59 protein-coding genes and 1 pseudogene (1 of these 60 only partly in view) are annotated in these 55,881 nt (G+C 76.5%); 31 read left to right on the top strand and 29 right to left on the bottom strand.

All coding sequences use genetic code 11. The features are described from left to right. Positions 1-4, bottom strand: partial view of an IclR family transcriptional regulator gene (locus BM414_RS06290; protein ID WP_245784527.1) — the start only. Its footprint begins 740 nt before the window's first position; the window shows 4 of its 744 coding nt (coding positions 1-4); the start codon lies at positions 2-4; the stop codon falls past the left edge of the window. Between the two features lie 132 nt (positions 5-136). Here BM414_RS06290 and BM414_RS06285 point away from each other — a divergent pair, with 132 nt between their 5' ends. Continuing rightward, positions 137-982 carry an acetoacetate decarboxylase family protein gene (locus tag BM414_RS06285; protein ID WP_093578570.1) on the top strand — a complete coding sequence of 282 codons (846 nt, stop codon included), beginning with the start codon at positions 137-139 and terminating at the stop codon, positions 980-982. A gap of 18 nt (positions 983-1,000) precedes the next feature. Here the strand turns inward: BM414_RS06285 and BM414_RS06280 are convergent, their stop codons facing one another. Further along, positions 1,001-3,565 (bottom strand): ATP-binding protein, encoded by a 2,565-nt coding sequence (locus BM414_RS06280; RefSeq protein WP_175551451.1) that lies wholly within the window; start codon positions 3,563-3,565, stop codon positions 1,001-1,003. Between the two features lie 156 nt (positions 3,566-3,721). Here BM414_RS06280 and BM414_RS06275 point away from each other — a divergent pair, with 156 nt between their 5' ends. From BM414_RS06275 to pcaC, 6 genes are all read left to right on the top strand, one after another. Then, positions 3,722-5,425 carry an NAD(P)/FAD-dependent oxidoreductase gene (locus tag BM414_RS06275; protein ID WP_093578568.1) on the top strand — a complete coding sequence of 568 codons (1,704 nt, stop codon included), beginning with the start codon at positions 3,722-3,724 and terminating at the stop codon, positions 5,423-5,425. Positions 5,426-5,493: 68 nt separating this feature from the next. Further along, positions 5,494-6,249 (top strand): protocatechuate 3,4-dioxygenase subunit beta, encoded by a 756-nt coding sequence (pcaH, locus tag BM414_RS06270; protein WP_093578567.1) that lies wholly within the window; start codon positions 5,494-5,496, stop codon positions 6,247-6,249. Next, positions 6,249-6,899 (top strand): protocatechuate 3,4-dioxygenase subunit alpha, encoded by a 651-nt coding sequence (pcaG, locus tag BM414_RS06265; protein WP_093578566.1) that lies wholly within the window; start codon positions 6,249-6,251, stop codon positions 6,897-6,899. The genes pcaH and pcaG overlap by 1 nt, the downstream gene beginning before the upstream one ends. A gap of 50 nt (positions 6,900-6,949) precedes the next feature. Next, positions 6,950-8,278 carry a 3-carboxy-cis,cis-muconate cycloisomerase gene (gene pcaB / locus BM414_RS06260; RefSeq protein ID WP_093578565.1) on the top strand — a complete coding sequence of 443 codons (1,329 nt, stop codon included), beginning with the start codon at positions 6,950-6,952 and terminating at the stop codon, positions 8,276-8,278. Then, the gene (gene pcaD / locus BM414_RS06255; RefSeq protein ID WP_093578564.1) at positions 8,275-9,054 is read left to right on the top strand and encodes a 3-oxoadipate enol-lactonase; all 780 of its coding nucleotides are present in this window, start codon (positions 8,275-8,277) and stop codon (positions 9,052-9,054) included. The genes pcaB and pcaD overlap by 4 nt, the downstream gene beginning before the upstream one ends. Continuing rightward, positions 9,051-9,449 (top strand): 4-carboxymuconolactone decarboxylase, encoded by a 399-nt coding sequence (gene pcaC / locus BM414_RS06250; RefSeq protein ID WP_217644572.1) that lies wholly within the window; start codon positions 9,051-9,053, stop codon positions 9,447-9,449. Before pcaD ends, pcaC begins: the two co-directional genes overlap by 4 nt. Before the next feature lie 7 nt (positions 9,450-9,456). On the opposite strand, the gene BM414_RS30640 is transcribed toward pcaC, so the two are convergent. The 3 genes and pseudogenes from BM414_RS30640 to BM414_RS30635 form a co-directional block, all read right to left on the bottom strand. After that, positions 9,457-9,648: a hypothetical protein gene (locus BM414_RS30640; protein ID WP_163474822.1), complete on the bottom strand. Its 192-nt coding sequence runs from the start codon at positions 9,646-9,648 to the stop codon at positions 9,457-9,459. A 430-nt stretch (positions 9,649-10,078) separates the two neighbouring features. After that, positions 10,079-10,462 (bottom strand): annotated as a pseudogene (locus tag BM414_RS31735) (DUF222 domain-containing protein); the annotation flags it as partial. 2 nt (positions 10,463-10,464) lie between these two features. Then, positions 10,465-10,884, bottom strand: coding sequence for a hypothetical protein (locus tag BM414_RS30635; protein WP_245784526.1), 420 nt, complete (start codon positions 10,882-10,884; stop codon positions 10,465-10,467). Between the two features lie 241 nt (positions 10,885-11,125). Here BM414_RS30635 and BM414_RS06240 point away from each other — a divergent pair, with 241 nt between their 5' ends. After that, a complete protein-coding gene (locus BM414_RS06240; RefSeq protein ID WP_093578563.1) occupies positions 11,126-12,586 on the top strand; it encodes a benzaldehyde dehydrogenase in 1,461 nt (486 codons plus the stop codon). Between the two features lie 43 nt (positions 12,587-12,629). Here BM414_RS06240 and BM414_RS06235 read toward each other — a convergent pair whose 3' ends face one another. Then, positions 12,630-13,139: a GbsR/MarR family transcriptional regulator gene (locus BM414_RS06235; RefSeq protein WP_093578562.1), complete on the bottom strand. Its 510-nt coding sequence runs from the start codon at positions 13,137-13,139 to the stop codon at positions 12,630-12,632. 71 nt (positions 13,140-13,210) lie between these two features. Here BM414_RS06235 and BM414_RS06230 point away from each other — a divergent pair, with 71 nt between their 5' ends. Further along, positions 13,211-14,134 carry an ABC transporter ATP-binding protein gene (locus tag BM414_RS06230; protein ID WP_093578561.1) on the top strand — a complete coding sequence of 308 codons (924 nt, stop codon included), beginning with the start codon at positions 13,211-13,213 and terminating at the stop codon, positions 14,132-14,134. Beyond that, a complete protein-coding gene (locus BM414_RS06225) occupies positions 14,134-15,732 on the top strand; it encodes an ABC transporter permease (RefSeq protein WP_093578560.1) in 1,599 nt (532 codons plus the stop codon). Before BM414_RS06230 ends, BM414_RS06225 begins: the two co-directional genes overlap by 1 nt. A gap of 27 nt (positions 15,733-15,759) precedes the next feature. Here BM414_RS06225 and BM414_RS06220 read toward each other — a convergent pair whose 3' ends face one another. The 5 genes from BM414_RS06220 to BM414_RS06200 form a co-directional block, all read right to left on the bottom strand. Next, complete coding sequence (locus tag BM414_RS06220; RefSeq protein WP_093578559.1) at positions 15,760-16,599, bottom strand: 5-oxoprolinase subunit C family protein; 840 nt, start codon at positions 16,597-16,599, stop codon at positions 15,760-15,762. Next, positions 16,596-17,207: a 5-oxoprolinase subunit B family protein gene (locus BM414_RS06215; RefSeq protein ID WP_093578760.1), complete on the bottom strand. Its 612-nt coding sequence runs from the start codon at positions 17,205-17,207 to the stop codon at positions 16,596-16,598. Before BM414_RS06215 ends, BM414_RS06220 begins: the two co-directional genes overlap by 4 nt. Further along, positions 17,207-17,959 (bottom strand): LamB/YcsF family protein, encoded by a 753-nt coding sequence (locus BM414_RS06210; RefSeq protein ID WP_217644571.1) that lies wholly within the window; start codon positions 17,957-17,959, stop codon positions 17,207-17,209. Before BM414_RS06210 ends, BM414_RS06215 begins: the two co-directional genes overlap by 1 nt. 14 nt (positions 17,960-17,973) lie before the next feature. After that, positions 17,974-19,230: an NRAMP family divalent metal transporter gene (locus tag BM414_RS06205; protein WP_175551449.1), complete on the bottom strand. Its 1,257-nt coding sequence runs from the start codon at positions 19,228-19,230 to the stop codon at positions 17,974-17,976. 134 nt (positions 19,231-19,364) lie between these two features. Beyond that, positions 19,365-20,276, bottom strand: a complete 912-nt coding sequence (locus BM414_RS06200; RefSeq protein ID WP_093578558.1) for an EamA family transporter — start codon at positions 20,274-20,276, stop codon at positions 19,365-19,367. A gap of 90 nt (positions 20,277-20,366) precedes the next feature. On the opposite strand from BM414_RS06200, the gene BM414_RS06195 reads away from it, so the two are divergent. Beyond that, complete coding sequence (locus BM414_RS06195; protein ID WP_093578557.1) at positions 20,367-20,873, top strand: MarR family winged helix-turn-helix transcriptional regulator; 507 nt, start codon at positions 20,367-20,369, stop codon at positions 20,871-20,873. A gap of 52 nt (positions 20,874-20,925) precedes the next feature. Here the strand turns inward: BM414_RS06195 and BM414_RS06190 are convergent, their stop codons facing one another. The 5 genes from BM414_RS06190 to BM414_RS06170 form a co-directional block, all read right to left on the bottom strand. Continuing rightward, the gene (locus BM414_RS06190) at positions 20,926-22,407 is read right to left on the bottom strand and encodes an amino acid permease (protein ID WP_093578556.1); all 1,482 of its coding nucleotides are present in this window, start codon (positions 22,405-22,407) and stop codon (positions 20,926-20,928) included. Between the two features lie 101 nt (positions 22,408-22,508). After that, positions 22,509-23,360 (bottom strand): pyridoxal kinase PdxY, encoded by an 852-nt coding sequence (pdxY, locus tag BM414_RS06185; protein ID WP_217644570.1) that lies wholly within the window; start codon positions 23,358-23,360, stop codon positions 22,509-22,511. 76 nt (positions 23,361-23,436) lie between these two features. Then, entirely contained in the window at positions 23,437-24,414 is a 978-nt protein-coding gene (locus tag BM414_RS06180) for a bacteriorhodopsin (RefSeq protein WP_245784525.1), read from the bottom strand. An 18-nt stretch (positions 24,415-24,432) separates the two neighbouring features. Further along, positions 24,433-24,852 carry a phage holin family protein gene (locus tag BM414_RS06175; RefSeq protein WP_093578555.1) on the bottom strand — a complete coding sequence of 140 codons (420 nt, stop codon included), beginning with the start codon at positions 24,850-24,852 and terminating at the stop codon, positions 24,433-24,435. 56 nt (positions 24,853-24,908) lie between these two features. Continuing rightward, complete coding sequence (locus BM414_RS06170; RefSeq protein ID WP_093578554.1) at positions 24,909-25,808, bottom strand: potassium channel family protein; 900 nt, start codon at positions 25,806-25,808, stop codon at positions 24,909-24,911. Between the two features lie 288 nt (positions 25,809-26,096). On the opposite strand from BM414_RS06170, the gene BM414_RS06165 reads away from it, so the two are divergent. The 5 genes from BM414_RS06165 to BM414_RS06145 all read left to right on the top strand — a co-directional run bounded on the left by BM414_RS06165 (position 26,097) and on the right by BM414_RS06145 (position 29,806). Then, on the top strand, positions 26,097-27,050 hold the full coding sequence (locus BM414_RS06165; RefSeq protein ID WP_093578553.1) for a Gfo/Idh/MocA family protein: 954 nt from the start codon (positions 26,097-26,099) through the stop codon (positions 27,048-27,050). Continuing rightward, entirely contained in the window at positions 27,047-28,135 is a 1,089-nt protein-coding gene (locus BM414_RS06160) for a zinc-dependent alcohol dehydrogenase (RefSeq protein ID WP_093578552.1), read from the top strand. The genes BM414_RS06165 and BM414_RS06160 overlap by 4 nt, the downstream gene beginning before the upstream one ends. Before the next feature lie 140 nt (positions 28,136-28,275). Continuing rightward, entirely contained in the window at positions 28,276-28,671 is a 396-nt protein-coding gene (locus BM414_RS29155) for a hypothetical protein (protein WP_175551448.1), read from the top strand. A gap of 68 nt (positions 28,672-28,739) precedes the next feature. Continuing rightward, entirely contained in the window at positions 28,740-29,366 is a 627-nt protein-coding gene (locus BM414_RS06150; RefSeq protein ID WP_093578550.1) for a maleylpyruvate isomerase family mycothiol-dependent enzyme, read from the top strand. Positions 29,367-29,410: 44 nt separating this feature from the next. Further along, positions 29,411-29,806 carry a TfoX/Sxy family protein gene (locus tag BM414_RS06145; RefSeq protein ID WP_217644569.1) on the top strand — a complete coding sequence of 132 codons (396 nt, stop codon included), beginning with the start codon at positions 29,411-29,413 and terminating at the stop codon, positions 29,804-29,806. On the opposite strand, the gene BM414_RS06140 is transcribed toward BM414_RS06145, so the two are convergent. The 3 genes from BM414_RS06140 to BM414_RS06130 form a co-directional block, all read right to left on the bottom strand. After that, positions 29,803-30,621 carry a hypothetical protein gene (locus BM414_RS06140; protein ID WP_093578549.1) on the bottom strand — a complete coding sequence of 273 codons (819 nt, stop codon included), beginning with the start codon at positions 30,619-30,621 and terminating at the stop codon, positions 29,803-29,805. The two genes, BM414_RS06145 and BM414_RS06140, sit on opposite strands and share 4 nt — an antisense overlap. Before the next feature lie 65 nt (positions 30,622-30,686). Next, positions 30,687-32,486, bottom strand: coding sequence for a glycosyltransferase (locus BM414_RS06135; protein ID WP_093578548.1), 1,800 nt, complete (start codon positions 32,484-32,486; stop codon positions 30,687-30,689). Beyond that, a complete protein-coding gene (locus BM414_RS06130) occupies positions 32,483-33,736 on the bottom strand; it encodes a glycosyltransferase (RefSeq protein WP_175551447.1) in 1,254 nt (417 codons plus the stop codon). Before BM414_RS06130 ends, BM414_RS06135 begins: the two co-directional genes overlap by 4 nt. Positions 33,737-33,817: 81 nt before the next feature. On the opposite strand from BM414_RS06130, the gene BM414_RS06125 reads away from it, so the two are divergent. Beyond that, on the top strand, positions 33,818-34,876 hold the full coding sequence (locus BM414_RS06125; RefSeq protein ID WP_093578547.1) for a glycosyltransferase family 9 protein: 1,059 nt from the start codon (positions 33,818-33,820) through the stop codon (positions 34,874-34,876). Continuing rightward, positions 34,873-35,904: a glycosyltransferase gene (locus tag BM414_RS06120; protein ID WP_245784524.1), complete on the top strand. Its 1,032-nt coding sequence runs from the start codon at positions 34,873-34,875 to the stop codon at positions 35,902-35,904. The genes BM414_RS06125 and BM414_RS06120 overlap by 4 nt, the downstream gene beginning before the upstream one ends. A 53-nt stretch (positions 35,905-35,957) precedes the next feature. On the opposite strand, the gene BM414_RS06115 is transcribed toward BM414_RS06120, so the two are convergent. The 3 genes from BM414_RS06115 to BM414_RS06105 form a co-directional block, all read right to left on the bottom strand. Next, positions 35,958-36,368 carry a rhodanese-like domain-containing protein gene (locus tag BM414_RS06115; RefSeq protein WP_217644568.1) on the bottom strand — a complete coding sequence of 137 codons (411 nt, stop codon included), beginning with the start codon at positions 36,366-36,368 and terminating at the stop codon, positions 35,958-35,960. Beyond that, positions 36,365-36,949 carry a cysteine dioxygenase gene (locus BM414_RS06110; RefSeq protein ID WP_217644567.1) on the bottom strand — a complete coding sequence of 195 codons (585 nt, stop codon included), beginning with the start codon at positions 36,947-36,949 and terminating at the stop codon, positions 36,365-36,367. Before BM414_RS06110 ends, BM414_RS06115 begins: the two co-directional genes overlap by 4 nt. Positions 36,950-37,170: 221 nt before the next feature. Further along, on the bottom strand, positions 37,171-38,082 hold the full coding sequence (locus BM414_RS06105; protein ID WP_093578545.1) for a glycoside hydrolase family protein: 912 nt from the start codon (positions 38,080-38,082) through the stop codon (positions 37,171-37,173). Between the two features lie 77 nt (positions 38,083-38,159). Here BM414_RS06105 and BM414_RS06100 point away from each other — a divergent pair, with 77 nt between their 5' ends. Further along, positions 38,160-39,137, top strand: a complete 978-nt coding sequence (locus tag BM414_RS06100) for a sulfotransferase family protein (RefSeq protein WP_093578544.1) — start codon at positions 38,160-38,162, stop codon at positions 39,135-39,137. Between the two features lies 1 nt (position 39,138). Here the strand turns inward: BM414_RS06100 and BM414_RS06095 are convergent, their stop codons facing one another. Continuing rightward, positions 39,139-39,732: a dihydrofolate reductase family protein gene (locus tag BM414_RS06095; RefSeq protein WP_093578543.1), complete on the bottom strand. Its 594-nt coding sequence runs from the start codon at positions 39,730-39,732 to the stop codon at positions 39,139-39,141. A gap of 129 nt (positions 39,733-39,861) precedes the next feature. Between BM414_RS06095 and BM414_RS06090 the strand changes: the two genes are divergently transcribed. From BM414_RS06090 to BM414_RS06075, 4 genes are all read left to right on the top strand, one after another. Then, entirely contained in the window at positions 39,862-41,034 is a 1,173-nt protein-coding gene (locus BM414_RS06090) for an HNH endonuclease signature motif containing protein (RefSeq protein ID WP_093578542.1), read from the top strand. A gap of 93 nt (positions 41,035-41,127) precedes the next feature. Further along, positions 41,128-42,534, top strand: a complete 1,407-nt coding sequence (gene chrA, locus BM414_RS06085; protein ID WP_093578541.1) for a chromate efflux transporter — start codon at positions 41,128-41,130, stop codon at positions 42,532-42,534. 86 nt (positions 42,535-42,620) lie between these two features. Continuing rightward, on the top strand, positions 42,621-44,057 hold the full coding sequence (locus tag BM414_RS06080; protein ID WP_093578540.1) for an NADP-dependent succinic semialdehyde dehydrogenase: 1,437 nt from the start codon (positions 42,621-42,623) through the stop codon (positions 44,055-44,057). A gap of 28 nt (positions 44,058-44,085) precedes the next feature. Further along, positions 44,086-44,673, top strand: a complete 588-nt coding sequence (locus tag BM414_RS06075) for a hypothetical protein (protein WP_093578539.1) — start codon at positions 44,086-44,088, stop codon at positions 44,671-44,673. A gap of 24 nt (positions 44,674-44,697) precedes the next feature. Here BM414_RS06075 and BM414_RS29150 read toward each other — a convergent pair whose 3' ends face one another. From BM414_RS29150 to BM414_RS06060, 4 genes are all read right to left on the bottom strand, one after another. After that, positions 44,698-45,045, bottom strand: coding sequence for a hypothetical protein (locus BM414_RS29150; protein ID WP_175551446.1), 348 nt, complete (start codon positions 45,043-45,045; stop codon positions 44,698-44,700). Between the two features lie 79 nt (positions 45,046-45,124). After that, complete coding sequence (locus BM414_RS06070) at positions 45,125-46,033, bottom strand: hypothetical protein (RefSeq protein ID WP_093578538.1); 909 nt, start codon at positions 46,031-46,033, stop codon at positions 45,125-45,127. Continuing rightward, the gene (locus BM414_RS06065; protein WP_093578537.1) at positions 46,030-46,842 is read right to left on the bottom strand and encodes an MEDS domain-containing protein; all 813 of its coding nucleotides are present in this window, start codon (positions 46,840-46,842) and stop codon (positions 46,030-46,032) included. The genes BM414_RS06070 and BM414_RS06065 overlap by 4 nt, the downstream gene beginning before the upstream one ends. Continuing rightward, entirely contained in the window at positions 46,839-47,564 is a 726-nt protein-coding gene (locus BM414_RS06060; RefSeq protein ID WP_139245724.1) for a GAF and ANTAR domain-containing protein, read from the bottom strand. The genes BM414_RS06065 and BM414_RS06060 overlap by 4 nt, the downstream gene beginning before the upstream one ends. Before the next feature lie 198 nt (positions 47,565-47,762). Between BM414_RS06060 and BM414_RS06055 the strand changes: the two genes are divergently transcribed. The 3 genes from BM414_RS06055 to mscL are packed head-to-tail and all read left to right on the top strand — an operon-like array spanning position 47,763 to position 50,404. Beyond that, positions 47,763-49,409, top strand: a complete 1,647-nt coding sequence (locus tag BM414_RS06055) for a sensor domain-containing diguanylate cyclase (protein ID WP_093578535.1) — start codon at positions 47,763-47,765, stop codon at positions 49,407-49,409. 17 nt (positions 49,410-49,426) lie between these two features. Continuing rightward, the gene (locus tag BM414_RS06050; RefSeq protein WP_093578751.1) at positions 49,427-49,948 is read left to right on the top strand and encodes a GNAT family N-acetyltransferase; all 522 of its coding nucleotides are present in this window, start codon (positions 49,427-49,429) and stop codon (positions 49,946-49,948) included. A 45-nt stretch (positions 49,949-49,993) separates the two neighbouring features. After that, the gene (gene mscL, locus BM414_RS06045) at positions 49,994-50,404 is read left to right on the top strand and encodes a large conductance mechanosensitive channel protein MscL (protein WP_093578534.1); all 411 of its coding nucleotides are present in this window, start codon (positions 49,994-49,996) and stop codon (positions 50,402-50,404) included. A gap of 3 nt (positions 50,405-50,407) precedes the next feature. Here mscL and BM414_RS31295 read toward each other — a convergent pair whose 3' ends face one another. After that, on the bottom strand, positions 50,408-50,530 hold the full coding sequence (locus BM414_RS31295) for a hypothetical protein (protein WP_281246714.1): 123 nt from the start codon (positions 50,528-50,530) through the stop codon (positions 50,408-50,410). A 123-nt stretch (positions 50,531-50,653) separates the two neighbouring features. Here BM414_RS31295 and BM414_RS06040 point away from each other — a divergent pair, with 123 nt between their 5' ends. The 5 genes from BM414_RS06040 to BM414_RS06020 are packed head-to-tail and all read left to right on the top strand — an operon-like array spanning position 50,654 to position 54,230. After that, positions 50,654-51,529, top strand: coding sequence for an alpha/beta hydrolase (locus BM414_RS06040; RefSeq protein WP_093578533.1), 876 nt, complete (start codon positions 50,654-50,656; stop codon positions 51,527-51,529). Positions 51,530-51,539: 10 nt separating this feature from the next. Continuing rightward, positions 51,540-52,112, top strand: coding sequence for a class I SAM-dependent methyltransferase (locus BM414_RS06035; RefSeq protein ID WP_093578532.1), 573 nt, complete (start codon positions 51,540-51,542; stop codon positions 52,110-52,112). Next, positions 52,109-52,789: an SDR family NAD(P)-dependent oxidoreductase gene (locus BM414_RS06030; RefSeq protein ID WP_093578531.1), complete on the top strand. Its 681-nt coding sequence runs from the start codon at positions 52,109-52,111 to the stop codon at positions 52,787-52,789. The genes BM414_RS06035 and BM414_RS06030 overlap by 4 nt, the downstream gene beginning before the upstream one ends. A gap of 43 nt (positions 52,790-52,832) precedes the next feature. Continuing rightward, positions 52,833-53,354 (top strand): pyridoxamine 5'-phosphate oxidase family protein, encoded by a 522-nt coding sequence (locus BM414_RS06025; protein ID WP_093578530.1) that lies wholly within the window; start codon positions 52,833-52,835, stop codon positions 53,352-53,354. Between the two features lie 33 nt (positions 53,355-53,387). Further along, positions 53,388-54,230 carry an SMP-30/gluconolactonase/LRE family protein gene (locus BM414_RS06020; protein WP_175551445.1) on the top strand — a complete coding sequence of 281 codons (843 nt, stop codon included), beginning with the start codon at positions 53,388-53,390 and terminating at the stop codon, positions 54,228-54,230. Here the strand turns inward: BM414_RS06020 and BM414_RS06015 are convergent. Beyond that, the gene (locus BM414_RS06015; RefSeq protein ID WP_093578529.1) at positions 54,227-55,879 is read right to left on the bottom strand and encodes a Na+/H+ antiporter; all 1,653 of its coding nucleotides are present in this window, start codon (positions 55,877-55,879) and stop codon (positions 54,227-54,229) included. The genes BM414_RS06020 and BM414_RS06015 overlap by 4 nt on opposite strands. Positions 55,880-55,881: the final 2 nt, after the last annotated feature.

The following is a 55,881-nucleotide window of genomic DNA, read 5'->3' as shown; positions in this document are numbered from 1 at the left end:
TCACCGATCGTCCCCGCTCCGTCGCGCCACCGGCCATGCCGGGAGTCTCCCACCCAGCGGAAGCGCCAGGGACCTCGGGCCCTGCCGCGCTCGTCGCCGAGCCGCTGTGCTGTACCGGATCCGGAGGTGGTGGGGGATGACCGAGCCCGTGCGGCTGCCGCTGGCCTACCACGACACGGCGGTCGCCAGCTCCTACCACCTCGCCTCGGCCGAGGCGGTGGCCGCGCTGCTGCCCCGCGACCGCGGCCGCGTCCTGCTGCGGCCGCTGCCCGGGCCCGGCGGCCGCACGGTGGTGGCGGTGCACGCCCTGCGCCACCGCACGGTCACCTGGACCGGCACCGACGGCGGCACGCACCTGCTGGCGCCCTACGGCGAGGTCGGCGTGACCGCCGGGGTCCTGGCCGGGCCGGCCGCACGGGGAGGCGGCCGGCCCATGACGGGCGGCTTCGTGCTGCAGCTGCCGGTGACCTCGCGCGAGGCGCGCGACGTCGGCCGCGCCGAGTGGGGCCTGCCGAAGTGGCTCGCCGACATGGACTTCCTCGACGCCCCCGGCAGCCAGCGCGTCCGGCTGTCCGAGGACGGTGTCGAGGTGCTGGTCCACACCGTGTCCGCCGGGGGGCCGGCGCTGCGCGGCACCCGGTCGCGGCGGCTGTGGTCGGTGCGCGGCGGGCGGCTGCTGGAGACGACGACCCCGGTGCTCGCCCGCTGGCAGGCCCACCCGGGGCCCGGCGCGGCGGGTCTCGTCCTCGGGGACCACCCGGTGGCCGACGCGCTGCGCCGGCTCGGGCTGTCGCCGGCGCCGCTGGCCGCCTTCCGGTCCGTGGAGCACCGCAGCACGCTGCCCGCCGGCCGCACGCTCGGACCCGCCGACCCGGCGCCCGGCGCCGTCCACCCCGGACGGGACGCCGAACTCGGGCGGTTCACCGTGGCGCACCCGGGGACCGCGCCGCTGTCGCAGTACCCGGAGCCCGCCTCCGTCTGATCGGGGAGCGCCGCGTGATCAGGCGAGCGCCTCGTCCAGGGCCGCCCAGGGGCCGAGCGCCGCGCCCGCCGCCCGCGCCCGCCGCTCCTCGTCGTCGCCCATCGCGGCCCGCAGCGCCTCGCGGAGCCGGTCGGCCAGCGCCTGGTTCGGCGACCAGCGCGCCACCCCCAGGCCGGCGCGGGCGGCGTCGGCCGCGCCTGCGAACCGGGCGGCCGCGGCGGTCCGGTCCTCGGCGAGGGCCAGCGCGGCGAGCACCTCGAGGCAGGACGCCACGCCCTCCAGGTCGCGGGTGCTCCGGTGCAGCGCCGCGGCCTCCTGCAGCCGGGCCCGCGTGCGGGGCAGGTCGCCGGCCAGCAGCGCGGCGAGCGCGAGGGCGTCGGTGAGCAGCGCGGCGAGCTGGTCGTCGGCGGCCGCCGCGGCCAGGTCGCGCGCCTCCCCGGCGACCCGCTCGGCCGCGGCGAGGTCCCCGCCGGCCAGCGCCACCGCCCCGCGCAGCATGCCGCTGAAGGCGACCGACCAGCCGTCCCCGCTGCGCCGCAGGTGCGCCAGGCCCTCGTCGAGCAGCGCGACCACGTCGGGGTCGCCCGGCGTCAGCGTCATCGCCCGCGCGCCGAGGGCGTGGCCCAGCAGCCACGCGTCGTCCCGCCGGCGCGCGTCGTCGACCACGCCGTCGAGCAGGGGGACGGCGCGGTCAGGGCTGCCGACGGCGATCCGCAGGGCGGCCCGCGCCCAGGCCAGCCGGCCGGCCAGGTCGGGCGGGAGCGCGGCGGCCGACGGCAGTGCCGCGGTCCGCTCGGCGAGCGCGGCCATGTCCGGCAGCAGCCCGCGCGCCCACCACCAGCGCACCAGCGGTGCGGTCAGCCGCACCGCCAGCTCGGCGCGGTCGGTGGCCACGGCCCACCGGAGAGCCGCCCGCAGGTCGGCGGTCTCGGCGTCCAGCCGGGCCCGCCACAGCCGGGCGGCCGGGCCGGCCAGCCCGGCGCCGGCCTCGGCGCCCAGCTCCGCCAGGTGCTGCGCCCACCGGGCGCGGGTCGACTCCTCCTCGCCGCGCTCGCGCAGCCGCTCGGCGGCGAACGCGCGCACCAGCTCGAGCATGCGGAAGCGCGGCTCGCCGTCGCCGGTGTCGGTGGGGGTCACCAGGCTGTGCCCGACCAGCGCCGACAGCGTCTCCACGACGTCGAGGTCCCCGCCGTCGGCGCCCACGACCTCGGCGGTGTCGAGCGTGCAGCCGTCGGCGCAGACCGACAGCCGGGCCAGCAGCGCCCGGCCGTCCTCGTCGAGCAGGTCGTGGCTCCAGGCGATCGTGGTCCGCAGCGTGCGCTGGCGGTCGGGCACGTCGACGTCGGGGTCGCCGAGGTCGAGCGCCCGGTCGAGGCGGGCGAGCAGCAGCCGCGGGGGCAGCGTGCGGACGCGGGCCGCGGCCAGCTCCACCGCCAGCGGCAGGCCGTCGAGCCGGCGGACCAGCTCGCCCACCGGGCCGGCCGTGGCCTCGGTGAGCCGGAACGCCGGATCGGCCTGCCGGGCGCGGGCGACGAACAGCTCCACCGCCGGAGCCGCCACGGCCCCGTCCTCGCCGGGGGCCGGTGTCCCGAGCGGTTCGATCGGGACGTCGTGCTCGCCGCGCAGCCGCAGCACGGTGCGGCTGGTCACCAGCAGCTGGGTCCTCGGACAGCGGGCCAGCAGGACCGCCAGGTCCGGAGCGGCCGCGGCCACCTGCTCGAGGTTGTCGACGACGACCAGCGCCGACCGGCCGGCCAGCCGGTCGGCCACCAGCTCCAGCAGCGGGCGGCTGCCCTCGGCGGACACCCCGACCGCCTCGGCGACCGCCGCGGGGACGTCGGCGGGGTCGCGGACGGCGGCGAGGTCGACGAACCACGTCCCGTCCCGGCCCGGTTCCGCCGCCGCGGCCGCGGCCAGCGCCAGCCGGGTCTTGCCGATGCCGCCCGGGCCGGTGAGCACCACCAGCCGCACGGCGGGGTCGGCGAGCAGGCCGGTGACCGTGGCCAACTCCGCGGTGCGGTCGACCATCGGCGTCGGCGGCGTGGGCAGCCAGCCGGCCGCCAGCCCGGGCGGTGCGGCGGCGGGCCGGGCGAAGCGCTCGCTGAGCAGCACGGCGAGGTCGTCGGCGACCCGCTCGGCCAGCTCGGCCGGGTCGCCGTAGGGCGTGGTGGACACCCCGCCCTCGGCCTGCACCCGCTCCAGCAGCCGGGCCAGCCGGGGTTCGCGGCCGGGGGCGGGCGTGCGGACGTAGAGCAGCCGCGGCATGCCGGCCGACAGGTCGATCTCGTCCTCCAGGCCCGAGACCTCCATGTCCGGGCCGACCCAGCCGTAGCGGTCGCCGTAGATGCCGACGAAGACCTCGCTCTGCACGAGGTAGGCGCGGTAGAGGTCCCGCGGCGGGTGCGGGCGCGCACCGAGCTCGAACATGACCGGGGTCAACCGCAGCCGGGCGACCGCGTCGCGGACCGCGCGGCGCTCGGCGGCCAGTTCCTCGAGCGTGGAGGAGACGAACACGCGCAGCCGCCGGTCGGGGGTCGCGATGGTCGCCGGAGAGGTCCCGGCCGCCCTCGCCGGTGCGCTCACGTGCACCTCCCGCCCCGTCGACGGGCGCACCGCCCGTCCGGGTCGTCGACGTCGCGGAGTCTAGGGACGGCGGCGGCGTCCCGTAACCCGGTGACAGTGCCCCGGCGGCGGTGGTTGCATGGCGCCGCACGGGGACGCGCGCACTCGGAGACCGTCGTGCACCACGCCCAGGACCAGCCCGAGAGCGGCACCGCGCTGGTCGTCGTCGCCCGGGACGACGGCATGCGGACCGCCACCACCCGGGAGCTCGAGCGCCGCTACGGCAGCGACTACCGGGTGGTCGGTGGCACCGGTCACGGCGAGGTCGAGACGGCGCTGCACGCCGCGGGCGACCCCCTCGTCGCCGTCCTGCTGGGCGCACTCGGTGAGGGTGACCCCGACGGCCTCGACGTGCTGCGCACCTGCCACGCCGGTCACCCCGGCGCGGTGGCGGTGGCGCTGGTGCGGTGGGGGGACTTCGCCACCGCCCGGCCGATCTTCGAGGCCATCACCGTCGGCCAGCTGGACCGCTGGGTGTACGCGCCGCAGGGCCGCGCCGACGAGGAGTTCCACCGGTCGGTCACCGAGGTGCTCGACGAGTGGTCCTCCCGGCAGGACGGTGGGTTCGAGGCGGTGCGGATCGTCGGCGACCGCTGGGACCCGCACGCCCAGCACCTGCGCGACCAGATGACCCGCAACCGCATCCCGCTCGGCTTCTACGAGGCCGGCACCCCCGGCGGCCGCGCGCTGCTCGCCGACCTGGGCGTCGAGCAGCCCCGGCTGCCGGTCGTCGTCGTCCGCTTCAAGCCGGAGCAGACCGTGCTGCAGGCGCCGTCGGACCTCGAGGTGGCCGAGGCGTTCGGCCTGTTCGACCCGCTGGACCCCGACGCCGTGCACGACGTCGTCGTCGTGGGTGCCGGGCCGGCGGGGCTCGGCGCGAGCGTGTACGCCGCCTCCGAGGGTCTGGACACCCTGCAGCTGGAGTGCGAGGCGGTGGGCGGGCAGGCCGGCACCAGCTCGCTGATCCGCAACTACCTCGGGTTCCCCACCGGCGTCAGCGGCAGCCGGCTGGCCTTCTCGGCCTACCAGCAGGCGTGGGCGTTCGGCACCCGGTTCTCCTTCATGCGCTCCGCCGCCTCGCTGAGCACGGAAGACGGCCTGCACCGGGTGGCGCTCGGCGACGGCTCGGCGGTGCGGGCGCGGACCGTGGTCGTCGCCACCGGCGCGGCCTGGCGGCGCATCGGCGTGCCGGAGCTGGAGGCGTTCACCGGCCGCGGCGTCTTCTACGGCGCGGCGGTCAGCGAGGCGCCGGCGATGGCCGGCCGGCACGTGTTCGTCGTCGGCGGGGGGAACTCGGCCGGGCAGGCGGCGGTGTACCTCTCCCGCTACGCCGAGAAGGTGACGCTGCTGGTCCGACGGTCGTCCCTGACCGAGACGATGTCGGACTACCTCATCCGCGAGCTGGTCGCGCTGCCGCGGGTCGAGATCCGGTACCGCGTCCAGGTGGCCGGGGGGCGCGGCAGCGACGTCCTGGAGACCGTCGTCCTGCGCGACCTCGACACCGGCGCGGAGGACGAGGAGCCCGGGATGCTCTTCGTGATGATCGGCAGCGAGCCGCGCACCGACTGGCTCGTCGGGACGCTGGCCCGCGACCGGTGGGGCTTCCTGCTGACCGGGGCCGCGCTCACCGGTGACGGCGTCGCGCCGGCCTGGCCGCTGGACCGGCCGCCGGCGCTGCTGGAGACGTCGACGCCGGGGGTGTTCGCCGCCGGCGACGTGCGCCAGGGCTCGGTCAAGCGGGTGGCCTCGGCGGTGGGGGAGGGGGCGCTGGCGGTGACGCTGGTGCACGCCCACCTGGCCTCGCTCGCCGCTGCCCGGTGACCGGCGTCCTTCCGTCCAGCGGGACCACTGGCTTGGGGCGCGTCGCCGGGCGGCCGTAGGTTCCCGGTATGACCGGGACCACACCGACGGCGCCCCCGCCGGGTCTGCACCTGCCGCGCTACGTCCGCGAGGAGGCCGCCGCCCGGACGCCGGTCGCGTTCCCGGACTACCGCAGCACCGGGCTGCGCGCACCGCTGCGGACGCCGGTCGACCTGCCGCACCGGCTCACCGAGGTCACCGGCCCGGTGCTCGGCGAGGACCGGGTGCTGCCCACCGACGCCGACCTCACGTGGCGCAACGGCGGCGAGGCGATCGGCCAGCGGATCCTCGTGTACGGGCGGGTCCTCGACAGCGACGGCCGCGCCGTGCCGGGCGCGCTGGTCGAGGTGTGGCAGGCCAACGCCTCGGGCCGCTACCGGCACGTGGTGGACAACTGGCCGGCGCCGCTGGACCCACACTTCGACGGGCTGGGCCGGGTGGTCACCGACAGCCTGGGCCGCTACGAGTTCATGACGATCAAGCCCGGCGCGTACCCGTGGGGCAACCACCACAACGCGTGGCGGCCGGCGCACATCCACTTCAGCCTGTTCGGCCGGGCCTTCACCCAGCGCCTGGTCACCCAGATGTACTTCCCGGACGACCCGCTGTTCGGCCAGGACCCGATCTACAACGCCATCCCGCCCGCCGCCCGCTACCGGGCGGTCAGCCGGTACTCCCTCGACCGGACCCAGGACAACTGGGCGCTCGCGTTCGAGTGGGACATCGTGCTGCGCGGCACGGACCAGACCCCCTTCGAGACCGAGGACGACGGAGACGTGGCCTGATGACCGTCAACCCCCTCGAGGTGCCGCCGGACCCGGCCGCCCCCTTCCAGCCCCGCTCCGGGCAGCGCGGTACCGGCTTCCTCACCGGGCCGCTGCGGCTGGGCACCACCCCCAGCGCGACCGTCGGGCCGTACCTGGCCATCGGCCTGACCTGGCCCGACGGCGTCTACGCCGCGGCCGAGGGCACCCCCGGCGGCATCTGGATCCGCGGCCGGGTGTTCGACGGCAACGGCGACGTCGTCCCCGACGCGATGGTCGAGACCTGGCAGGCCGACCCGGACGGCGGCTTCGCCTCGCCCGAGGACCCGCGCGGCGCGTCGACCCACCCCGGCTTCCGCGGGTACGCCCGCGCCCAGACGCTCAGCGGCGAGTTCGAGGTGTTCACCCTCAAGCCGGGCCGGGTGCCCGACGGCGAGGGCGGCCTGCAGGCGCCGCACGTCGACGTCTCCGTCTTCGCCCGCGGCCTGCTCGACCGCGTCGTCACCCGGATCTACTTCGCCGACGAGGCCGAGGCCAACGCCGAGGACGTCGTCCTGCAGGGCCTGCCGGAGGACCGCCGGGAGACGCTGCTGGCCACGCCCACCGACGACGGCTACCGCTTCGACGTGTACCTGCAGGGGGACCGCGAGACGGTCTTCTTCGCCGTCTGAGTGCACCGCCGTCCGAGCGTGCACCCGCGCCCGCCGGTAGGAAGGACGACGTGACAGGTCTGTTCGCCGGCACCTTCGCCCGTGGCGGTGCGGCGGCGGCCGTCTCCGACGACGCCTGGTTCCGCGCGCTGCTGGAGGTCGAGGCGGCGCTGGCCCGCGCGGCAGCCACGGTGGGCCTGGTGCCCGCGACGGCGGCGGACGCGGTGACGGCGGCCTGCGCCGACCCCGCGGGGCTGGACCTCGCGACCGTCGTCGCCCGCGCCGCCGACGCCGGCAACCCGGTGCCGCCGCTGGTGCGGGCGCTGCAGGGCGCGGTGGGGGAGCGCGACGCCGTCGCCGTGCACGTGGGCGCCACCAGCCAGGACGTCGTCGACACCGCGCTGGTGCTGCTGGCCCGGCAGGCGGTGGCGGAGGTCGACGCCGACCTCGCCGCGGCGGCCGAGGTCTGCGCCGCGCTGGCGCGGAGGCACCGCGACGACCTCGTCATGGGCCGCACGCTGATGCAGCAGGCGTTGCCGACGACGTTCGGGCTCAAGGCGGCGACCTGGCTGGCGGGTCTCGACGGCGCGCGGCTGCGGCTGGCCGAGGTGGTCGCCTCCCTGCCGGTGCAGTACGGCGGCGCGGTGGGGACGCTCGCGGCGTCGTCGGGCGCCGGGGTGGCGGTGCGCGAGGCGCTGGCCGCCGACCTCGGGCTGGTGGCGCCCGCCGTCCCCTGGTCCACCGTGCGGCTGCCGGTGGCCGACCTGGCCGGCGCGCTGGGCGCGGCGGCGGGCGTGGTGGCGACCGTCGCCGTCGACGTGGTGCTGCTGGCGCAGACGGAGGTGGCCGAGGCCGCCGAGGTCGGCGAGGGCCGCGGCGGGTCGTCGGCGATGCCGCACAAGCGCAACCCGGTCGCCGCGATCTCGGCGCGGGCCTGCGCCCGGCGGGCGCCGGGGCTGGTGGCCACGCTGCTGGGCGCCATGGAGCAGGAGCACGAGCGGGCGGCCGGGGCGTGGCACAGCGAGTGGCCCACGCTGACCGACCTGCTGACGACGGTGGGCTCGGCCGCGGCGTGGCTGGCCGAGAGCCTGCGGGGACTGCGGCCCGACGTGGGCCGGATGGCGGACACGGTGGCCGCGGCGGGCGAGGGTTCGCTCGCCGGGGCGCTGGCCGAGGCGCTGACGCCCTCGCTCGGACAGGGCGCGGCGCACGACGCGGCCGCGGAGGCGACCCGGCACGCACGCGACACCGGCCGGTCGCTGGCCGAGGTGGTCGCCACCCGGACCGACGTCGACGTCGCCGCGGTACTGGGCGCGGCCGTCCCGGACCCGGGGGAGGCCGGCGCGCAGGTGGACGCGGCGCTGGCCGAGCACGAGCAGCTGGTGGAAGGGACGCCGTGAGCGCGGTCGAGGTCAGCTACACCGAGGACGGGCCGGCCGACGCGCCGGTCGTCCTCCTGTCCAACTCGCTGGGGGCCACCCGCGGGATGTGGGACCCGCAGGTGCCGGCCCTCGCCGAGCGCTACCGGGTGGTCACCTACGACACCCGCGGGCACGGGGAGTCGCCGGCACCGGCCGGGCCGTACACGGTGGACGACCTCGTCGACGACGTCGTCGCGCTGCTCGACCGACTCGGCGCGCGGACGGCGCACGTGGCCGGGCTGTCGCTGGGCGGGATGACGGCGATGCGGCTGGCCGCGCGCGAGCCCTCGCGGGTGGACCGCCTGGTGCTGCTGGCCACCTCGGCGAAGCCCGACCCGCAGGGGTTCCTCGACCGGGCGGTGCAGGCTCGCTCGGGCGGGACCGCGCCGCTGGCGCCGACGATCGTGAGCCGGTGGCTGACGCCGGCATACGCGGCGGGGCACCCGGACCTCGTGGCCCGCCTGGAGGCGATGATCGCCGGCGCCGACGACGAGGGGTACGCGTCCTGCTGCGAGGCGGTGGGGCACTTCGACGCACGTGAGGACCTGGCACGGATCTCCGCGCGGACGCTGGTGGTCTCGGGGGCCGAGGACCCCGCGCTGCCGCCGCCGCACCAGCAGCTGATCGCCGACGGGATCCCGGGGGCGACGCTGGTGTCGATCAGCCCGGGCGCGCACCTGCCCAACCTGGAGCGACCGCTGGAGGTCACCGGGGCGCTGCTGGCCCACCTCGACGCCGCGGGGAGCCACGCGTGAGCGAGGAGCTGACCTCCGACGACGGGCGCCGCGAGGCGGGCATGCGGACCCGCCGCGAGGTGCTGGGCGACGCGTGGGTGGACCGGGCGGTGGCGAACACGACGCCGTTCACCGCGGGGTTCCAGGACTTCATCACCCGCGTGGCGTGGGGCGACGTCTGGCAGCGGCCCGGCCTCGAGCGGCGGGAACGGAGCATCGCCACGCTGTCGATCTGCATCGCGCTGCGGCACTGGGACGAGTTCGCGCTGCACGTGCGCGCCGCCGTGCGCAACGGCCTGAGCGACGCGGAGATCGGTGAGGTGATCCAGCACGCCGCCGTCTACGCGGGGGTGCCGGCCGCCAACCACGCGTTCAAGGTGGCCGGGCCGATCCTCGAGGAGCTGCGCGCCGGCTGAGCCGGGGTCACACCGGCTGGGCGGGCTCCCGGGGACTGGGCACCAGCGCGACGCTGAGCGAGGTCACGAGGCCCACGAGGACCGTCGCGGTCACGTCGTCCTCGAGCCAGTAGAGGAGTGCAGCGGCACCCAGGCCGACGAGGACGGCGAACACGAGCCGACGTCGCACACCGTCCCAGTACGTGTCCCCGTCTCCCATGCCGCAGGACGCTAGGTGTCCGCCGCGCACATCCCGGACCGATCCCTCGTGTGCCGCGGCGCCGGCCGGTCGACACGGCGCGTCGTCTCCGGACCGTGGCCACTCGACTGCCCACGCTGTTCAGGCGACCGGGGCCAGCAGCGGTGCCGGGGTGGCGATCTCGGAGCCGTCGGGCCGTAGGTGTGCCACCGGTCGTCCGGAGGTCCGGTCGTCGTTCGACGCGGAAGCCGTGGTGCACCTTGGTGTGGTGCCGTTCGCCGAGCAGGGCCGAGTTGTCGAGTGAGGTCTCGCCGCCGTCGATCCAGTGCACGAGGTGGTGGACGTCGGCCCACCAGGTCGGGGCGGAGCACCCGGTGAACACACATCCGCCGTCGCGGAGTTCGACGGCGTGGCGGAGGTGGTGGTCGGCGAGGCGGTGCTCCCGGCCGAGGTCGAGGGGTACGCCGTCGGGGCCGAACACGACGCGGGAGACGGTGCCGTCGCAGGCCGGCCGGCGGGCCTTCGCCGCGGAGATGACCGCACCGGATCCGAGGGTGGCGGCGCTCCTGCCGGTGGCGGGGTCGGCGAGGTCGTCGAGGTCGATGCGCGCAGCGACGTGTGGCTCGACCGTCCGCATCGTCAGCAGGTCGCCGGCGGCGAGGTCGTCGTCGCACGACTGCACGAGGGCGTCGCCGAGGCGCTGGGCGCGGGTGCGCTCATCGCCGGCTGGGCGGTCGACCTGGGTGGAGGACTCGAGCGCAACGGCGAACTCCTCGCCACCGACGGGGTCGGGAACGCCGCGGATCGACAGGCTGCCGTCGGCGTGCCTCGCCAGGGTCAGCGACCGCTGTTCGGTGGGTCGGGTTCGGGACCGTCGGGTTCGGGGCCGTCGGGGTCGGGGCCGTCGGGGTCGAGGTCGTCGAGGTAGCGCTGTACGACCTGTGCCAGGTCGGCGTGCGGCTGCTCGACGGCGACCCCGGTGAACACCGCGTCGATCACCGCGAGGTCCACGCCGGCCGCCGCCGCAGCGGCCAGTCGTTCCGGCGTCACCGCTCGCGCCGCCTCGGCCACCTGCCCGGCCGTGACGAGACCGGCGTCGTGTGCCTGACCGAGCGCCGGCAGGTGCTCCAGCGCCCGCCCGTTCCGCAGGAGCCGCGAGGCCCCGGCGGCCCACAGGCGGCGGTGGTCGCGCACCCCCGACGCCGTCGACTCCGGCCCGTCGCGCTCCGGCGCTCGTGCCAGTTCCGCGGCACGCACCGGTGAGCGAGGGCGGCGTCGATCCGGTCGCCCTCGGCGACCAGCACGGCGACGTCGTCGAGGACGTCACCGCCGACCAGATCACCCGAAACACACGTATGAGGTCCACCGCCGCAGACGTGCTCCCGCGACCCGTGTCCGCAGGTCAGCTCCCTGTCCACGGATCCGGACGACCCCTGGCGCGGCGCCGGGACGCGGCCTGGACGAGGATCGCCACAGGGACTCCGACGAGAGGGACGACGTGGCACTCCTGGACGACGGCGCGTGGCAGGGCAGGGTCTGGACCGGCAGCTGGACCGAGGGGTCCGGCGGCACCTACGACGCGGTGGAGCCGGCCACCGGTGACGTCATCGCCCCAGTGGGGAAGGCGACCCCGGACGACGTGCAGGCGGCCGCCGAGCGGGCGGCGGAGGCGCAGCGCGCGTGGGCCGCGGCGCCGTTCGAGGAGCGCGCCCGCGTGCTGCGCCGGGCCGGGCAGGTGCTCGAGGACAACGCCGACGAGATCAAGGGCTGGCTGGCGCGGGAGTCCGGAGCGATCCAGCCCTTCGGCGACTTCCAGGTCCACACCAGCGCCCAGGAGTGCTACGAGGCCTCGGCGCTGCCCAGCCACCCGTACGGCGAGCTGCTGCGCACCGGGGCGCCTCGGCTGAGCTTCGCCCGGCGCGTGCCGGCCGGCGTCGTCGGCGTCATCGCGCCGTTCAACGTGCCCACCATCCTGGCCATCCGCGCCATCGCGCCGGCGCTGGCGCTGGGCAACGCCGTCGTCCTCAAGCCCGACCCGCGCACCGCGATCTCCGGCGGTGCGGTGTTCGCGCGCGTCTTCGAGGAGGCCGGGCTGCCGGCCGGCGTGTTCCAGGTGCTGCCCGGCGGCGCCGACGTCGGCGAGGCGCTGGTCACCGCACCGCAGGTGCGGGTCATCGCCTTCACCGGCTCCACGCGGGCCGGCCGGATCGTGGGCGCCCTGGCCGGGCAGCACCTCAAGCGGGCGCACCTGGAGCTCGGCGGCAACTCCGCGCTCATCGTGCTGCCCGACGTCGACGTGACGGCCGCGGCCAGCGTGGGCGCCTGGGGCACGTTCGCCCACCAGGGCCAGATCTGCATGGCCACCAGCCGCCACCTGGTGCACGAGTCGATCGCCGAGGAGTACACGGCGGTGCTGACCGAGAAGGTGGAGAAGCTGCCGGTCGGCGACCCGTTCCGCGAGCAGGTGGCGCTCGGCCCGCTCATCGACGCCGGCCAGCGCGACCGGGTGCACGGGCTGGTCACCGCCAGCGTCGACAAGGGCGCCACGGTCCGCACCGGCGGCACCTACGAGGGGCTGTTCTACCGGCCGACCGTGCTCGGCGGCGTCGCCGTCGACCACCCGGCCTACCAGGAGGAGATCTTCGGCCCGGTGGCGCCGGTGACGCCGTTCTCCAGCCTCGACGAGGTCGCCGCGCTCGCCTCCGGCACCGAGTACGGCCTGAGCCTCGGCATCCTCACCCGCGACGTCTACGCCGGCCTCGAGCTGGCCGAGCGGATCCCGAGCGGCCTGGTGCACGTCAACGACCAGACGGTCAACGACGAGGCGGTGGCGCCCTTCGGCGGCGTCGGCGCCTCGGGCACCGGCTCCCGGCACGGCGGGCCGCAGGCCAACATCGAGGCGTTCACCGAGACGCAGTGGGTCACCGTGCGCGGCGACCTCCCGGCGTATCCCTTCTGATCGCCGGCCGGGCCCGGCGGGCCGGTCGCCCCGGAGGAGGAGCTCAGTCCTCCCGGGCGGCCGCCCGCCGGTCCCGCTCCGCGGGCCAGCGCGCCAGGGCGGCGGCCATCTCCGCGCGGAGGAAGGCGAGGAAGTCCCGGGTCTCGGCGAGGCGGCGCCCGCCGGGCCGGTGTGCACCGAGCACCTCGACGCCGCTCGCCGCGGCCTCCTCGAAGCGCTGCAGCGTCTCCAGCTCCGTGGCCATGAAGCGCGACCACAGGTCCCGGTCGTCCAGCACGTAGAGGTCGCTGCGGGTGCCGGGTTCGCGCTCGCGGCTCAGCAGCCGCAGCGAGACGAGCATCCGCACCGCCCCGGAGATGGCGGCAGGGCTGACGTCGAGCCCCCGCGCGAGGTCCCCGGCTGTGTAACGGTCGGCGTCGTCGGCCAGCGCGAAGGCCAGCACCCGCGCCGGCATGGGCGGCATGCCGGCCTCCCGCAGCACGAGCGCGAAGCGCTCCACGAACCGCAGCAGGACCATCTGCTCGTCGTCCTCGGTCACGACCACCTCCAGCATGCACGATAGCCGAACCGACACGCGTTCAACACACTTCACGAACTCGTGAAAAGTGTGTAGCTTGCTCGGTCATGGCACCTGTCATCGCGGTCTCCGGACTGGTCAAGACCTTCGGCTCCTCCCGCGCCCTCGACGGGCTCGACCTCGAGGTCGCGCCCGGGGAGGTGCACGGCTTCCTCGGTCCCAACGGGGCCGGGAAGTCCACCACCATCCGCGTGCTGCTGGGCCTGCTGCGCGCCGACGGCGGCCACGCGCGGCTGCTCGGCGGCGACCCCTGGCGCGACGCGGTCGCGCTGCACCGCCGCCTGGCCTACGTCCCCGGCGACGTCACGCTGTGGCCCGGCCTCACCGGCGGTGAGGCCATCGACCTGCTGGGTCGGCTGCAGGGCGGCCTGGACCCGGCGCGCCGGGCCGAGCTGCTCGAGCGCTTCGACCTGGACCCGCGCAAGCGGGCGCGCACCTACTCGAAGGGCAACCGGCAGAAGGTCGCGCTGGTGGCGGCGCTGGCCTCCGACGCCGAGCTGTTCGTCCTGGACGAGCCCACCTCCGGCCTCGACCCGCTCATGGAGGCCGCCTTCCAGGACGAGGTGCGCGCGCTGCGCGACCAGGGCCGCACGGTGCTGCTGTCCAGTCACGTCCTCGCCGAGGCCGAGCACCTCTGCGACCGGCTGACCATCGTCCGGCATGGCCGCACGGTGCAGAGCGGCACCCTCGCCCAGATGCGCCACCTCACCCGCACGTCGGTCAGCGTCGACACCGCCCGTCCCGTGCCCGGGCTGGCGGACCTCCCCGGGGTCCACGGGCTGCGCACCGGGGACGGCCGGCTGCACATGGACGTCGACACCTCCGCCCTCGACGACGTCGTCCGGCAGCTGGCCGGCTCCGGCGTCCGGTCCCTGGTCAGTGCGCCGCCGACGCTGGAGGAGCTGTTCCTGCGGCACTACGGCGACGACGTCCCGGCCGAGGCCGTCACCCCGGCCCTGGCGGTGCGGTGATGCGCGCGCCCGGGACGTCCCTGGCCGGCACCGGCACCCTCGTGCGGTTCGCGCTGCGACGGGACCGCGTGCGGCTGCCCGTGTGGATCGCGGTCGGCGCGGGCCTGGTGGCCACCCAGTCGGTGTCCAGCCAGGCGCTGTACGACTCGCCGCAGGACCTGGCCGCCTACGCGGCCTCCGTGGGCGCGAACGCCGCGACGATCGCCCTGTCCGGCCCGCCGGTCGGCCTGGACACCGTGGCGGGCGCGGTCGCGTTCGAGATCTCCTCGTTCGTCGTCGTCCTCACCGCCCTCATGGCCGCCTCGACCACCGGCCGGCACACCCGCGCCGACGAGGAGGCCGGCCGGACCGAGCTGGTGCGCGCGGCCCGCGTGGGCCGGCACGCGCCGCTCACGGCCGCCGTCCTCGTGTCGGCGGCGGCGTGCCTGGCCATGGCCCTGGCCATCGGGGCCGCGGCGACCGCGACGGGGCTGCCCGCCGGCGGCTCCTCCCTGCTCGGCGCCTCGGTGGGCGCGGCCGGTCTGGTCTTCACCGGCGTGACCGCCGTCGCCGTCCAGGTGGGCGCCAGTGCCAGGGCCGCCCAGGGGGCGGTCGTCACCGTCCTCGGTGCCGCCTTCGTGCTGCGGGCGCTGGGGGACGTCGAGGGTTCCTGGGTGTCGTGGACCTCGCCGATCGGCTGGGCGCAGGCCACCCACCCGTACTCCGGCGACCGGGTGCTCCCGCTCCTGCTCTGCCTGCTGGCCACCGCCGTCCTGCTCGGCGTCGCGGTGGCCCTGCTCGACCGGCGCGACCTCGGGTCCGGGCTGCTGGCGGCCCGTCCGGGACCGGCGTCGGCGCCGCGGTCGCTGCGCTCGCCCCTCGGGCTGGCCGTCCGGCTGCAGCGCGGTGCCCTCGCCGGCTGGACGGTCGGGCTGGCGCTCCTGGGCCTGGCCCTCGGCGGCCTGGCGGGGTCGGTGGAGACGCTCTTCGGCGACAACCCCGAGGCCCGGGCGTTCCTGCCCGACGCCGCGAGCGTGGTCGACGCCTACCTGGCCACCGCGCTGTCGATGGCCGCGCTGCTGGCGGGCGCCTACGCGGCGTCGTCGGTGCTGCGCGCCCGCGCCGAGGAGGCCGCCGGGCGGGCGGAGCCGGTGCTGGCCACGGCGACCGGCCGGGTGGCCTGGCTGGCCGGTCACGCGACCGTGGCGCTGGCCGGGGCGAGCCTGCTGCTCCTGGTCGCCGGGGCCGCCGTGGGGACGGTCCGCGCGCTCGCCACGGGCGACTCCGCGGAGCTCGGCCGGCTCTTCGGCGCCACCCTGGCGTACCTGCCGGCGGTGTGGGTGCTCGCCGGCCTGGCCGTCGCGCTGTCGGGGCTGCTGCCCCGGCCGGCCGCGGCGCTGGCCTGGGCCGCCGTCGCCTACGTCACCGTCATGGCGTTCTTCGCCGGCTCCCTCGACTGGCCGGGCTGGGTCGACGACGCCTCCCCGCTGGCCTGGACCCCGCTCGTGCAGGTCGACGACGCGGCGGCCGTGCCGCTGGCCGTCCTCACCATCCTGGCCGCGGCGCTGCTCGGGGCCGGTCTGGCCGGCTTCCGGCGCCGGGACCTGGTCGCCGGCTGACCCGCGCCCCTCCGCGGACGTGCAGGGTCAGCGGCGCAGCCGCAGGGTCTGGCCGGGCCGCAGCTGCCCGCAGCGGTCGACGTCGTCGTCGGCGACGTAGCCGGCCACCGGGTAGCCGCCGGTCACCGGCGCGTCGGCGAGGAAGAGCACCGGGGCGCCGGACGGCGGCACCTGCAGGGCACCGCGCACCAGTCCCTCGCTGGGCAGCTCGTCGGGCACGCTGCGCTCCAGGCGCGGGCCGTCCAGGCGCAGGCCGACGCGGTTGCTCTCGGCGGTGACCGTCCAGGCCGCCGACCCGAGCACGTCCAGCGCCGAGGAGGTCAGCCAGTCGCCGCGCGGGCCGGGCAGCAGCCGCACGGCCACTTCCCCTCCGGACGGGTCCGGCACCGGGGCGACGTCGACGCCCGGCACGTCGCCGGTGGGCGCGCCGACCGGCAGCACGTCGCCGGGCCGCAGCGCCGGGGGACCGAGGCCGGCGAGCAGGTCGGTGGAGCGGGAGCCGAGCACCGGCTCGACGGCGATCCCCCCGCGGACGGCGAGGTACGTGCGCAGGCCGGCGGACGGCGCCCCGAGCGCGAGGGTGCTGCCCGCGCGCAGCAGGCCGGGGGCGTCGTGCACTCCCGAGCCCGGGCACCGCGCGCCCGTGGTGACGACCAGCAGGTCGGCCTCCGCCTGCAGCACCAGTCCGCCGAAGGTCGCCTCGAGCACCGCCGCGCCCGGCTCGTTGCCCACCAGCCGGTTGGCCAGCGCTGCCGACGCCCGGTCGCAGGCGCCCGACCGGCCCACGCCGATGCCGGCCAGCCCCGGGCGGCCGAGGTCCTGCACGGTGGTCAGCGGGCCGGGGGCCACGACGGTCAGCGCGCTCACGGCACCGCCACGAAGCGCACCCGCACCCCGGGTCGCAGCAGCGCCGCGGGGTCGCGGGACAGGTCGAACACCGCGACGTCGGTGCGCCCGACCAGCTGCCACCCGCCCGGCGACTCGCGCGGGTACACGCCGGTGAACCCGCCGGCCAGGGCGACCGAGCCCGCCGGCACCCGGGTGCGCGGCGACGGGCGGCGCGGGAGGTCCCAGGCGCCGTCGGCCGGCGTCAGGTAGCCGAACCCGGGCGCGAACCCGGAGAACGCGACGGTCCACTCCGTGCCGGTGTGCCGCCGCACCACCTCGCCGGGGTCCACGCCCAGGTGCGCGGCGACGTCGTCGAGGTCCTCGCCGTCGTAGACGACCGGCACCTCGACCTGCTCCGCGGTGTCCCGGCGCCCGGGCCGGGGCGTCGTCCGCCGCACCGCCGCCTCGACGGCGTCCAGCGTGGTCACCGCGGGGTCGGTCACCACCAGCACCGTGCGCGCCGCCGGCACGAGGTCCACGACACCGGCCGGCCGGTCCTCCTCCAGCGCCGCGTACAGGGCGAGGACCTCGTCGAGGTCCGCGAGCTCCACCAGCAGGGCCGTGGAGCCGCTGGGCAGCACCCGCATCACGGCGCGAAGGGGGCGAGCGCGACCCCCGCCTCGCCCAGCGCCGTCCGCACCCGCCGGGCGATGTCCACCGCGCCGGGGGTGTCGCCGTGCACGCAGATCGACTGCGGATCCAGCCGGAGCGCACCGCCCTCGACGTCGGCGATCGGCTCCCCGGTGGCCATGGCGACGCAGCGGCGGGCGATCTCCCCGGCGTCGTGCAGCACCGCGCCGGGCAGCCGCCGGGACACCAGCGTCCCCTCCGGCGTGTAGGCCCGGTCGGCGAACGCCTCGGCGACGACGGTCAGTCCGGCCTCGGCCGCCAGCCGCAGCCACGCCGACCCGGGCAGGCCGAGCACCGGCAGGGTCCGGTCGTACTCGGCGACGGCGCGCACCACGGCCGCCGCCTGCTCCTCGTGGGCGACGATCGCGTTGTACAGCGCCCCGTGCGGCTTGACGTAGCGGACGCGGGTGCCGGCCACGCGGGCGAAGGCCTCCAGCGCGCCGACCTGGTACAGCACGTCCTGGGTCAGGGCGTCGGGCTCGACGTCGACGAAGCGGCGGCCGAAGCCCGCGAGGTCCCGGTAGCCCACCTGCGCCCCGATCGCGACACCGGCCGCCGCGGCCCGGTCGCACACCCGGCGCAGGATCACCGGGTCGCCGGCGTGGAAGCCGCAGGCGACGTTGGCGCTGGTGACCACGCCGAGCAGGGCGTCGTCGTCGCCGAGGGTCCACTGGCCGAAGCCCTCACCGAGGTCGGAGTTGAGGTCCACGGAGGTGATCCTGTTCAGCCGAACAGGTCGATGACGGGGCGGACGGAGTTGACCGCGAGGTAGATGGTCCCGAGCCACGCCACCCAGCCGACCACCAGCAGCCAGCGCGGGTACCGGTAGCCGCCGAGCAGGTCGGTCCGCCGGGTGGCCACCCACAGCAGCACGGCGATGCCGATCGGCAGCAGCAGGCCGTTGAAGGCGCCGGCGAACACCAGCAGCGTGGTGGGCGCGGCACCGGCCAGCACGAACGCCAGCGTGGTGACGGCGATGAAGCCGACCACCAGCAGCGTGCGCGTGCGGTCGCTGGTGCGGGTCCGCGAGGTCACGAAGGACACCGATGTGTACGAGGCGCCGATGACGCTGGTGATCGACGCCGCCCACAGCACGACGCCGAACACCCGCAGCCCCGCCTCGCCGGCGGCCTGCTGGAAGGCCGACGCCGCCTGGTTCTCCGGGTCGAGCGACGCCCCGCCGGCCACGACGCCGAGGATCGCGAGGAACAGGACGACCCGCATGATCCCGGTGACGATGATCCCGGTGACCGAGCCGCGGGTGATGTCCCGGACGTGCCCGGGGCCGGTGACGCCGGAGTCCAGCAGCCGGTGCGCCCCGGCGTAGACGATGTAGCCGCCGATGGTGCCGCCGACCAGCGTGGTGATCGCCAGGACGTCGACCTGGTCGGGCAGGACCACGTTGCGCAGCGCCGTCCCCACCGGCGGCCCGGACGTGACGGCGATGTAGGTGGTCAGCAGGATCATCGCCAGCCCGAGGACGACGACGATCCGGTCGACGGCGACCCCGGCCCGCTTGCTCAGGAACACGGCGATCGCCACGAGCGCCGACAGCGCGCCGCCGATCTTCGGGTCCAGGCCGAACATCGCGTCGGTGCCGAGGCCCGCGCCGCTGACGTTGCCCACGTTGAACACCAGGCCGCCGATGACCAGGAAGGCGGCCATGACCCAGCCGAGGCCGGGGAGGACGAGGTTGCCCAGCTCCTGCGCCCGCCGCCCCGAGACGCCGATCACCCGCCAGACGTTCAGCTGCAGCGCGATGTCGATGAGGATCGAGACGGCGATCGCGAAGGCGAAGGCGGCGCCGAGCTGGACGGTGAACGTCGTCGTCTGGGTGATGAAGCCGGGCCCGATGGCCGAGGTGGCCATGAGGAACATCGCGCCCAGGACGGTGGAGCGGGTGCTCGCCGACATCCGCCCGCCGGGAGGCGCTGCGGTCTCCTCGGTGGCGACGGGACGGTCGGCCGGTGGATGCGACATCGGCGCTCCAGGAGCGATCGGCAGGCGTGCGGATCGGGGCGTCCTGCGGAGCGGGCGGACGTGCCCGCCGCCGGGGACGCTAGCCAGGCCGCCGGCCGGCGGCAACGCGAACCGGCCGGGGCGCCCGGCGTCGGTCAGCGACCCCGCTGGGCCACGACGACGCTGCCCAGCGCCAGGACCACCCCCGCCAGTTGCACCGCGCCCAGCGACTGTCCCAGCAGCACCCAGCCGGCGGCCGCGGCGACCACGGGGGAGAGCAGCCCGAGGAAGCTCACCCGGTCGGCGGGCAGCAGGCCGATCCCGCGCAGCCACAGCACGTAGGCCAGCGCGGTGTTGACCACGGCCAGGTACAGGAAACCGCCCACCTGGCCCGGCGTGACCGTCGTCGGCAGGCCCTCGACGGCCAGGGCCAGCGGGAGCAGCAGCAGGCCGCCCGCGGCGAGCTGCCAGCCGGTGAACGCCAGCACCGGGACGGGCCGGCCCCACCGCTTGGTGAGCACCACCCCGGTGCCCATGCACGCGGTGGCCACCAGCCCGGCGAGGACGCCGAGCGGGTCGAGCCGGGCCGAGTCGGTGAGCACCACGAGCGCGACCCCGGCCACGCCCGTCGCACCGAGGACGAACGTGCGGACGCGCAGCGGCTGCCCGAGCAGCGGCAGGGCGAGCGCGGCCACCACCAGGGGCTGGACGGCCCCGAGCACCGCGGCCACCCCGCCGGGCAGCCGGTAGGCGGCGACGAAGAGCAGCGCGAAGAACGCGCCGATGTTCAGCGTGCCGAGCACCGCCGCCTTCCACCACCAGGCGCCGCGCGGCAGCACTCGGCCGGCGGCCACGAGGAGCAGCCCGGCGGGCAGTGCCCGCACCGTGGCGGCCAGCAGCGGGCGGTCGGGCGGCAGCCACTCGGTGGTGACGACGTACGTCGTCCCCCAGGTGACGGGAGCGACCGCGGTGAGCGCGGTCAGCGTCCAGAGGGTCCGGGAGCGCCGCCGGGGGGCCGCGGGAGCCCCGGGGAGGACGGCCGTCGGCTCCTGCGCTGTGGTCGCCATGTCGGCTCCGTCCCTCGATCGAATGTATCTCGACTCCAAGATACTCGGCATCGAGAATCTGTCCACCGTGCGATGTGCGAGGATCGCCTCATGGCCGACCGGGACGGTGTGGACGAGATCGTCGGGCAGTGGGCGCGGGAGCGCCCCGACCTCGACACCACGGCGATGGCCGTCTTCGGCCGCGTCTACCGCACCGCCCGGCTGGTGGGGGACGCGCAGGAGCGGTGCTACGCCCGCTTCGGCATCACCCGGGCCGACTTCGACGTCCTGGCGACGCTGCGCCGGGCCGGTGGGTCCGAGGGCCTCTCGCCCGGCCGGCTCACCGGGGCGCTGATGCTCAGCAGCGGGGGGATGACCAGCCGGCTGGACCGGCTGGAACGGGCCGGGCACCTCGTGCGCGCCGCGGACCCGGCCGACCGGCGTGCGCTGATCGTGCGGCTCACCGACTCCGGCCGGGCTCTGGTCGACGAGGCCGTCACCGCCGGGCTGGCCGAGCAGCAGCGCCTGCTGGCCGGGATGTCACCGGCCGCGGTGCGGCGGCTCGACGACCTGCTGCGCGACCTGCTCGCCTCCGTCGAGGAGCACGCCGGCGACTGAGGGCGCCCGCCGCCGGGGGGGGGGGGGGGGGGGGGGGGGGGGGGGGGCGGGCTCAGCGCGGGCGGGCGCCCGTCCGGGCGGCCGCGCGGACGCGGGAGTTGCGGTAGCCGTAGCCGGCGTAGACGAGCAGCCCCAGGGCGAGCCACGCCAGGAAGCGCAGCCAGGTCTCGATGCTGAGGTTGAGCATCAGGTACAGGCAGGCGAGCGCGGACAGCAGCGGCAGCACCGGGGACAGCGGCACCCGGAACGGGCGCTCCAGTTCCGGGCGGGTGCGCCGCAGCGCGACGACGGCGACCGACACGAGCAGGAACGCGAACAGCGTGCCGATGCTCACCAGGTCGGCCAGCGTCCCCAGCGGCACGAACGTCGCCAGCACGAGCACCAGGCCGGCGAACAGCAGGGTGTCCCGTACCGGGGTGCCGGTGCGGGGGCTGACCCGGGCCACCGACTGCGGCAGCAGGCCGTCGCGGCCCATGGCGAAGCCGATGCGGCCGATGGTGATCAGGTCGACCAGGATCACCGAGGTCAGGCCGGCCACCGCGGCGATCGACACCAGGGACGACGCCCACCCGAGGCCCACCTGGTCGAAGGCGTCGGCGATCGGCGCGCCCTCGTCGATGTCGCGGTACTCGACCATCCCGACCACCACGAACGCGACGCCGACGTAGAGCGCGGTGGCCAGGCCGAGGGTGCCGAGCAGGCCCATCGGGACGTCGCGCGCCGGGCGCCGGGTCTCCTCGGACAGGTTCGCGACCGCCTCGAAGCCGGTGTAGGCGAAGAAGACGACGGCCGCCGCGGTCAGCACGCCGCCCACGCCGAAGGCGACGGGCTCGAGCCCGGCGACCACCTCGATGAGCGGCCGGGTCAGCCCGCTGCCGCCCTCGGCCGGCTCGCCGGGCGGGACGAAGGGCGTGAGGTTGGCGCCGCGCACGAACCACGCCCCGGCGACGATCACGAACACGCAGACGGCCACCTTGACCACCACGAGCACGCCGGTGACCCGCGCCGACTCCCGGATGCCCAGCACGGCGACGAGGGTGAGCGCCACGACGACGGCGGCCGCCCCGACGTTCACCGTGGACGTCTCGCCGAACAGCGACGGCGGCAGGTCGAGCAGGTTGCCCACGTAGCCCGACCAGCCGCGGGCGACGACGGCGGCGCCCAGCGCGAACTCGAGGAACAGGTCCCAGCCGATGATCCACGCGACGACCTCGCCGGCGGTCGCGTAGGCGTAGGTGTACGCGCTGCCCGCCGTCGGCACCGCGGAGGCGAGCTCGGCGTAGCAGAGCGCGGCCAGCAGGGCGACCAGGCCGGCGACGGCGAAGGAGACCACCACCGCCGGCCCCGCGTTCTGCTTCGCCGTGACGCCGGTCAGCGTGAAGATGCCGGTGCCGATCACGATGCCGATGCCGATGCCGACCAGGTGCCGGGCCGACAGCCGCTTGCGCAGGTGCCCGGCCCCGTCGGGTGCCTCGGTGCCCTCCCCGGTGTCCGCGCGCACGGCCTCGACGGACTTCGTCCGGAACAGGTCCACGCGGGGACGCTAGGTCGGGCGGGACGCGCCCGCCTGCTGGAGGCCTCCCTGCAGGGTCCCGCCGCGAGCCTGCGAGTGGTGGGGCGCAGGGAGGTCCGTGCTCAGACCTCCTCGACGGGGAAGCTCCGCGACGGCGACACGAACTCGTCCTGGGCGGCCACGAGCAGGATCTCCCGCGAGCCGGCCTCCTCGGTGCGCCGCAGCAGGCCCCAGACGCTGGCCGCGGCCCGGCCCAGCGCCTCGCCGGCCGAGCGGGTGTCGAGCCAGTGCGCGAGGAACAGCGCGGCGATCGCGTCGCCGGCGCCGTTGACCGCGACCGACAGCCGCGGCGTGCGCACCCGGAAGTGCCGGCCGCCCTCGGAGGCGAGCAGGTCCACCGCGTCGTCGGGGGTGTCCTCGGCCACCAGCGACGTCGTCAGCACCACCCGCGGGCCCAGCGCCTGCACCGCGGCGACCGCGTCCTGCACCTCGGTGAGGGTCCGCGTGGTCGTCTGCGCGAGCAGGTCGAGCTCGTAGTGGTTCGGCGTCACCAGGTCGGCCGCGGGGACGGCGACCTCGCGCATGAGCTCCTCGATGCCCGGGCGCACGAAGACGCCGCGGCCGACGTCGCCGATGACCGGGTCGCAGCAGTAGACGGCGTCGGGGTTGGCCGCGCGCACCCGCGCGACGGTGCCGACGACGGCGTGGCCGATGTCGGCGGAGCCGAGGTAGCCCGACAGGACGGCGTCGGCGGTGCCGAGGACCCCGCGGTCGGCGATGCCGTCGACGACCTCCTCGACGGCCTGCCCGTCGAACACCCGCCCGGTCCACGCGCCGTAGCCGGTGTGGTTGGAGAACTGGACGGTGTGCACCGGCCAGACCTCGACCCCGAGGCGCTGCAGCGGGAAGACGGCCGAGGAGTTGCCCACGTGCCCGTAGGCGACGTGCGACTGGATGGAGAGGACGTTCACCACGCCCGTACACGCTGCCATGCGCCCCGCGCGGGGGCCGAGCGAGGGTGCCGGCCGGGTCCCGGGGGCGGCGGCACGGTCACCCCGGGTCGGACGGCGCCCGGGTGGCCCCGCCGCGGGCGCCGTCGTCGTGGTCCTCCCGCCCGCGCAGGTGCGCAGGCGCGGAGTGCTCGTGCGGGTGCCGTGGGTGTCCCACCTCGGGGAGCACGCCCTCGCTGTGGTGCACGTTGCTGATCCATACCGGCTCGGGGTGGGTGTCCACGCCCGCCGCGACGTCCTCGGCGGTCCGCAGCAGGGCGACCTTGTGGACCAGCAGCCCGAAGCCGACCTTGGCCACGACGTCGGCAGCGGAGTAGGCCACCTGCACGGTCGCGGACCAGGCCGGCGTGACGTCGGCGAAGACCGGGATCGCGTAGACCAGCGGGTACACGCCGAAGGCGGCCAGCAGCACGATCGTGGCGTTGCGCAGGCTCACCCCGGCCTCGCGGCCCATGTGCGGGAGCGAGGCGCGCACGGCGCCGATCAGGGCCACGTACAGGTAGGCGAAGAACGCGGTGCTGACCAGCCCCCAGACCACCAGGGCGGTGCGGTCGCGGCCGTCGGCGACCAGCTGCGCGCCGACGTAGCCGGTGAGGATCATGAGGAAGGCGGCGGCCACGGTGGTGGCACGCAGGTTCCGCGCCCGCTTCCCGGACAGCGAGCAGACCGCGAGCAGCTCGACCGTCAGCAGCGGGACGGTGACCGCCCAGTCGGGATACCGCGTCGAGCCGGTGAACCGCGCCTCGGCGTTGGGCTCGTACACGCCGTCGACGAGCGTGAAGCCGCTGTCCCACTTCAGGAACAGGACCAGGTAGCTGACCGTCGCGATCGCCGCGAGGCACAGGCCGGCGTGCATCGCCGGCCGGTAGCGCCGGCCCACCTCCTGCCGGCCGGCCCAGGTGTAGAGGAAGTAGGCGAAGAGGGCGAACCCCGCCGCCATCAGCGCGAAGTGCACCAGGTCGTAGAGGCCCAGCGACATCGTCTGCAGCTCGGGGGTCGGCGTGTCGACCACGTCCACGGCACAGGCTCCCGCGGGTCAGCCGGCCGGCGGCGGCGTGCCGGCGGCGGTCGTCGCCACCCGCACGTCCTCGCGCACGCTGGCCACCGTCCGCTCCGGCAGCAGCGACCCGGCCCGGCGCAGCTCCTGCCGCGCGGTGGACGCCAGGACGGCGGCGCCCCCGCCGTAGAGCAGCGTCGCCACGGCCGCGGCGGCGGACGGGGAGAGGCGGCGCTCGAGCAGCCGCACCAGCAGCGCGCTCGACGTGCCGACCGCCAGGACGCCGAGCCCTGCCGCACCGCCCAGCAGGGCGGCCGCCCGCCCGGCCCGCTTCGCCTTCCCGGAGATCTCGGCCCTGGCCTGCTCCAGCTCCCGCTGGACGAGCGTCGTCAGCTCGGTGCTCAGCGTCTGCAGGAGCTCGGCTGTCGAGGCGCTCGCGGAGGGGGTGCTCTCGGTCATCGGGTCCTCGCTGCAACTGGAGTCGGACGGGCCCGGTCGGCTCCCGCGGTGCCGGGCTACCCGGGGGACCGCGGGCCAACCGATCCCGGTCCGGGGTGCGGGTGCCCGTGGTCGTCGGCGTAGGCGGCCACGAGGTCCCCGACGGCGCCGCCGCGATGGAGGAACTGGCGGTCGAGCACGCCGGTCAGGTCCTCGAGCACCAGCGCGAGGTACTCCCCGCTGCTGCGGACGGCGTCGTCGGGACAGGAGCGGGCGGCGTCGGCGAGCCGCAGCGCCACCGGCAGCTGCCGGGGCAGCGCGGTCTCGGGCTCGACGTCGCCGAAGTAGTAGGTCTCGGCGTGCTGCGTGAGGTCCACCCGCACGCGCACCAGGTCGCCGGCGACCTCCCGCAGCACGCCCGGGTCCGGTACGGACGGGCCGGTGCGATCCAGCAGTGCCAGCCGCAGCGCGAGCGCCCGCCGCCGGCTCAGTGCCGGGTAGACCTGCAGCACCCAGGTGACCGCGGCGGTGAGCAGCACGAACCCGATGAGCGCCTGCACCGGGACGGCGATCCGCAGCCACGAGCTCTCCGGGACGATGTCGCCGAAGCCGAGGGTCGCCAGGGTCACGATGGACAGGTAGACCGCGTCGATCAGGCGCCCGCGGCCGGCGGTCTCCAGCCCGCTGCCGTAGACGAAGCCCTCGGGCAGGTGCGGCCAGTAGACCAGCGTCCAGCCCAGCACCAGGAGCAGCACCCAGGCCAGCACGACGGCGCCCATGGTCACCGGCCCACCGAGGAACCCCAGCCGCTGCCGGTGCCGGGCCCGCCGTGCGGCGCGCCAGACGACGTGCATGAGCCGGCGGCTGAGCCCGCCGCGGCTGCTGGGGTGCCAGAGCGTGTGGACGATGTCCCGCAGCGCCAGCAGCACCAGCACCGCGCCGACCGCCGTCGCTCCCCACCCGGCCGCGGACCCCACGCGGGGAGCGTGCCAGCAGGTGATCCCCGGCAGAGCACGACCTCCGTGCAGGACCCGGGCGCGCGGGTCCGGCGCCCCGCTCCCAGGCGCTCGGGTCCGGCGCCCCGCTCCCAGGCGCTCGGGTCCGGCGCCCCGCTCCCAGGCGCACGGGTCCGGCGCCCCGCTCCCAGGCGCACGGGTCCGGCGCCCCGCTCCCAGGCGCTCGGGTCCAGCGCGACCTCCGTCCAGCCGTCCTCGCGCCGAACCGGGCAGGGGTTGCCGACGGGACGGCGAGGGCAGGACGGGCCGGTGACGACGCGCATCGGAGTGGTGGGAGCCGGCTTCATCGCCGGCCGGCACGTGGAGTCCCTGACCGCCCTCGACGGGGTCGCCGTGGCCGGCGTGGCCGATCCGCAGGCCGACCGGGCGCGGGCCCTCGCCAAGCGGGCCGGGGCGACGGCGTACGGCTCGTGGCAGGACCTCCTCGACGGCGAGGACCTCGACGCCCTCTACGTCTGCGTGCCGCCGCACCAGCACGGCGACGTGGAGGAGGCCGCGGTCGACGCCGGCCTGCCGCTGTTCGTGGAGAAGCCGCTGGCCGGCGACCTGCCGACCGCCGAGCGGCTGGCCGCGCGGATCGAGGCGGCCGGTCTGCTCACCGCCGTCGGCTACCACTGGCGCTACCTGGACACCCTCGAGCAGGCCCGCGGGCTGCTCGCCGACGCACCGCCGCGGCTGCTGCTCGGCGCGTGGCTGGACACGGCGCCGAACGTGCCGTGGTGGGCACGGCAGGACCAGTCCGGCGGGCAGACCGTCGAGCAGGCCACCCACCTGCTCGACGTCGGCCGGGTGCTGGCCGGGGAGGTCGCCGGCGGGTTCGCCACCGGCGGGCGCTCGCCGGACGGGCCGGGTGACGTCCTCGATGTCTGCACCGCCTCGCTGCGCTACGAGAGCGGCGCGGTGGGCACGTTCTCCAACAGCTGCGTGGCCCCGCGCCGCTACCGGATCGGCGTGCAGGTGGTCGCCCCCGGTCTGGGCCTGGAGCTCACCGAGCACGAGCTGCGGATCACCGACGCGGCGGGGGAGCGCACCGTGCCGCGGCAGGCCGACCCGATCGCGGTCGAGGACGCCGCGTTCGTCGCCGCCGTCCGCGGGGAGGGCGACGACGTCCGGGCGCCCTACGCCGAGGCGCTGCGCACCCACCGGGTCGCGGTGGCCGTCGCGCAGGCCGCCGCGGCCGACGGCGGGACGGTGCAGCTGTGACCCGGCCGGTGCGGACCATCGGCGTCGTCGCACCGGGGCAGCCGGCCGTCCTCGACGACACCGAGCCCGAGCCCGGCCCCGGCCAGGCGTGGGTGGCCACCGAGTTCAGCGGCGTCAGCGCCGGCACCGAGGTGGCGCTGGTGCGCGGCACGGACCCGCACCACGCCACCTCCTGGGACCCCGACCTGCGCTCGTTCGCCCCCGGCGGCCCGACCGCCGGCTACCCGGTGAGCGGCCTGGGCTACATGGAGGTCGGGACGGTCACCGAGAGCCGCACGCCCGACCTGGCCGAGGGCGCCCGGGTGGCCATGGCCTACGGCCACCGCACCGGCCGCTGCGCCGACCCGGCGACCGCGCACGTCATCCCGGTGGCGGAGGACCTCGACCCGCTGCTCGGCGTCTACCTCGCCCAGATGGGCCCGATCTGCGTCAACGGCCTGCTGCACGCCACCGCGCAGTTCGCCGGGCCCGCCGGCGGGGTCGGCGAGGGCGTCCGCGACCGGCACGTGCTGGTCACCGGCGCCGGCGTCATCGGGCTGCTGTCGGCGATGCTGGCCGTGCGGCACGGCGCCGCCGACGTCGTCGTCGCCGAGTCCTCGCCCGCGCGCCGTGCGGTCGCGGAGACGCTGGGGCTCGCGACCGTGGACGGCGGCGCCTGGCCCGAGGTCAAGCAGCGCTGGCGGCACGCACCCGGCGACGCCGGCGCCGACCTCGTCCTGCAGTGCCAGGGCCACGACACCGCACTGGCCACCGGGCTCAAGGCGCTGCGGCCGCAGGGCGTCGTGATCGACCTGGGCTTCTACCAGGCGGGCGCGGAGGCGGTCCGGCTCGGCGAGGAGTTCCACCACAACGGTCTGGCGGTGGTGTGCGCCCAGATCAGCCGGGTGCCGCGCGGGATGGCCGGCGAGTGGCCGCGGCGGGCGCTGGCCGACGTCACCCTGGACCTGCTCCGCGAGCGCGGCGACGACGTCCTGCGGCACCTGGTCACCGACGTGGTGCCGTTCGAGGAGGGTCCGCGGCTGCTGGCCGACCTCGCCGGGCGCCGGCTGCCCGCCCCGCCGCTGCAGGCCGTGCTGCGGTTCTGAGGCGCTGCCGGACACCTCACCGGCGTGTCGCGCGGCGAGCCGCACGGACGGCTTGTCGCGGAACGGCAGCGGCGGGATCCTGCGCTCACCACCGCGGTTCCCGGTAGCCCGGGCGCGGTGGGGTCCAGGGGAGGACCGCCATGAAGTGGGCAGTCGTCAGTGTCGTCGGCTTCTTCGTGGTGACCGGGTTGGTCACCGCCATGGCACGGAGCAACACCGCCCGGTGGGAGCGCGACCACCGGGCGGCCCAGGCCGCCGCGAGGGCCCGTGCGGAGACAGCGCGCAGCGGCTGGGTGGCCGCGCTGGGGCACCGTGCGCACGGGGACGGCGCGGGGGAGGACCGCCCGCACCTGCACCTGCCGCACGTGCACCTGCCGGCCGGCCTCGTGGCCCGGCTGCCGCACCCGCACGTGCACCTGCCGCACGTGCACCTCCCGCAGGTGCACCTGCCCTGGCGGTCCCGGCCGGCCGAGCGGCTCGACGAGCCGCCGCGGGCGGGCGCCGACGCGGGGTCGCAGCCCGCGTCCACGCCCTAGCCGGCTCCTCGTGCGTAGGCCATGGGGGACTCGGGACGTGCCCGTGATCGGCCTGCCACGATGACCCCGTGGACACGTTCGCGGAGATCGCCGACGAGCGTCGCGGTCTGGCCGCCCTGGTGTCCGGACTGACGGACGAGCAGCGGGCGACGCAGAGCCTGTGCAGCGAGTGGAGCGTCCACGACGTGGTCGCGCACCTGGTCGTGCCCCTCGAGGTGAGCACCCCGAAGTTCGTGATGGCCATGCTGGCGTGCCGCGGGGACTTCGACCGAGCGAACGTCCGGCTGACCCGCGAGCAGGCACGTCGGCCCGTCGGCGATCTCACCGAGGTGTTGCGTCGGAGAGCCGACTCGCGGTTCACCCCTCCCGGTTCAGGTCCCGAGGCACCCCTCACCGACCTCCTGGTACACGGCCTGGACATCCGCTGGCCGCTGGGGCTGCCGCGCGAGGCCCCCGAGGAGCGCCTGCGCACGTCGCTGACCTACCTGACCGCCGCTCCCGTCAGAGGCGTCGTCTCCGCGGGCACGCTGGGCGGGTTGCGCTTCGAGGCGACCGACATCGACTGGGCTCACGGCAGCGGCCCCACGGTGCGCGGCGACGCCGAGGCGCTCCTGCTGGCGATCACCGGCCGCACGACCGCACTCCGCCACCTCGGCGGCGACGGCGTACCGACGTTGCGCGGCCGACTGGCCTGACCGGAGGACCTGGGCTCCCCGGTCCGCCAGGAGGGAGAGGACGAGTGGCTCACGATGCCGAGCTCGCGCAACGCGTCCGCGCTGCTGTCTCGGACGAGGACGACGTCCGCGAGGTCAGGATGTTCGGTGGCCTCGCCTTCATGGTCGACGAGAGGATGGTCGCCTGCGTCTCGGGCGGCGGGGGCGCCCTGCTCGTGCGCGTGTCCCGCAGTCGTGATGCCGAGTACCTCGGGGTGGTCGGGGCCCGCCGGGCGGAGATGGGCACGGGCCGGTCGATGGGCGAGGGGTGGATCGCCGTCGATCGAGAGGCGCTCACGGAAGACGCGGACCTGCAGTTCTGGATCGACGCCGTGCTGGAGTACAACGCGGAGAAGACAGCGGAGCGTCGACCGAACGGCACTCCCGCGGCCTCCGTCCCTGAAGAGGCGAGCACGCCCTAGCCGGCTTCCGGGACGTGGCCCACGGTCGGGAACGGCAGGGGCTCGGGCTCCGGCAACCGGGGCGCCCTGCCGGCCCGCTGCCCGCGCCGCGTCGCCTGTCCCGCCCGGCGTGCCGTCTCCTCCCGCTCGCTGCTGCGCCGCGCGTGCCGGGCGCGGGCCTCGGCGAGACCGGACGCCTCCAGGCCGTCGGCGGTGAGCCGGCAGGCGCCGAGCCGCATCCAGCGCGTCGCCCCGTCGGCGTCCCGGACGCCGACGAGCAGGCCGCGGTCGTGCCGCCGCAGCAGCAGCGCGGCGCCGCGGACGCCGGCCTCGGTGGCCGCCGCGTCGTCGGCACCGGGTCCGTAGAGCCAGGTGACCGAGGGGGTCTCGCGGCGCAGCCGGTCGTCGCGCTCGCGCCAGGCGGTGTCGGACAGCGGGGCGAGCTGGACCTCCAGGACGCCGACGCCGGCCACGACCACGTGCAGGCCGGGGTGGCCGCTGCGCCGGGGCGTCCGCTCGACCCGGGGCGTGTGGCCCTGCGCGGTGAGCCACGCGACCAGCGGCCGCCGGTACCGGAGGGAGTCGTAGGCGGCGCCGGCCGCGTCCTCCTGCCGGACGAAGGCGCACGGCGCGTCCCCGGTGTGCCGGAACACGGGCAGCGGCCGGTACGCGACCTCGAGCCGGCCGCCGCAGCCGCCGGCCTCGCGCGCGCACCAGAACCCGCCGCGGGCCTGTTCCTCGAGCAGCCGCGCGGCGTCGTCGTCGCCGGGCAGTTCGACCGCAGCCGTCCCGTCCGGCCCGTCGGTCACCGCCCACCGCAGCCCGTCACCCGTCACGGTGCCGACGGTAGGGAGGGGGTCCGACAGTCCCGGGGGACCGGCAGCGCGACGAAGGCCGCCCGTCAGCGCAGAAGCGAGCGGAACAGGTCGACGAGACGGTCGGCGTGCGCGTCGAAGACGTGCCGCCCGCGGGCGGCCATCGCCGCGGCGTGCCCGCCGCGACCCGCCACCTCCTCGCCGAGCACCGCCGCGACGTCGTCGGCCGAGCGGTAGAACAGCCCCGTCCCGTCCTCCCGCAGCACCCGCTCGACCGACACCACGGAGCCGGGGTTGGCCTGCTGCAGCAGCGGCAGCCCGGCGGCGAGCAGCACCGGCAGCCGGGCGGGGGAGTTGAGGTCGTCCCAGGTGGCCCGGCGCAGGTCGCCGCCGTTGACGGCGTCGAAGCGGTGCAGCCACCCGGCGTCGTACCGCGACAGCTCGCGCACCCAGTCCTCCGGCCCGACGGCGGGGTGCACGTGCACGAACCCGGGCGCGCGGGCCAGCGCCTCGTCCAGCCAGCCGGTCCACGACCCCTTCGGACCGGGCGCGCGCACCTGGCCGTACAGGTGGGTGTGCACGCCGCGGTCCGCGAGCGCCAGCACCCAGTCCAGGTCCAGTCCCGAGGGCCGGCCGACGACGGCGGCGTGCGGCTGCCCGTCGGCCTCGGACAGCCGGGGCGAGAGCGGGGCGTCGAGCCAGTCGCGCTTGGGCAGGTCGCCGTCGAGGACGCCGAGCCGGGCGGGGTCGACCCGGCCGGACAGCGCGAGGGCGAACCAGTCGCGCTCCTCCTCGGTGGCCAGCAGGACGGCGTCGGCGCCGCACACCAGGTCGGCCAGCATCGGCCACTCCCCGCGGACGACGCTGCGCTGCGGTGCCTCCTTGAAGTGCCAGACGAACGGCAGGCCGGGCAACGCCTGCCGCACCGCGTGCGCGAACGGCACCGCGCGCCAGTTCAGCTGTGCCCACACCACGTCGGGGGCCAGCGCGGTGACCTCGTCCCGCCAGCGGTCGCGGTCGAGGTCGGGCACGGAACCGAACGGCAGCGGCCCCACGGTGGCGTCGCCGAGCCCCTGGTCGGTCCACAGGCCGGTGAGGGAGTGGCCGCGCTCGGCCAGGGCCAGCACCCGCTCGGGGTTGAACGCCAGCTCCCCGACGACGAGCACCGACAGCCCGTCGGGGCGGGCCTCGTACGTGCGGGAGCGGAACCGCGCGTAGCGGGCTCCCTCGTCGAGGTCGGTGCCGTCGGTGGAGACGAACCGCAGCGGGCCGGCCACGCGGTAGCGGGTGCGGAAGACGTTGGGACCGCCGTCGGAGGACTCCCGGATCGCGCGCGACCGCTGTCCGGGGTGCTGCGTCCACGCGCAGGTGACCCGGCCGGTGCCCGTCGTCGCCCCGCGGGCGGCCACCCGCGACCACATCAGCCGGTCGAGGTCGTCGGTCTCGAGCTCCGCGCGCTCGGTCCAGCGGTCGCCGGTGCGCCGGTGGGCCACCTGGACGAGCTGGGCGTACGGCGTCCCGGCCGGCTGGTCGAGCTCCGCGCGGGCGAGCACGACGGCACCACTCGCCGGACTGTCGGCCAGGCAGCCGAGCAGGGTGGCCAGGTGCGCGGGGTACCAGACGTCGTCGGCCGGCAGGTACGCGACGACCGGCGCGGTGGTCTCGTCCAGCGCCCGGTTGAGGGCCGCCCCGAGGCCGCGGTTGTCGTCGGTGCGCACGAGCCGCACCCGCGGGTCGGCCGGGACGGCGACCGGCTCCCGTGACCCGTCGTCGACGACGACCGCCTCCCACGCCGTCTCCTCCTGCGCGAGCAGCGACTCCATCGCCCGCGGGAGGTAGGCCGCCTGGTCGTGCACCGGCACGAGGACGGCGACCCGGGGGGTCACGCCGCGGGCTCGAGGTCGCTGCTCACGCCCAGCAGCCGCTCGTAGACCGCGGCCACCCGCGCCGACAGCGCCGGCCACCCGTAGTCGGCCGAGCGGGCCCGGGCGCCGGCGGCCAGCCGCGCCCGCAGCGCGGGGTCCGCGGTCACCCGGTCGAGCGCGGCGGCGAGCGCGTCGACGTCGCCGGGCGGCACCAGCAGCCCGGTGACGCCGTGGCGGACCACCTCCGGGATCCCGCCGACGTCGCTGGCGACCACCGGCAGGCCCGCGGCCATCGCCTCGGTGAGCACCGAGCCCATCTCCTCGTAGGCCGACGGCAGCACGAGCACGTCGAGGGAGCCCAGCACCGCCGGCACCCGGGCGTGCTCGACGAAGCCGGCCAGCGTGATCCGGCCGGTCGCCGGGCTGTCGGCCGCCAGCCGCTCGACCAGCGCCCGGTCGGGCCCGTCGCCGACGACGACGAGCGACGCGCGCTCCCGCATCCGCCCGAACGCCTCCACCAGCCGGTCGGGGCGCTTCTGCGGCGCCAGCCGCCCGACGTAGCCGATCCGCGGCCGGGCGAGGCCGGGGAACACGTCGCCGGCGGACCCGGCGAACAGCGTCGGGTCGAAGCCGGACGGGATGGTCGACACCCGGTCGGCGGGGACGCCGTCGTCGCGGACGGCCGCGGCGGTGCGCCCGGTGAGGACGACGACGGCGTCGGCGCGCCGCAGCGTGCTCCGCTCGATCCAGCCGCCGAGCGCCCGCAGCAGCCGCACCTTGAGGCCGCGGCCGGTGAGCGTGTGCCCGACGCTGCAGTGCAGGGTGACGACGAGCGGGCAGCCGTGCACGCGGGCGGCGAGCCGGCCGAGCGGCAGCGTCGCGAGGTCCTCGCCCTGGTGGGCGTGGACGACGTCGACCGGTCCGCGGCGGCCGGCGCGCAGCACGGCCGGCAGCCCGGCGAGCGCCCAGAGCTGGCGCAAGCGGGGGACCGGCATCCCCGTGCGGTGCACGCGGGCACCGTCGCCGAGCGGGGTGGCGCCGCGGGGACCGGCCAGCCGGGCGGTCACCACCGTCTGCAGCACACCCCGGGCGTCCAGGCAGCGGGTGAGCGAGGCGGTGTGGTTCTGCATCCCGCCGATGGGGTCGAAGCGCGCGGCGCGGGAGTCGAGCTCCCCGGGGAGTCCGCCCGGCCGCGCGCGACCGGTCGCCGCAGGGGGTTCGAACACGCTGCACAGGCGCAGCACGTGCAGGTCAGCGGCGGGGCGGGTCACGCAGGGGACCTCCGGTTCCGGGATCGGGACCCGTAGTGCACCACGAGTTAGTCCGTCACACAGCCGGGGCAGAGGGGCGGGGTGCCGCTCCCGCTCGCTGACCCCGCCGTCCGCCGCCTGGCGCTGGTCCGGCTGCGGGTGGGCCTGGGCGACCTGCTGTGCACCGTGCCCGCGCTGCGCCGGCTGCGCGCCGCGCGTCCCGACGTCGAGGTGACGCTGGTGACCTTCGGCCGCATGGCGCCGGTCGTCGAGCGGCTCGGCGTCCCGGTCGCGCTGCTGCCCTTCCCGGGCGCGGAGGGCATCCCCGACGGTCCGGTCGACGCCGCCGGCTGGGCGCCGTTCACCGCGGCCGCCCGGGAGCGCGGCTTCGACCTCGCGCTGCAGGCCTACGGCGACCGGCCCGCCGCCAACCGGGTGACCGCCGCGCTCGGCGCCCGGCTCGCCGGCGGGTTCGCGCCCACCGGCTGGGACCCGCCGGCCGGCACGGAGCCGCTGCACCTGCGCTATCCGCTGGCCCTGCACGAGGCGGCGCGGCACGTGGCGCTGCTCGAGCACCTCGGGCTGCCGCCCGGCGGCGAGGCGCGCATGGACTTCCCGCTCACCGCCGGCGACGAGGCCGAGCACGCCGCCACGCTCGCGGCCGCCGGCCTGGAACCCGGCCGCTACGCCGTCCTGCACCCCGGCGCCTCGGCGCCCACCCGCCGCTGGCCGGTCGCGCGCTACGCCGCGGTCGGGGACGCGCTGGCCGCCGAGGGGCTGGCCGTCGTCGTCACCGGGGTGCCCGCCGAGCGGGACATCTCCGCCCGGGTGGTCGCGGCGATGCGCGCCCCGGCCGTCGACCTGACCGGCGCCACCAGCCTGGGCGGCCTGGCCGCACTGCTGCGCGACAGCGCCGTGCTCGTGGGCAACGACACCGGCTCGGCGCACCTGGCCGCCGCCGTGGGCGCCCGCAGCGTCACCGTCTTCCTGCCCGGCGACCCCGTGCGGTGGGCGCACCCGGGCCCGCGGCACCGCGCGCTCACCCCGACGGTGGCGTGCGCGCCGTGCCCGCACCTGGCCTGCCCCATCGAGTTCCGGTGCGCGCAGACGGTGGAGCCGGCCGCGGTGGCCGGCGCGGCGCTCGAACTGGCGTCCTCGTGAGGGTCTCCTTCGTCTCGGACTCCGACGCCTGGGGCGGGGCCGAGGTGTGGCTGTCGCACCACCTGCGCCGCGCGGCCGGGTGCGGCGCGACGGCGTCGCTGGTGTGCGCCGAGCCGGTGGCCGACGGCTTCGCGCGGTTCGACGTCGACCGCGCCGTCGTCCCGCTGACCCGGCACACGGCCGCCGCACCCGCCACCCGCGAGGCGCTGGCCGCGCAACGCCCCGACGTCGTGGTGGTCAACCTCGTCGACCCCGCCTCCAACGGCGCCGCTGTCGACGCCGCGCTGCAGGTGGCGCCCACGGCCGGCGTGCTGCACCTGGTGGGCGACACCCGCACCGGGGAGGAGCGGGCCGCGCTGGCCGCGCGCTACCGGCGGATGGCGGCGGTGCTCAGCCCGTCGGAGGAGGGCCGCGCGCAGGTGGTCGCCGACCTCGGCGTCGACCCGGCGCGGGCGCACGTGGTGCCCAACGGCGTCGACGTCCCGCCCGACCCCGCCGGCCCGGCCGGCAACGCGGTGCCCCGGATCGGCGCCTTCGGCCGGCTGACCGCGCAGAAGGGCTTCGACGTGCTGCTCGAGGCACTGCGCCGGCTGGACCTGCCCTTCGACGCCGTGATCGGCGGGGCCGGGCGCGACGACGCGGCCCTGCGGGCGGCGGCGGCGGGCCTGCCGGTGACCTTCTCCGGCTGGGTGACCGACGCGCGCGCCTTCCTCGCCGGCCTCGACCTGTTCGCGCTGTCCTCGCGGGTCGAGGCGCTGCCGCTGACGCTGCTGGAGGCGATGGCCGAGGGGCTGCCGTGCGTGGCCACCGACGTCGGCGACGTGCGGCGCGCGGTGGGGGAGGACGCCGTCGTCGTCCCGGTCGAGGACGCCGGCGCGCTCGCCGCGGCCCTGCGCGGCCTGCTCGCCGACCCCGCCGCGCGCACCGACCTCGGCCGGCGGGCTCGGGCCCGGGCCGAGCGCGACCTCGGCGCCGACCTCATGGCGCGGCGCACCTTCGCCGTCCTCGCGGGGGTCGCCGCTGCGTGAGGTGGTCCGGGGACGGCGCCAGCCTCCGTCGCGCGGCGCCGTCCCCCGACCGGTCAGGTGGCGGGACCGCCGGTGGTGGGCAGCCCGTCGGCCACCCAGGCGCGGTGCCCGCCGATGACGTCGCTGGCCCTCGCCAGCCCCAGCGAGCGCAGCGCGTCGGCGGCCAGGCTGGAGGTGTAGCCCTCCTGGCACAGCACGACGACGTCGACGTCGTAGCCGGTGGCCTGCGGCAGCCGGGCGTCGCTCTCGGGGTCGAAGCGCCACTCCAGGTGGTTGCGCTCGACGACCAGCGCGCCGGGCACCTCGCCCTCGGCCTCGCGCTGCGACTGCGGCCGGATGTCGACGAGCACGGCGCCGTCGGCCACCCGCTCCGCGGCCTGCGCCGGGGTCACCCGGGTGATCCGCGAGCGCGCCTCCTCCAGCAGCTGGTCGACGCTCTTCGCGCCGGGTGGGCGGCCGCTCACCAGTCGACGCCCGCCTTCTCGGTGCCGGTGCGCAGCAGGGTGCCGGCCTCGAGGCGGTAGCGGTTCATCAGGGACAGGCGGGGGGTGTAGGCGTGCACGCTCACGGCGGGCAGCGTCCCCCGGTTGGTCACCCGGTGCACGTGGTGGGGACCGAACGGCCGCACCCGCCCGGCCCACAGCTCGGTGGCGGCCTCCCGTGCGGCGCCGGGGCGGCCGCCGACGACGTCCTCGGTGAGGATCCCGCCGACGACGGCGAAGGCGCCCGCGGAGCCGCCGTGGTCGTGCAGCGTGGTGCCCTGGCCGGGCAGCCAGGTCAGCAGCCAGACCTGCGCTCCGGCGAGGTCGTCGGCGAGGGAGGGGTCGATCAGGTCCGCGGCCTCGTCGGACGGCAGCAGGCCGGTCCAGCGGCTCCCCTCGCGGAACTGCACGCGGGGCAGCCACGCGTCGGAGACGGCGAGCAGCGCGGCGGCGAGCGCGGCGGCCGAGGTGGTGCGGGCGGTGGTCGAGGTCGTGCGGGCGGTGATCGGGGCGGGGGGCAGCAGGGCGGTCACGGGGAGGCTCTCCGGGGTGCAGGCGCGCACGGGCCCCGTCCTGGGGCGGGCGCGGAGTGGCGAGGGTGTCGGGCGCTCAGGCGGCCGGACACAGCGCGCTGGCCACCCGCAGCAGGTCCACGGCGGACCGGCGGGTGAGCGTCAGGGCGGGTGCCACGGACCCATGTGACCCCACGCCGGAAATGTCTGTCAAGTGCATCGATCTGGTAGAGATTGCGGGCGTGTCGTCACTCACCGACCGGCGGGCCGCCTCAGCCGGGGAGGACCACGGTGCGCAGCTCGTGCGCACCGTCGGCGCGGGTCGCCTCGTAGAACCAGCGCGCCCCGCCGCCGGGCAGCGCCACCACGTCGGCGTAGCGCAGCCCGTGCGGCGCGTGCGGGCTCTGCAGGTACGGGCCGTCCGCCGCGGCGCGGAAGCGGCCCTCGCCGTCGGTCGCGGCGAGCCCGGTGCGCTCCTCCCAGTTCTCCTCCGCGGTGGCCCGGCCGTCGTAGAGCGCCCAGGTGCGCGGGCCGTCGAGGACCACCGCGCTGAACCGCACGCCCCGGGCGTCCCAGCCGCCCTCGGTGCCGGCCAGCGCGGTGCCGCGCCAGGTCCAGGTGACGCCGTCGGGGCTGGTGGCGTGCTCGGTGGTCATGCGGTCGGTGGCACCGGGGTCGTCGAGCGGGTGCACCGAGGCCCACAGGTGCCACTGGCCGCCGTCCCAGCGGACCACCGGGTCCTTGGGCGCGGTCGTGGCGCTGCCGGGCAGGACGGTCCGCGGCTCGGCGGTGGCGAGCTCCTCGACGGTGGCGGCCTCGAGCAGGTCGACGCGCCAGTGCTTGGTCCCCGGCGTCGCGCAGCTGACGTACAGCCGCCATCGGCCCTCCGGCGTGTGCACGAGGGCCGGGCGCTCCAGCGACTCAGCACCGAAACGGTCCTTGCCGACCGCGACCACCGGCTCGAACTGCACGCCGTCGCCGGAGCGGGCCACCACGTTGCCGAAGCCGCGGCCCTCGCCGACCGGGCGCCGCAGCCGGTAGGCCAGCCACCAGGTGTCGTCGACGAGCTGCGCCGACGGGCCGCCGGCCCACGAGCCCGGGCGCGGGTCCTCCGGCTCGACGACGACCGCCGCGTCGGACCAGAAACGGTCGGGCGCCGGGGGGCGGGGCGCGGACGCGGTCACGCGGCGGCTCCGTTCGGGGGAGGGGACAGGCCTCCCCGTGTGTACACGGCGGCACGTCCGGGGCAGGCAGGCGACCGATGAGCACCGACGCCGACCGGCTGCCGCAGTTCGTCGTCGCCGGTGCGCCGAAGGCCGGGACGACGGCGCTGCACGCCGCGCTCGCCACGCACCCGGGGCTGTACCTGTCGCCGGTCAAGGAGCCGAAGCACTACCTCACCGACGGCCGGCCGCCGCCGCGCAGCGGCCAGCGCGGCCCCGGTGACGCGCACAGCGCGCAGGAGTGGATCTGGCGGCGCGAGGACTACCTGCGGCTCTTCGACGGCGCGCCGGCCGGCACCGTCCGCGGGGAGAGCACGCCCTTCTACCTCCACGACCGCGCCGCGCAGCGCCGGCTGGCAGCCGACGTGCCCGGCATCCGCGTCGTCGCGATCGTGCGGGACCCGGTGGACCGGGCGTGGTCGAACTGGGTGCACCTGCGCGCCGACGGCCTGGAGCCCGAGGCCGACTTCGCGACCGCCGTCGAGCTCGAGGAGTCGCGGGTCGCCGCCGGATGGGCGCCGTTCTGGCACTACCGCGGCCTCGGGCGGTACGGCGAGCAGTTGCGCGACCTGTACACGGTGCTGCCGCGGTCGCAGGTCCTGCTGCTGCGCTACCGGCAGCTGGTCGACACGCCGCGCGAGACGCTCGACCGGGTCAGCGACTTCCTCGGCGTCGAGTCCGGGGTCGCGCACACCGTCGCGCCGGAGAACGTGAAGCCGTACGTGGCCGACACCGCGCGCTACCGGGCGCTGGCCCGGGCCGCCCGCGCCGGTGCGGCCCTGGGGGCGCACGTGCCGCCGCAGGTGTGGCGGCAGGTGTCGCGGCCGCTGGTCGCGGCGCTGCACGCGGGGAAGGCGCCCCGGCCGGAGATGCCGGTCGAGGTGCGGCGTGCGGTGCTCGCGCCGCTGCTGCCCGACATCGCGCTGCTGGAGGAGCTCACCGGCGAGTCCTTCGACGACTGGCGCCGCGACACCGGCCGCGGCGACTTCCGCTCCCGCCGTCCCGCCCGGGCCTGACCTACCGCAGGACCCGGTAGGTCAGGTGGGTGCACACCGGTGAGACCTCCACCGCCACCTGGGTCAGCCGGTGCCGTCCGACGCCGGCGAGCAGCGGCGTGCCGCCGCCCAGCACCTCGGCGGCGACGTGCAGGCGCAGCTCGTCGAGCAGCCCGTCCCGCAGGCACGAGCCGACCAGCGCGCCGCCGCCCATGACGAAGACGTCGCGGTCCCCGGCCGCTGCCCTCGCGCGCTCGACGGCGGCGGCCGGGCCGTCGGTCACGAAGGTGGAGTCGTGGGTGGCCGCCAGGCGGTGGCGCTCGGGCGGGCTGCTGGTGACGACGAAGAACGGCGGGCGGGCGTCCTGCGCCGCGCCGTAGCCCATGCCGTCGCTCCACCCCCGGTCGACGGTGTCGAAGGTGCGCCGGCCCATGACCACGGCGCCGGAGGCCGCGGCGTGCCGCTCGAGGACGCCGCGGTCGACGGGGTCGTCGCTGTCGAGCGCCCAGGCGTGGATGGCGTCGCCGTCGTTGCCGAGGCCGTGTTCCGGATCGGCGCCCGGGCCGGTCACGAAGCCGTCGAGGGAGACGGTGATGTCGCCGATCACGAGGGTCATGCGGGTCTGACCCGGGCGGGGCGTCGGACTCATCGGAGGGGTCGTCAAGGGGTGCCTCGGATCTGTGGACGAGCTCCTGACCTGCGGATACGGGTCGCGGGAGCTCGCTTGCGGCGGTAGACTTCGTACATGTGTTCGGGTGATCTGGTGGGTGGTGACGTCCTCGACGGCGTCGCCGTGCTGGTCGCCGAGCGCAACCGGATCGACGCCGCCCTGGCTCGTCATGTGCGGGCCGCGGAGCTGGCGCAGGCCCCGGAGCGCGACGGGCTGAGGAGCATGGCGTCGTGGCTGCGCGGGCACTGCCGGCTCTCGGCCGCCGAGGCCTCCCGGCTGGTCCGGAACGAGCGGGCGCTGGAGCACCTGCCGGCCCTGGCCGAGGCGCACGACGCCGGGCTGGTGTCGGCCGAGCAGGTCGCCCTCGCCGCCCGGGCGGTGACCCCCGAGCGGCTGGCCGCTGCAGCGGTGGCCGGCGTGGACCTCGCGGTGATCGATGCGGTGTTCACCGGGGTCGCGGTCGAGCGGCCGCACGCCGACCTGGTGCAGGTCGTGCAGCGCTACCTCGACGACCTGGACCCCGACGGCCCCGAACCGGACCCCACCGAGGGCCGCTCGCTCGCGCTGGCCAAGCATGCCGACGGCGCGTTGAGCATCCGCGGTCAGCTCGACCCCGTGGGCGGCGAGAAGCTGCAGGCAGCGCTGGAGTCGCTCGTCCAGGCCGACCGGCCCGCCGGTGACGAGCGCACCCGCGCCCAGCGCCTCGGCGACGCCCTCGTCCAGCTGGCCGACAACGCACTCGCTGATGGGAACCTGCCGACGCTGCGCGGGCACAGGCCGCAGGTCGCGGTCGTGGTGGAGCTGCAGGACCTGGCCGACCCCGGCACCGGCCCGGGTGCCGGGCGGATGGGCTTCGGTGCGGTCATCTCCGCCGCCCGCGCCCGCTGGCTGGCCTGCGACGGCGCCGTCTCCCGCGTGGTGTTCGGCCCCGGCGGTGCCCCGCTCGACCTCGGCCGCGAGCAGCGGCTGGCCAGCCGACACCTCCGCCGCGCGGCCGAACTCCGCGACGGCGGCTGCGTGTTCACCGGCTGCGACGCACCCACGCACTGGTGCGACGTCCACCACCTGGTGCACTGGATCGACGGCGGCGACACCAGCCTGGAGAACTCAGCCCTCCTGTGTGAACGGCACCACACGAAGGTGCACCACGGGTTCCGGGTCGAGCGACAACCAGACAGCCGATGGCGCACCTACCGGCCCGACGGCACCGAGATCACCACACCGGCGGCACTCGTACCCGCCGCGTGAGGGCGGTAGGAGCGGGCTCAGCCGGTGCACCGGCTCTTGTGCGACCGGGCCCTGTCAGGCTGTCCCCGACGGACCCCTCCTGCAGAGGACGCCATGCCCACGGATCCGCCGAACAGCGACGCCCTGCCAGCCCGGTCCCGGCCGTCCGCACCCGTCCCGCCCTTCCGCGAGGCCGTCCGCGCCTGGTTCCTCGTCTCGCTGCAGACCTTCGGCGGCCCCGCGGGCCAGATCGCGGTGATGCAGCGGGAGCTCGTCGACCAGCGGCGCTGGATCGGCCAGCGGCGCTTCCTGCACGCGCTCAACTACTGCACGCTGCTGCCCGGCCCGGAGGCCCAGCAACTGGCCACCTACGTCGGCTGGCTGCTGCACGGCACCCGCGGCGGCCTGGTCGCCGGCGGCCTGTTCGTCCTCCCGGGCGTGGTGGCGCTGCTGGCGCTCTCGGCGGTCTACGTCGCCTTCGGCACCACGACCGCGGTCACCGCCCTGTTCACCGGGCTCGCCGCCGCGGTGCTGGCCATCGTCGTCCAGGCGGTCGTCCGCGTGGCGAAGAAGGCGCTCGACAGCCGTGCCCTCGTCGTCCTCGCGGTGGCCGCCTTCCTCGCGCTGGCGCTGTTCGCGGTGCCGTTCCCCGTGGTGGTCGCGCTGGCGGGACTCGCGGGCTGGGCGCTGGGCCGGTGGCGGCCTTCCGCCCTGCCACGCACGGGGGCCGCCGAGGGACCCGACGCCGGCCCGCCGCCGGTCATCTCCGACGACGTCCTGCACCACGAGGCCCCCAGTGCCCGGCGCACCGTGAAGGTCCTGCTCCTCGGCCTGCTCGTCTGGGGGCTGCCGGTCGCGGCGGTCGCCGTGCTGACCGGCACCGGCAGCGTCCTCACCCAGCAGGGCGTGTTCTTCTCCGGCGCCGCGGTGGTCACCTTCGGCGGCGCCTACGCGGTGCTCGCCTACGTCGCCCAGCAGGCCGTCGAGGTCTACGGCTGGCTCACGCCGCGGGAGATGGTGCGCGGGCTCGCGCTGGCCGAGACGACGCCGGGGCCGCTGATCATGGTCGTCCAGTTCGTCGCCTTCCTGGGCGCGTACCGGGCCCACGGCACCCTCGACCCGTGGGTCGCCGCGGTGCTGGCCTCGCTGCTGGTCACCTGGGTGACCTTCGTGCCCAGCTTCCTGTTCGTGCTGCTCGGTGCCCCGTACATGGAGCGGCTGCGCGGCAACCGGTCGCTGTCGGCCGCGCTGCGGGGCATCACCGCCGCCGTCGTCGGTGTGATCGCCAACCTGGGCGTCTACTTCGCCGTCCACACGCTGTTCTCGGGGACCGTGGACGTCGACGGCGGTCCGCTGTCGTTCGAGCTGCCCGACCCGGCCACGCTGCGGCCCGTGCCGCTCGTCATCGCCGTCGTGGCGGCGGTGCTGCTCTTCCGGATCCGGTGGTCGGTGCTGCGCACGCTGGGCGTGTGCGCCGTCCTCGGCCTGGCCGCCGGGCTCTCGGGGCTGCCGGTCGGGTGACGGCGGGTGACGGGCGGCCGACCGGGTAGGGCCATCGTCCGGAGGCGGCGTGCAGACCGAGCGCGCCGGACGGCGGGAGGGAACCCATGGCCACGTCCAAGTCCAGCATCGCCACGATCAACCCGGCCACCGGCGAGACGCTCAAGACCTACGAGCCGCTGTCGGACGAGGCCCTCGAGGAGAAGATCGGCCGGGCCGCCGACGCCTTCCGCAGCTACCGGCTGACCAGCCCGCAGGAGCGTGTCGGCTGGCTGCGCGCGGCCGCCGACGCGCTCGAGGCCGACACCGACGCCGTCGCCGAGCTCATGGTCACCGAGATGGGCAAGACGCTGGCCGCGGCGAAGGCGGAGGCCGGCAAGTGCGTCACGGCACTGCGCTACTACGCCGAGCACGGCCCAGCGATGCTCGAGCCCAAGCTCGCCGACGCCGGCGCGGTCGGGGCGGAGCAGGCGTTCCTCGTCCACCAGCCGATCGGCGTCGTCCTGGCGATCATGCCGTGGAACTTCCCGCTGTGGCAGGCCATGCGGTTCGCCGCCCCGGCGCTCATGGCCGGCAACGTCGGGCTGCTCAAGCACGCGAGCAACGTGCCGCAGACCGCGCTGTACATGGAGGAGCTGTTCCGCAAGGCCGGTTTCCCGGCCGACGTCTTCCAGACCCTGCTCATCGGCTCCTCGACCATCGAGCGGGTGCTGCGCGACGACCGGGTCGCCGCCGCCACCCTCACCGGCAGCGCGCCCGCCGGGCAGTCGGTGGCCTCGATCGCCGGGGACGCGCTGAAGAAGACGGTCCTCGAGCTCGGGGGGAGCGACCCGTACATCGTCATGCCCTCGGCCGACCTCGACCGCGCGGCGGAGGTGGCGGTCACCGCCCGCTGCCAGAACAACGGGCAGAGCTGCATCGCCGCCAAGCGGTTCTTCGTGCACGCCGACGTCGCCGAGGAGTTCACCCGGCTGTTCGCCGAGAAGATGGGCGCGCTCGTCGTCGGCGACCCGATGGAGGACGGCACCCAGGTCGGCCCGCTGGCCACCGAGTCCGGCCGGGAGGACGTCGAGCGGTACGTGCAGGACGCCGTGGACAAGGGCGCGACCGTCGTCGTCGGCGGGACCCGTCCCGACCGCGCCGGCTGGTACTACGCGCCGACCCTGCTCACGGGCATCACGCCGGAGATGGACCTCTACGACGAGGAGGTCTTCGGCCCGGTGGCCGCGCTGTGGACCGTCGACACCCTGGAGGAGGCCATCGACATCGCCAACAGCCACCCCTACGGCCTGGGCGCGAACCTGTGGAGCGAGGACGAGCAGGAGCGGTCGACCTTCATCCGCGACGTGCAGTCCGGCATGGCGTTCGTCAACGGGATGGTCACCAGCTACCCCGAGCTGCCCTTCGGCGGGGTCAAGCAGAGCGGCTACGGCCGGGAGCTCACCGACCTCGGCATGTACGAGTTCATGAACGCCAAGACGGTGTGGATCGGCCCGCGCGGCAGCGAGCAGGCCCAGGGCGACACCGCCAGCGCGTCGGAGTAGCCCCGCACCCCGCGGGTACGCCGGGATCATGACGACGACCACGGACAACCACTTCATCGCGCAGGCCGTGCACGACCTCGGCACCGCCCTGTGGTTCGGCGGGTCGGTGATGGGCATCGCCGGCGTGAACAAGTCCGGCGCCGACCTGACCTCCGGCATCGACAAGGTGCGGGTGGCCAGCTCCGCCTGGAGCCGGTTCTCGCCGGCGCAGTGGGGTGGCATCGCCGCCACGCTGGGCACCGGGCTGCAGCTGACCTCGTCCAACAAGGCACGGCTGGCGCTGCAGGAGGGCTACGGGGCGGTCGGCACGCTCAAGGCGGCACTGACCGTGGCCGGCGCGGGCGCCACCGCCTTCGCCGCGTACTCGGGGGCCAAGATCGGCAAGCTCGCGGAGCAGGCGGCGGGTCCCGACGGGAGCCTCGACGTCAAGGACGCGACGCTGCCCTCGGCCGGCACCCCGCCGGAGATCAGGAAGTGGCAGGCGCGGCAGCGGGTCACCCAGGCCGCGGTCCCGGCGCTGGCCGGTGGCGTGATCGTGTGCAACGCCTGGCTGGTGCAGGCCTACCGGCCGATGTCCACCGTCAAGGGCCTGCTCGGCAAGGTGCTGCGCCGGTAGTCACCGGCGCGGCCCGGCCCCGGCTCAGGCCGGGGCCGGGCTCCCGCCGTCCGCGGTCAACCGCACCCAGCCGTCCCCCGGGGCCTCCAGCCGCACGGTGGTGACGGCCGCCGCCGCGATCCCCAGGCGGTCGCCGCCGGCCACCCATCCGCCCACCTGCACCTCCAGGCCGGCGCCGCCGTCGAGCAGCCGCACCGGCCGCGGGCCGACCCGCCCCCCGGAACCCACCAGGTCGGCGGCCAGCACCTCCGACAGCAGCAGGAGCAGGTCGTCGACGACGGCCGGCGGCCAGCCCTCCGCCTGCCCCGCCGCCCGCACCCACGCCCCGCGCCGTCGCCGGCCGCCGCGGGTCCACCAGGCCCTCCCGAGCATCCCCGTCGGTCATCGCGCGACCACCCCCGGTGGGCAACGAGACACCGGGCGGCAGGGTGCGCGACACGCGGGGATGGGCTCAGGCCCGGTCGGGGTCCAGCGCCCGCACCACGATGCGGCTCCCCGTTCCCGACGGCAGCACCGCCAGCGACACCGCGGGGGAGACCTTCTCGGCCAGCCAGAGCATGAGCAGCCGGCGATCGTCGGGCACCGCGTGCGGCGGCAGCAGGGGGCACCCGCCGCGGGCGTGCACCTCGCAGGCGACCTCCGCGCCGTCCCGGGTGATGCGCACGCGCAGGCCGCCCGGTCCGCCGTCCAGTGCGGCCACCGTGCCGACGGCCTCGTGCAGCACGAGCACCAGCTCCTCGCGCCGGGTCCGGTCCAGGCCGGCGGCGGTCAGGCACGCGTGCCACCAGCGCCGGTTCTCCGCGGCCGCCCGGGGATCGAGCAGGCGGTCGGCCACCAGCACGCCGCCGGTCCGGGGCGGGCCCGCGCGCAGCCGCAGGTCGGGGTTGGGCACGTCGGTGCCGTCGACCCACAGCACCGGGTGCACCCCGCGGGCCAGAGCCAGCCGCTCGGGCGGTCCCTCCTCTGTGTCGACCAGGCAGGTCACCGCCAGCGGGCGCTCCGCGACCAGGGCGGTCGTCGTCTCCTCGGCCGTGCGCCAGTGCCCGAGGTCGGGCGCGAGCGAGAACGGCTGCTGGCAGACCACCGTCACCACCCCGGCCGGCGCCCTGCCGAGGTGGTCGGCCCAGGCGTCGGCCAGCGCGGCCAGCGGCGTCTCGACCAGCGCCTCCTGCGGCGCGAAGGCGACGGCGCCGGCCACCCGCGCGGGGAGCAGCGCCCGTACGCCGTCGTCGACGTGCGCCACCACCGGCGAGCCCGCCGCCAATGCGCGCCGGCACAGCTCCGCGGTGACCGCGCCGGCCTGGGCCCGGCCGGTGTGGAACGCGCACCGGTGCACCGGCGCCGCGTCCGTCCCCGTCACCGGTGGGCACCCTCGGCGGCGTCGTCGGGAGGGGCGTCGGCGAGGGCGTCGACCAGGTCGACGGTGCGGTCGGGGTGCCGGTCGGCGAGCAGGCGTACCAGCCGGGCGGTCAGCCGGGACGCGCCGACCAGGGTGAGCCCCGGCGGCCCGGCGGCCGCGGCCACCAGCGAGTCGGCGGCGCCGACGTCGAGGAAGTGCAGGTCGGCGACGTCCCAGGAGGCGGGGCGGCCACCGGCCGCGAGGGTCGCCTGCAGCACCGCGCGCAGCGCGTCGGCGTTGCCCGAGTCCAGCTCGCCGGCCAGGTACAGCAGCTCGCCGCGGCGGGTGAGGCGGAAGACCCCGTCGTCGTACACAGGAGCCACGTCGACCTCCGTGTCGTGGAGGGCGGTGAGCGCCTCGTGCTGCCCCGGTTCGAGCTGGGAGCGGAAGTACGGGCAGAGCACGGTGACCGGGTGCTCGGCGACCAGCGGGGCGACGGCGGCCTCGAAGGCGTTGACGCCGGGGGTGGTGATCGCGCCGGAGAACCGGACACCGGCGTAGCCCTCCGCCAGCGCCCCCGCGACCGCCTCCGCCAGCCGGTCCGGGTCCGGCGGCACCAGCCGCACCGCCGTCGTCGCCGAGGGCTGCCACCCCTCCCGGACGACACCGGAGCGGCGGAGCCGGCTCCACAGCCGCCGCTCCCGCGCGCCGAGCCCGGCGAGCAGGACGCACTCACCGCGCCGCACACCCTCGATCACGAAGTCCCCGACGACCTGCGTGTGGGCCTCCTCGCTGTCGAGGAGGACGAAGGCGTGCCCGCCGCGGGTCACGGGAGACCCTCCGGCGGCCCGTCGGGAGGAGGTGCCTCCCCGGTCTCGGTGATCAGGGCCGCGATGTCGCGGACCTTGCGGCGGGTGTCCTGCGAGGCGCGGACGAGGATGCCGAACGCGGAGTCGGCGGTGATCCGGTAGCGCTCCATGAGCACCCCCTTGGCCTGGCCGATGACGTCGCGGCTGGCGAGGGCGACGGTGAGGTGCTGCGTCCGCTGCAGCGTGCGCAGTGCCAGGGCGGCGTGCCCGGCGACCGGCACCAGGACCGCCCGGTCCGGCCCGGGGCCCGGGCCGGTGACGTACACCGACAGCGCGCCGACCACCTCGCGCCCGGTGTCCAGCGGCAGGCTGATCGCCCGCCGCACCCGCGCGGCGGCGACCGGCCCGGCGAGGGCCGGCCAGCGCGGGTCCCGGCCGAGGTCGGCGCTGCCCGACGGCGTCCCCGCGAGCGCGGCGGCCAGCGGTCCGGTGTCGTGGCGGACCTGGAGGGCGTCGAGCGCGGCAGCCGGACCGGCACCGCCCACGGGGGCCAGGGGCACCCGGCCGGGGCCGAGCAGGGTGACCGCCACGCTGCAGGTGGAGGGGAGCGCGGCGGCGAGGTCGTCGGTGACGGCGCGCACCGCCGCGGCGGGGTCACCGGCCGCGTGCCACCGCCGTGCGGCGTCGAGCAGCCACCCGGCGAGGTCCGGATCGGACCGGGTGGCGGGGACGGTCGTCGTCATGGCCGCAGGGCGCACTGCGACACCTCCAGCCGGGGAGACCCGGAGTCGGCTTGCCGCACCGTCCGGCGTCTCGAACGGCGGGCACCGTGATGCCATCGTGCCACCCGATCGGGCGACGCGCCGAGGACCGACCCCAGAGGGTGAGTTCCCGCGCACCGGAGGCTCAAGGTCCGGGCGGGCCGCGCCGATCCGCCCGAGGTGACCGCCACCCCGAGAACGCCGGCCGAGCGCGAGGACGTCCTGTCCGCGCTGCTGCGCCTTCCCGACGCCGTGCTGGCCGCGATCGCCACCGACGGCGTGGTCGTCCCGATGCCGGCCTCGGTCGGCGTCCCGCCGGAGCGGGTCATGCCACCGTCGGCCGACCGCGCGACCTTCCTCGACGCCGTGCTCCCCGCCGACGCCATGACCGTCATCACCGCATGGGAGCGCGCCCGCACCCACGGCGTGGGCCTGGCCACGGTGCACGGCCGCCGGGAGCCGGAGGCGGCGCTGTCGCTCACCTTCGTCGACGTCCGCGAGGCGCACGGCGTGTTCGTGGGCGCCCTCGAGGTCCTCGACGCCGCCTCCACCGAGCGCGGGCCCGCGCCCCTGGCCGACCTGGAGGTGTCCCGGCGGCCGCGCACGGCGACGGTCCGCAAGACCTCGCTCGCGGTCATCACCGAGATCGACGAGCGCACCACCCGGATGCTGGGCTGGACGGCCGCGGAGATGGTCGGCCAGCGCTCCTCGGAGTTCGTCCACCCCGACGACCAGGAGCGGGCCATCGCCAACTGGCTCGAGCTGCTCTCCAGGCAGGAGTCCCAGCGGGTCCGGCTGCGGCACCGGCGCGCCGACGGCTCGTGGGCCTGGCTGGAGCTGGAGAACCAGTACGTCCCGGCCGACGACCCCGCCGACGCCGTCGTCGTCACGCAGATGAGCGACGTGTCCGACGAGATGGCCGCGCACGAGGCGCTGCGGCAGCAGGAGCGCCTGCTGCGCCGGCTTACCGAGGCGCTGCCCCAGGGCATCCTGCAGCTGACCGCCGACCGGGAGGTCGTGCACGCGAACTCCCGGCTGCAGGTGCTGCTGGGCGTGCCCGCCGTGGACGGCTGGGCGGACCTCAGCGCCGTCGCCGACGACGCCGGCCGGGAGGCGCTCGAGACGGCGCTGAGCCGGGTACTCGGCGACGGCGAGGACGCCGCGCTCGAGGTCGGCATCCGCACCCCCGCCGGCGAGGCGCGGGTGTGCGCGGTGAGCCTGGTCGCGCTCAGCGACCGGGAGGGCGCCTCGGGCGCGCTGGTCTGCGTCTCCGACGTCACCGACAGCGCCCGTATGCGTGAGGAGCTCACCGCCAAGGCGACCTTCGACCCGCTCACCGGCTGCCACAACCGCGCCTCGACGATGGCGGTGCTGGAGGCCGCGCTCGCCGACCCCGGCGGGCGCCCGACCGCGGTCGTCTTCGTCGACCTCGACGAGTTCAAGCCGGTCAACGACACCCTCGGCCACGACGCCGGCGACGAGCTGCTGCTGACCACGGCGCACCGGCTGGCCGGCGTGCTGCGCAAGGACGACATCGTCGGGCGGCTCGGCGGCGACGAGTTCCTCGTGGTCAGCCGCGGCGTCGACGGCCCGGATGCGGCCGCCGCGCTGGGCGCCCGCATCCGGGCGGCGCTGTCGGTGCCGGCCGAGATCTCCGCGGGCGCGGTGCGGCTGGAGGCCAGCCTCGGTGTGGCGTGCAGCGAGCCGGGGCTCGACGGCGCGGCGCTGACCAAGCGGGCCGACCAGGCGATGTACGTGTCCAAGCAGGGCCGCTGCGGCGAGCCGGTGCTGTGGACCGCGGACCTCGGGGCGCCGGCGCTCGTCTGATCGCTAGCGTCGGCCGGGTGACCGTGCGCGACGCGACACCCGACGACGCCGCGGCCTGCCGGGACGTCTACGCCCCCTACGTCACCGGCAGCGCCGTCTCCTTCGAGGCCGAGCCACCGACCGGGGCGGAGATGGCGCGCCGGATCGCCGCCGCGCAGGAGCGGCACGCCTGGCTGGTCCTCGAGGACGGCGGCGCGGTGCGCGGCTTCGCCTACGGCGGGCCCTTCATGTCCCGGGAGGCCTACCGCTGGTCGTGCGCGGTGAGCGTCTACCTCGAGCCCGGCCGGCGGCGCACCGGTGCCGGCCGGTCCCTGTACGAGGCGTTGTTCGAGCGGTTGGCCGCCCGCGGGTACCGGGTGGCGCTGGCCGGCGTCGCGCTGCCCAACGACGCGAGCCTCGGCCTGCACCGGGCGCTGGGGTTCGAGCCGGCCGGGACCTACCGCCGGGTGGGCTTCAAGGACGGCGCCTGGCACGACGTCGCCTGGCTGCAGCGCGACCTCGGCCCCGGTCCCCGGGGGACCCCCGCCGAGCCGCGCTGAGAGGCCGCCCTACGCTCCCGCCGTCGGGACGGACGGGGAGGAATCGTGCGCGGACTGCTGACCAACTTCCGGAACTTCGCCTTCTCGGGCAGCCTGGTGGACCTGGCCGTCGGCCTGGCGATCGGGGCCGCCTTCGCGACGGTGGTCGAGTCGCTGGTCGGCGACGTCATCCTGCCGCTGGTGGCGGCGGTCTTCGGCCAGCCGGACTTCGACGCCCTGGTCCTCACCGTCAACGGCTCGCAGATCCGCTACGGGTCGTTCCTCACCGCGTTCGTGTCGTTCGTGCTGCTCGCCGTGACGATCATGTTCCTCGTGCAGGCCATCCGGAAGGCCACCGGACGGGAGACCGCCGGCGCGCAGGGCAACCGCGAGTGCGACCACTGCAAGAGCTTCATCCCGGTCGACGCGTCGGTGTGCATGTTCTGCACGCGCGACGTCGAGCCCGTCGTCCCCTGACGGTCATCCCCCGCTGACCCGCAGGTGCGGCGCCGGGGCGGCCTCCCCGGCGCGTGCGAAGCCGGCCCACACCCGGCGGACCTCCCGGCCGGCCGCGACGACGCCGTCGGCCGGCGGCTCGGGCACCGGCGGGGCGAACCGCTCCGCCCGCGCGTACCGGATGCCGGTGGCCGCACGACGCCGTCGGAGCGCCAGCGGGCCCGCGGCGGGCTACGGTTCGCGCCGGCATCCGATCGACCGGGAGGTCCCGTGACCACAGCGGTGCGGCACGGCCAGGGCACGCTGGCCTCCGGGCAGTACTGGCAGGGCTGGTCGGTGCCCGACCCGGTCGGCGTCGTGGTGCTCGTCCACGGCGTGCACGAGCACGGCGGGCGGTACGCGCACGTCGCCGAGCGGCTCGGCGCCGCGGGGTACGCCTCCTACGCCCCCGACCACCCGGGACACGGCCGGTCGCCCGGGCGGCGCGGCAACATCGGCAGCCTGGCCGCCGCCGTCGAGGGCGTCGCGCAGACCGCCCGCGCGGCCGCCGACCGGCACCCCGGCATCCCCCTGTTCGTCTACGGCCACAGCCTCGGCGGGCTGGTCGCCCTGCAGTACCTCACCGGGGAGCCGCACGAGCGGGTCTCCGGTGGCGTGGTCTCCGCGCCGGCGCTGGACACCAGCACCGCCAACCCGGTGCAGCGGGTGGTCGCGCCGGTGCTGTCCCGGCTCGCGCCGGACCTCGGCGTGCTCACCCTCGACGTCGAGACGATCAGCCGCGACCCCGAGGTGGTCGACGCCTACCGGACCGACCCGCTCAACCACAACGGGAAGATGGTCGCCCGCACCGGCACCGAGCTGATGCTCGGCGCCGCGGGCATGCCGGCCCGGCTGCGCGGCCTGCGCCTCCCGCTGCTGGTCCTCCACGGCGGCGACGACCGGCTCATGCCGCCGTCGGCCAGCGAGGTGGTCCGGCAGCACGCGGGGTCCGACGACCTGACCGTCCGCATCTGGGACGGCCTGTACCACGAGCCGCACAACGAGCCGGAGAAGGAGCACGTCCTCGACGACGTCGTCGCCTGGCTCGATGCCCACCGCACTGCCCACCGGACCGCTCGCCGGACCGCCCACCGCACCACCGGCTGAAGGAGGACGAGTGCCCCAGACCCTCACCGACGGACTGCGCCTGCTGCGCGCCTTCGTCGACAACCCGCGACAGGTCGGGGCGGTGCTGCCCACCTCCCGGACCGCGGTGCGCGCGATGCTCGACCTGGCCGACGTGCCGTCGGCGGACCTGGTCGTCGAGCTCGGCGCGGGCACCGGCGTGGCCACCCGGGAGATCCTCGCCCGGCTCGGCGACGACGCCCGCCTGGTCGCCGTGGAGATCGACCCGCAGCTGGCCCGGCGGCTGACCGAGCGCCTCGCCGACCCCCGGCTGCAGGTCGTCTGCGACTCCGCTGAGGACCTCGGGTCGCACCTCGGCGGTGAGCGCGCCGACGTCGTCGTCTCGATGCTGCCGTTCACCTCGCTGGAGGCCGGGCTGCGCCGCCGGCTGCTCGACCAGCTGCCGCGGGCGCTGCGTCCCGGCGGCACCGCGCTGGTCATCCAGTACTCGCCCCTGGTGCTCGGGGAGCTGCGCCGCCGCTTCGCCGGCGTCCGCACCCGCGTGACGCCGTGGAACGTGCCGCCCGCGGTCCTCTTCGCCTGTACCGGCCCCACCGAGGGGTGAGCCGGCGCACCGCCGTCGTCACCGGGGCCAGCAGCGGCATCGGCGCGGCGGCCGCCCGGCTGCTCGCCGCCGACGGCTTCTCCGTGGTCGTCGTCGGCCGCGACCCCGGGCGGACCTCCGCCGTCGCGGCGGAGGTGGGCGGCGAGCCGGCGGTCGCGGACTTCGCGCGCCTCGACGACGTCCGGGCGCCGGCCGCGGACCTCGCCGCGCGGCACCCCCGCATCGACGTCCTGGCCGACAACGCCGGCGGGGTGTTCGGCCGGCCGCGGTACACCGCCGACGGCAACGAGACGACGCTGCAGGTGAACCACCTCGCGCCGTTCCTGCTCACCGCGCTGCTGCGGGACCCGCTGGTCGCCGGCCGGGGCACCGTCGTCGCCACCTCCAGCACCGCGGCGCGCCTGGCCACCCGGCTGACCCGCGGCTCCACCAGCCGGATGCGGCCGGCCTACCGGACGCCCCTGCGCTGGCTGACCATGGGCCGGCCGGAGACCGGCGGCGCGGAGCTGGCCCGCCTGGCCACCGGCACGCCCGGCGTCGACTGGGAGCCGGGGGAGTACCACGAGCGCGGCGTCCCGGTGCGTGACAGCCCGCAGGCCTTCGACGACGACCTCGCCGTCGCGCTGTGGGAGGCCAGCGCCGACCGGGTCGGCCTGACCGGCGCCGACCGGCTCTGACCCGCGCCGATGACTCCCGCTCCCGGGAGCAGTCGGACCTCCCATGACGACCGGACAGATCGACCCGCGCTACGGCGACGCGTCGGCCACCCCGCCGGCCTGGGCGGACATCGAGCGCCTGCTCACCGACGCCCAGCTCTACTGGATCATCACCGTCCGCACGGACGGACGCCCGCACGCCGTTCCGCTCGTGGGCGTCTGGCACGACGGCGCCTTCGCGTTCTGCACCGGCGCCGACGAGCAGAAGCAGCGCAACCTCGACGCCAACCCGCACGTGGCCGTGACGACCGGCAGCACGGGTGCGCAGGGCTGGTTCAGCGGTACCGACGTCGTGGTCGAGGGGACGGCGGTCCGCGTGACGGATCCGGAGGCGCTCACCGCGCTGGCCGCCGCCTGGTACGCCAAGTACGGCGAGGACTGGCACTTCGAGGTGCGCGGCCAGGAGTTCGTGGAGGTCAGCTCCTCCGGGGCTGCCACCCAGGGCGGCGCACGGGTCTACCGGGTCGCGCCGGCCAAGGTGCTGGCCTTCGGCGGACCGCACGGCCAGACGCGCTACCGCCCCTGAGCCACCGCCGTCCGCGCTCCTACGCTCCGCGGCGTGGACGCGACGACGACGACCCTGGCCGGCGACCTCGGCTTCCCGGAGGGCCCTCGCTGGCACGAGGGCCAGCTGGTGTTCTCCGACTTCCACGACCGGCGGGTCCGGTCGCTGACGCCCGACGGCGACCTGGCGACGGTGCTCGACCTCGACGACGCGCCGTCCGGGCTGGGCTGGACGCCCGAGGGCACCCTGCTCGTCGTCTCCATGACCCGCCGGGCGCTGCTCGAGGTCACCGGCGCCGGGCCGGTCGTGCGCGCCGACCTGACCGGCCTGACCCGCTCCCGCGCCAACGACCTGGTGGTCGACGCCGCCGGGCGGGCCTACGTCAGCAGCTTCGGCTTCGACCTGGTCGGCGGCGCACCGGTCGAGCCGACCGGGCTGGTACGGGTGGACCCCGACGGCACCGCGGTCGTCGTCGCCGACGACCTGCGGTTCCCCAACGGCATGGCGCTCAGCGACGACGGGCGCACCCTCGTCGTCGCCGAGACGTACGGCGCCCGGCTGACCGCCTTCGACGTGGCCGACGACGGCTCGCTGTCGGGCCGCCGGGTGTTCGCCGACACGCCGGGGCTGGCGCCCGACGGCATCTGCCTCGACGCCGACGGGCACGTCTGGTTCGCCACGGCCCGCACGGCCGAGGTGCTGCGCGTGCGCGAGGGCGGCGAGGTCACCGGGCGGGTCGCCGTCGGGTCGGGGTCGCCGTCCTACGCCTGCACGCTCGGCGGGGACGACGGCCGCACGCTGTTCGTCTGCACCGCGCCCACCTGGGCCGAGGGCGGCCCGCGGGCCGGCCGGATCGAGGTCGCGACGGTCGACGTCCCCCGTGCCGGCCGTCCCTAGAGGGGACGCGCCGGGAGCAGGTGCTCCTGGTGGTCGAGCTCGCGCTCCAGCGTGCGCAGGCCCTCGTCGGGCAGCCGGCCGAGGTCCCGCCAGCGCAGCAGCTCGTCGCGCTCGGCGTCGATGACCGCCCGGCGCACCCGCAGCGCCGCCTCGTACTGGGGCGACATCGGCACCTCGCCCTCGGCGTCCTCGAGCGTCTCCAGCCGCCGCCGGTAGCGCTCCAGCCGGGTGCTCAGCGCGGCGCGGATCGACTCGATGGCGGCGTCGTCGACGTGGTCGTGCTGCTCGGCCTGCAGCTCGTCGAGCCGGGTCAGCCCCGCCTCGACGGCGGCCATCCGCGCCTGGTTGCGCTGCCGGGCGGCGTCGGCGGCGTCGGCCCGAAGGCCCAGCCGGCGCACGAGCGGCGCGAACGTGGCGCCCTGCCCGACCAGGGTGACCAGCACGGCGAGGAAGGCGCAGAACAGCAGCAGGTCGCGGTCGGGGAAGGGGTCGCCGCTGTCGGTGACCAGCGGGATGGTGAAGACGGCGGCCAGGCTGATCACCCCGCGGGTGCCGGCCCAGCTCAGCACGGTGATCTCCCGGCCGGACAGCTGCCGCGGCGGGGTGCTCGGGTCGTCGTCCTCGTCGGCGGCCGGGGCGCCGCTCAGCCGCACGTGCAGCGCCTGCGGCGCGTGCTCGGTGAGCCACAGCCACAGCGGCCGGACCAGCAGCACCGCGCCCACGGTGATGACCGACGCGACGACGACCGTCGACGGCGCGTACTGGCCCAGACCGCTGATGACGGCGGGCAGCTGCTGGCCGATGAGCAGGAAGACGATGCCCTCGAGCAGGAAGTCGACCAGCCGCCAGGAGGCGTCGGTCTGCAGCCGGGTGGCCCCCGACGTCCAGTAGGGCGCGTTGTGCGCGATCACCAGCCCGGCGACGACGACGGCCAGCACCCCGGACACGTGCACCGACTCGGCCAGCAGGTAGGCCATGAACGGCGTGGCCAGGGAGATCGCGTTGGACGCCAGCGGGTCGCGGCGCAGCCGGCGCAGCGGCCGGACGCCGTAGGCGACGACCAGCCCGGCGGCCACACCGCCGGCGGCGGCCGTCGCGAACGAGCCGAGTGCCGACCAGGTGGAGAACCCCTCGCCGCGCGCCGCGGTGACCGCGACGGTGAGCAGGGTCAGCGCGGTCGCGTCGTTGAGCAGCCCCTCGCCCTGGATGAGCGTGACCAGCCGGGGCGGCAGCCCGACCCGGCGGCCGATGGCGAGCGCGGCCACCGGGTCCGGCGGGGCGACGGCGGCGCCGAGGGCGATGCCGGCGGCGAGCGTGGCGCCGGGCACCCACAGCGCGAACCCGGCCCCGATGACCAGTGCGGTGACCAGCACGAGCAGCACCGAGAGGCTGACGACGGTGCGGATGTTGGCGCGGATGGCGATGAGCGAGGAGTCCAGCGCGGCGCTGTAGAGCAGCGGCGGCAGCAGGACGCTGAGGACGATGTCGGGGTCGAGCGTGAGGTTCGGTCCGGGCAGCAACCCGTAGACCAGCCCGGCCACGGTGAGCAGGGCGGCCGCGGGCAGGCCGGTGCGGCCGGCCAGCCAGCGGGCCGCCACGATCACCGCGACCGCGGCCAGGACGAGCAGGATGACGGTCTCGGCGTGCACGT

The sequence above is a fragment of the Geodermatophilus amargosae genome, assembly GCF_900116515.1.
GTDB lineage: Bacteria > Actinomycetota > Actinomycetes > Mycobacteriales > Geodermatophilaceae > Geodermatophilus > Geodermatophilus amargosae.
This window is presented reverse-complemented; position numbering and strand designations above follow the sequence as displayed.

What these genes read in the sequence shown, in the direction of transcription:
- BM414_RS06285 (WP_093578570.1), top strand. Translation starts at nt 137, where the DNA reads ATGACCGAGCCCGTGCGGCTGCCGCTGGCCTACCACGACACGGCGGTC.
- pcaH (WP_093578567.1), top strand. Translation starts at nt 5,494, where the DNA reads ATGACCGGGACCACACCGACGGCGCCCCCGCCGGGTCTGCACCTGCCG.
- pcaG (WP_093578566.1), top strand. Translation starts at nt 6,249, where the DNA reads ATGACCGTCAACCCCCTCGAGGTGCCGCCGGACCCGGCCGCCCCCTTC.
- BM414_RS30640 (WP_163474822.1), bottom strand. Translation starts at nt 9,648, where the DNA reads ATGGGAGACGGGGACACGTACTGGGACGGTGTGCGACGTCGGCTCGTG.
- BM414_RS06235 (WP_093578562.1), bottom strand. Translation starts at nt 13,139, where the DNA reads ATGCTGGAGGTGGTCGTGACCGAGGACGACGAGCAGATGGTCCTGCTG.
- BM414_RS06230 (WP_093578561.1), top strand. Translation starts at nt 13,211, where the DNA reads ATGGCACCTGTCATCGCGGTCTCCGGACTGGTCAAGACCTTCGGCTCC.
- BM414_RS06225 (WP_093578560.1), top strand. Translation starts at nt 14,134, where the DNA reads ATGCGCGCGCCCGGGACGTCCCTGGCCGGCACCGGCACCCTCGTGCGG.
- BM414_RS06215 (WP_093578760.1), bottom strand. Translation starts at nt 17,207, where the DNA reads ATGCGGGTGCTGCCCAGCGGCTCCACGGCCCTGCTGGTGGAGCTCGCG.
- BM414_RS06205 (WP_175551449.1), bottom strand. Translation starts at nt 19,230, where the DNA reads ATGTCGCATCCACCGGCCGACCGTCCCGTCGCCACCGAGGAGACCGCA.
- BM414_RS06200 (WP_093578558.1), bottom strand. Translation starts at nt 20,276, where the DNA reads ATGGCGACCACAGCGCAGGAGCCGACGGCCGTCCTCCCCGGGGCTCCC.
- BM414_RS06195 (WP_093578557.1), top strand. Translation starts at nt 20,367, where the DNA reads ATGGCCGACCGGGACGGTGTGGACGAGATCGTCGGGCAGTGGGCGCGG.
- BM414_RS06175 (WP_093578555.1), bottom strand. Translation starts at nt 24,852, where the DNA reads ATGACCGAGAGCACCCCCTCCGCGAGCGCCTCGACAGCCGAGCTCCTG.
- BM414_RS29155 (WP_175551448.1), top strand. Translation starts at nt 28,276, where the DNA reads ATGAAGTGGGCAGTCGTCAGTGTCGTCGGCTTCTTCGTGGTGACCGGG.
- BM414_RS06100 (WP_093578544.1), top strand. Translation starts at nt 38,160, where the DNA reads ATGAGCACCGACGCCGACCGGCTGCCGCAGTTCGTCGTCGCCGGTGCG.
- BM414_RS06095 (WP_093578543.1), bottom strand. Translation starts at nt 39,732, where the DNA reads ATGACCCTCGTGATCGGCGACATCACCGTCTCCCTCGACGGCTTCGTG.
- BM414_RS06090 (WP_093578542.1), top strand. Translation starts at nt 39,862, where the DNA reads ATGTGTTCGGGTGATCTGGTGGGTGGTGACGTCCTCGACGGCGTCGCC.
- chrA (WP_093578541.1), top strand. Translation starts at nt 41,128, where the DNA reads ATGCCCACGGATCCGCCGAACAGCGACGCCCTGCCAGCCCGGTCCCGG.
- BM414_RS06080 (WP_093578540.1), top strand. Translation starts at nt 42,621, where the DNA reads ATGGCCACGTCCAAGTCCAGCATCGCCACGATCAACCCGGCCACCGGC.
- BM414_RS06075 (WP_093578539.1), top strand. Translation starts at nt 44,086, where the DNA reads ATGACGACGACCACGGACAACCACTTCATCGCGCAGGCCGTGCACGAC.
- BM414_RS29150 (WP_175551446.1), bottom strand. Translation starts at nt 45,045, where the DNA reads ATGCTCGGGAGGGCCTGGTGGACCCGCGGCGGCCGGCGACGGCGCGGG.
- BM414_RS06060 (WP_139245724.1), bottom strand. Translation starts at nt 47,564, where the DNA reads ATGACGACGACCGTCCCCGCCACCCGGTCCGATCCGGACCTCGCCGGG.
- BM414_RS06025 (WP_093578530.1), top strand. Translation starts at nt 52,833, where the DNA reads ATGACGACCGGACAGATCGACCCGCGCTACGGCGACGCGTCGGCCACC.